Source organism: Bacillus sp. CGMCC 1.16541 (assembly GCF_003184905.1).
Classification (GTDB): Bacteria; Bacillota; Bacilli; order Bacillales; family Bacillaceae_H; genus Priestia.
The window spans coordinates 1-57,671 of the sequence record NZ_QFRU01000019.1; the positions used below are offsets into that span (position 1 = coordinate 1).

General features: G+C 37.1%; 55 protein-coding genes and 2 other annotated features. Of the genes, 6 read left to right on the forward strand and 49 right to left on the reverse strand.

What is annotated here, in order from left to right; all coding sequences use genetic code 11:
* Window positions 1-55: 55 nt before the first annotated feature.
* The 24 genes from rplT to DIS06_RS15220 all read right to left on the reverse strand — a co-directional run bounded on the left by rplT (window position 56) and on the right by DIS06_RS15220 (window position 25,529).
* Window positions 56-415, reverse strand: coding sequence for a 50S ribosomal protein L20 (gene rplT, locus DIS06_RS15105; RefSeq protein WP_110114070.1), 360 nt, complete (start codon window positions 413-415; stop codon window positions 56-58).
* Window positions 416-452: 37 nt separating this feature from the next.
* Window positions 453-653 carry a 50S ribosomal protein L35 gene (gene rpmI / locus DIS06_RS15110; protein WP_110114071.1) on the reverse strand — a complete coding sequence of 67 codons (201 nt, stop codon included), beginning with the start codon at window positions 651-653 and terminating at the stop codon, window positions 453-455.
* Window positions 654-674: 21 nt separating this feature from the next.
* Window positions 675-1,178: a translation initiation factor IF-3 gene (gene infC / locus DIS06_RS15115; RefSeq protein ID WP_110114072.1), complete on the reverse strand. Its 504-nt coding sequence runs from the start codon at window positions 1,176-1,178 to the stop codon at window positions 675-677.
* Window positions 1,179-1,264: 86 nt separating this feature from the next.
* Window positions 1,265-1,389: a sequence feature (ribosomal protein L20 leader region), on the reverse strand.
* Window positions 1,390-1,619: 230 nt separating this feature from the next.
* Window positions 1,620-3,551, reverse strand: a complete 1,932-nt coding sequence (gene thrS, locus DIS06_RS15120) for a threonine--tRNA ligase (RefSeq protein ID WP_110114073.1) — start codon at window positions 3,549-3,551, stop codon at window positions 1,620-1,622.
* A 51-nt stretch (window positions 3,552-3,602) separates the two neighbouring features.
* Window positions 3,603-3,879, reverse strand: a binding site (T-box leader).
* Between the two features lie 49 nt (window positions 3,880-3,928).
* Window positions 3,929-4,807: a putative sporulation protein YtxC gene (gene ytxC, locus DIS06_RS15125; RefSeq protein ID WP_110114074.1), complete on the reverse strand. Its 879-nt coding sequence runs from the start codon at window positions 4,805-4,807 to the stop codon at window positions 3,929-3,931.
* Window positions 4,808-4,900: 93 nt separating this feature from the next.
* Window positions 4,901-5,833, reverse strand: coding sequence for a primosomal protein DnaI (dnaI, locus tag DIS06_RS15130; RefSeq protein ID WP_110114075.1), 933 nt, complete (start codon window positions 5,831-5,833; stop codon window positions 4,901-4,903).
* A 51-nt stretch (window positions 5,834-5,884) separates the two neighbouring features.
* The gene (locus DIS06_RS15135; RefSeq protein WP_110114076.1) at window positions 5,885-7,306 is read right to left on the reverse strand and encodes a replication initiation and membrane attachment family protein; all 1,422 of its coding nucleotides are present in this window, start codon (window positions 7,304-7,306) and stop codon (window positions 5,885-5,887) included.
* Between the two features lie 110 nt (window positions 7,307-7,416).
* Window positions 7,417-7,878: a transcriptional regulator NrdR gene (nrdR, locus tag DIS06_RS15140; protein WP_110114152.1), complete on the reverse strand. Its 462-nt coding sequence runs from the start codon at window positions 7,876-7,878 to the stop codon at window positions 7,417-7,419.
* 119 nt (window positions 7,879-7,997) lie between these two features.
* Window positions 7,998-8,411, reverse strand: a complete 414-nt coding sequence (locus DIS06_RS15145) for a cytosolic protein (protein ID WP_110114077.1) — start codon at window positions 8,409-8,411, stop codon at window positions 7,998-8,000.
* Between the two features lie 80 nt (window positions 8,412-8,491).
* Window positions 8,492-8,872, reverse strand: coding sequence for an adenosylmethionine decarboxylase (gene speD / locus DIS06_RS15150; protein ID WP_110114078.1), 381 nt, complete (start codon window positions 8,870-8,872; stop codon window positions 8,492-8,494).
* Window positions 8,873-9,363: 491 nt separating this feature from the next.
* Window positions 9,364-10,395 carry a glyceraldehyde-3-phosphate dehydrogenase gene (locus DIS06_RS15155; RefSeq protein ID WP_110114079.1) on the reverse strand — a complete coding sequence of 344 codons (1,032 nt, stop codon included), beginning with the start codon at window positions 10,393-10,395 and terminating at the stop codon, window positions 9,364-9,366.
* Between the two features lie 200 nt (window positions 10,396-10,595).
* The gene (gene coaE / locus DIS06_RS15160) at window positions 10,596-11,192 is read right to left on the reverse strand and encodes a dephospho-CoA kinase (protein ID WP_110114080.1); all 597 of its coding nucleotides are present in this window, start codon (window positions 11,190-11,192) and stop codon (window positions 10,596-10,598) included.
* Window positions 11,193-11,219: 27 nt separating this feature from the next.
* Window positions 11,220-11,855 carry a sporulation membrane protein YtaF gene (gene ytaF, locus DIS06_RS15165; RefSeq protein WP_110114081.1) on the reverse strand — a complete coding sequence of 212 codons (636 nt, stop codon included), beginning with the start codon at window positions 11,853-11,855 and terminating at the stop codon, window positions 11,220-11,222.
* A gap of 151 nt (window positions 11,856-12,006) precedes the next feature.
* Window positions 12,007-12,840: a DNA-formamidopyrimidine glycosylase gene (gene mutM / locus DIS06_RS15170; RefSeq protein WP_110114082.1), complete on the reverse strand. Its 834-nt coding sequence runs from the start codon at window positions 12,838-12,840 to the stop codon at window positions 12,007-12,009.
* An 18-nt stretch (window positions 12,841-12,858) separates the two neighbouring features.
* The gene (gene polA, locus DIS06_RS15175; protein ID WP_481746872.1) at window positions 12,859-15,531 is read right to left on the reverse strand and encodes a DNA polymerase I; all 2,673 of its coding nucleotides are present in this window, start codon (window positions 15,529-15,531) and stop codon (window positions 12,859-12,861) included.
* A gap of 66 nt (window positions 15,532-15,597) precedes the next feature.
* Window positions 15,598-16,533 carry a protease modulator HflC gene (hflC, locus tag DIS06_RS15180; protein WP_110114084.1) on the reverse strand — a complete coding sequence of 312 codons (936 nt, stop codon included), beginning with the start codon at window positions 16,531-16,533 and terminating at the stop codon, window positions 15,598-15,600.
* Complete coding sequence (gene hflK / locus DIS06_RS15185; RefSeq protein ID WP_110114085.1) at window positions 16,526-17,491, reverse strand: FtsH protease activity modulator HflK; 966 nt, start codon at window positions 17,489-17,491, stop codon at window positions 16,526-16,528. The genes hflC and hflK overlap by 8 nt, the downstream gene beginning before the upstream one ends.
* A 324-nt stretch (window positions 17,492-17,815) precedes the next feature.
* Window positions 17,816-19,585: a two-component system histidine kinase PnpS gene (pnpS, locus tag DIS06_RS15190; protein ID WP_110114086.1), complete on the reverse strand. Its 1,770-nt coding sequence runs from the start codon at window positions 19,583-19,585 to the stop codon at window positions 17,816-17,818.
* Complete coding sequence (locus DIS06_RS15195) at window positions 19,578-20,297, reverse strand: response regulator transcription factor (protein WP_110114087.1); 720 nt, start codon at window positions 20,295-20,297, stop codon at window positions 19,578-19,580. Before DIS06_RS15195 ends, pnpS begins: the two co-directional genes overlap by 8 nt.
* A 230-nt stretch (window positions 20,298-20,527) precedes the next feature.
* The gene (locus DIS06_RS15200; protein ID WP_239422084.1) at window positions 20,528-21,001 is read right to left on the reverse strand and encodes a MaoC/PaaZ C-terminal domain-containing protein; all 474 of its coding nucleotides are present in this window, start codon (window positions 20,999-21,001) and stop codon (window positions 20,528-20,530) included.
* Between the two features lie 80 nt (window positions 21,002-21,081).
* On the reverse strand, window positions 21,082-22,020 hold the full coding sequence (gene mdh / locus DIS06_RS15205) for a malate dehydrogenase (RefSeq protein WP_110114088.1): 939 nt from the start codon (window positions 22,018-22,020) through the stop codon (window positions 21,082-21,084).
* A gap of 138 nt (window positions 22,021-22,158) precedes the next feature.
* Window positions 22,159-23,445, reverse strand: coding sequence for an NADP-dependent isocitrate dehydrogenase (gene icd, locus DIS06_RS15210; protein ID WP_110114089.1), 1,287 nt, complete (start codon window positions 23,443-23,445; stop codon window positions 22,159-22,161).
* A gap of 146 nt (window positions 23,446-23,591) precedes the next feature.
* Complete coding sequence (citZ, locus tag DIS06_RS15215; RefSeq protein ID WP_110114090.1) at window positions 23,592-24,710, reverse strand: citrate synthase; 1,119 nt, start codon at window positions 24,708-24,710, stop codon at window positions 23,592-23,594.
* A gap of 357 nt (window positions 24,711-25,067) precedes the next feature.
* Window positions 25,068-25,529 carry a DUF441 domain-containing protein gene (locus DIS06_RS15220; RefSeq protein WP_110114091.1) on the reverse strand — a complete coding sequence of 154 codons (462 nt, stop codon included), beginning with the start codon at window positions 25,527-25,529 and terminating at the stop codon, window positions 25,068-25,070.
* Window positions 25,530-25,704: 175 nt separating this feature from the next.
* Here DIS06_RS15220 and ytvI point away from each other — a divergent pair, with 175 nt between their 5' ends.
* Window positions 25,705-26,826, forward strand: coding sequence for a sporulation integral membrane protein YtvI (gene ytvI / locus DIS06_RS15225; protein WP_110114092.1), 1,122 nt, complete (start codon window positions 25,705-25,707; stop codon window positions 26,824-26,826).
* 93 nt (window positions 26,827-26,919) lie between these two features.
* On the opposite strand, the gene DIS06_RS15230 is transcribed toward ytvI, so the two are convergent.
* The 8 genes from DIS06_RS15230 to dnaE form a co-directional block, all read right to left on the reverse strand.
* Complete coding sequence (locus tag DIS06_RS15230) at window positions 26,920-27,312, reverse strand: FxsA family protein (protein ID WP_110114093.1); 393 nt, start codon at window positions 27,310-27,312, stop codon at window positions 26,920-26,922.
* Window positions 27,313-27,509: 197 nt separating this feature from the next.
* On the reverse strand, window positions 27,510-29,270 hold the full coding sequence (gene pyk / locus DIS06_RS15235) for a pyruvate kinase (protein ID WP_110114094.1): 1,761 nt from the start codon (window positions 29,268-29,270) through the stop codon (window positions 27,510-27,512).
* 49 nt (window positions 29,271-29,319) lie between these two features.
* A complete protein-coding gene (gene pfkA, locus DIS06_RS15240) occupies window positions 29,320-30,279 on the reverse strand; it encodes a 6-phosphofructokinase (RefSeq protein WP_110114095.1) in 960 nt (319 codons plus the stop codon).
* A gap of 130 nt (window positions 30,280-30,409) precedes the next feature.
* Entirely contained in the window at window positions 30,410-31,387 is a 978-nt protein-coding gene (gene accA, locus DIS06_RS15245) for an acetyl-CoA carboxylase carboxyl transferase subunit alpha (RefSeq protein WP_110114096.1), read from the reverse strand.
* Entirely contained in the window at window positions 31,381-32,244 is an 864-nt protein-coding gene (gene accD / locus DIS06_RS15250; RefSeq protein ID WP_110114097.1) for an acetyl-CoA carboxylase, carboxyltransferase subunit beta, read from the reverse strand. Before accD ends, accA begins: the two co-directional genes overlap by 7 nt.
* Window positions 32,245-32,362: 118 nt before the next feature.
* Window positions 32,363-32,992: a FadR/GntR family transcriptional regulator gene (locus tag DIS06_RS15255; RefSeq protein WP_204166806.1), complete on the reverse strand. Its 630-nt coding sequence runs from the start codon at window positions 32,990-32,992 to the stop codon at window positions 32,363-32,365.
* 21 nt (window positions 32,993-33,013) lie between these two features.
* Window positions 33,014-34,243, reverse strand: a complete 1,230-nt coding sequence (gene ystJ / locus DIS06_RS15260; RefSeq protein ID WP_110114099.1) for an NADP-dependent malic enzyme — start codon at window positions 34,241-34,243, stop codon at window positions 33,014-33,016.
* Window positions 34,244-34,370: 127 nt separating this feature from the next.
* Window positions 34,371-37,730 (reverse strand): DNA polymerase III subunit alpha, encoded by a 3,360-nt coding sequence (gene dnaE / locus DIS06_RS15265; RefSeq protein ID WP_110114100.1) that lies wholly within the window; start codon window positions 37,728-37,730, stop codon window positions 34,371-34,373.
* A gap of 119 nt (window positions 37,731-37,849) precedes the next feature.
* Here dnaE and ytrH point away from each other — a divergent pair, with 119 nt between their 5' ends.
* Together ytrH and ytrI are read left to right on the forward strand one after the other, a co-directional pair.
* Window positions 37,850-38,185 carry a sporulation membrane protein YtrH gene (ytrH, locus tag DIS06_RS15270; RefSeq protein ID WP_110114101.1) on the forward strand — a complete coding sequence of 112 codons (336 nt, stop codon included), beginning with the start codon at window positions 37,850-37,852 and terminating at the stop codon, window positions 38,183-38,185.
* The gene (ytrI, locus tag DIS06_RS15275; protein ID WP_110114102.1) at window positions 38,182-38,706 is read left to right on the forward strand and encodes a sporulation membrane protein YtrI; all 525 of its coding nucleotides are present in this window, start codon (window positions 38,182-38,184) and stop codon (window positions 38,704-38,706) included. Before ytrH ends, ytrI begins: the two co-directional genes overlap by 4 nt.
* Before the next feature lie 63 nt (window positions 38,707-38,769).
* On the opposite strand, the gene DIS06_RS15280 is transcribed toward ytrI, so the two are convergent.
* Window positions 38,770-39,702 (reverse strand): DHH family phosphoesterase, encoded by a 933-nt coding sequence (locus DIS06_RS15280; protein ID WP_110114103.1) that lies wholly within the window; start codon window positions 39,700-39,702, stop codon window positions 38,770-38,772.
* A gap of 201 nt (window positions 39,703-39,903) precedes the next feature.
* Between DIS06_RS15280 and DIS06_RS15285 the strand changes: the two genes are divergently transcribed.
* Entirely contained in the window at window positions 39,904-40,203 is a 300-nt protein-coding gene (locus DIS06_RS15285; RefSeq protein WP_110114104.1) for a YtpI family protein, read from the forward strand.
* Between the two features lie 126 nt (window positions 40,204-40,329).
* Here DIS06_RS15285 and DIS06_RS15290 read toward each other — a convergent pair whose 3' ends face one another.
* The 7 genes from DIS06_RS15290 to DIS06_RS15315 all read right to left on the reverse strand — a co-directional run bounded on the left by DIS06_RS15290 (window position 40,330) and on the right by DIS06_RS15315 (window position 47,213).
* Window positions 40,330-41,646, reverse strand: a complete 1,317-nt coding sequence (locus tag DIS06_RS15290; RefSeq protein ID WP_110114105.1) for a CBS domain-containing protein — start codon at window positions 41,644-41,646, stop codon at window positions 40,330-40,332.
* A gap of 127 nt (window positions 41,647-41,773) precedes the next feature.
* Window positions 41,774-42,010, reverse strand: a complete 237-nt coding sequence (locus DIS06_RS15295; RefSeq protein WP_239422086.1) for a hypothetical protein — start codon at window positions 42,008-42,010, stop codon at window positions 41,774-41,776.
* 155 nt (window positions 42,011-42,165) lie between these two features.
* Complete coding sequence (locus tag DIS06_RS15300) at window positions 42,166-42,849, reverse strand: metal-dependent hydrolase (protein ID WP_110114106.1); 684 nt, start codon at window positions 42,847-42,849, stop codon at window positions 42,166-42,168.
* 187 nt (window positions 42,850-43,036) lie between these two features.
* Window positions 43,037-44,158: an alanine dehydrogenase gene (ald, locus tag DIS06_RS15305; RefSeq protein ID WP_110114107.1), complete on the reverse strand. Its 1,122-nt coding sequence runs from the start codon at window positions 44,156-44,158 to the stop codon at window positions 43,037-43,039.
* 169 nt (window positions 44,159-44,327) lie between these two features.
* On the reverse strand, window positions 44,328-44,498 hold the full coding sequence (locus DIS06_RS20420) for a hypothetical protein (protein WP_204166807.1): 171 nt from the start codon (window positions 44,496-44,498) through the stop codon (window positions 44,328-44,330).
* A 124-nt stretch (window positions 44,499-44,622) separates the two neighbouring features.
* A complete protein-coding gene (gene argH, locus DIS06_RS15310) occupies window positions 44,623-46,008 on the reverse strand; it encodes an argininosuccinate lyase (RefSeq protein WP_110114108.1) in 1,386 nt (461 codons plus the stop codon).
* Entirely contained in the window at window positions 46,005-47,213 is a 1,209-nt protein-coding gene (locus DIS06_RS15315; RefSeq protein ID WP_110114109.1) for an argininosuccinate synthase, read from the reverse strand. Before DIS06_RS15315 ends, argH begins: the two co-directional genes overlap by 4 nt.
* A 203-nt stretch (window positions 47,214-47,416) precedes the next feature.
* On the opposite strand from DIS06_RS15315, the gene DIS06_RS15320 reads away from it, so the two are divergent.
* Window positions 47,417-47,731 carry a hypothetical protein gene (locus tag DIS06_RS15320; RefSeq protein ID WP_110114110.1) on the forward strand — a complete coding sequence of 105 codons (315 nt, stop codon included), beginning with the start codon at window positions 47,417-47,419 and terminating at the stop codon, window positions 47,729-47,731.
* 54 nt (window positions 47,732-47,785) lie between these two features.
* Here the strand turns inward: DIS06_RS15320 and DIS06_RS15325 are convergent, their stop codons facing one another.
* The 8 genes from DIS06_RS15325 to sppA form a co-directional block, all read right to left on the reverse strand.
* Entirely contained in the window at window positions 47,786-48,631 is an 846-nt protein-coding gene (locus DIS06_RS15325; protein ID WP_110114111.1) for an EcsC family protein, read from the reverse strand.
* 138 nt (window positions 48,632-48,769) lie between these two features.
* Complete coding sequence (locus DIS06_RS15330) at window positions 48,770-49,960, reverse strand: acetate kinase (protein ID WP_110114112.1); 1,191 nt, start codon at window positions 49,958-49,960, stop codon at window positions 48,770-48,772.
* A 208-nt stretch (window positions 49,961-50,168) separates the two neighbouring features.
* Complete coding sequence (locus DIS06_RS15335) at window positions 50,169-51,155, reverse strand: class I SAM-dependent methyltransferase (RefSeq protein WP_110114113.1); 987 nt, start codon at window positions 51,153-51,155, stop codon at window positions 50,169-50,171.
* A 171-nt stretch (window positions 51,156-51,326) separates the two neighbouring features.
* Window positions 51,327-51,827 carry a thiol peroxidase gene (gene tpx, locus DIS06_RS15340; protein WP_110114114.1) on the reverse strand — a complete coding sequence of 167 codons (501 nt, stop codon included), beginning with the start codon at window positions 51,825-51,827 and terminating at the stop codon, window positions 51,327-51,329.
* Window positions 51,828-52,027: 200 nt separating this feature from the next.
* Window positions 52,028-52,519 carry a GerW family sporulation protein gene (ytfJ, locus tag DIS06_RS15345; RefSeq protein ID WP_110114115.1) on the reverse strand — a complete coding sequence of 164 codons (492 nt, stop codon included), beginning with the start codon at window positions 52,517-52,519 and terminating at the stop codon, window positions 52,028-52,030.
* A gap of 13 nt (window positions 52,520-52,532) precedes the next feature.
* A complete protein-coding gene (locus DIS06_RS15350) occupies window positions 52,533-53,240 on the reverse strand; it encodes a DUF2953 domain-containing protein (RefSeq protein WP_110114116.1) in 708 nt (235 codons plus the stop codon).
* A gap of 186 nt (window positions 53,241-53,426) precedes the next feature.
* Window positions 53,427-53,942, reverse strand: coding sequence for an RDD family protein (locus tag DIS06_RS15355; RefSeq protein ID WP_110114117.1), 516 nt, complete (start codon window positions 53,940-53,942; stop codon window positions 53,427-53,429).
* Between the two features lie 12 nt (window positions 53,943-53,954).
* Window positions 53,955-54,968, reverse strand: a complete 1,014-nt coding sequence (gene sppA, locus DIS06_RS15360; RefSeq protein ID WP_110114118.1) for a signal peptide peptidase SppA — start codon at window positions 54,966-54,968, stop codon at window positions 53,955-53,957.
* Between the two features lie 129 nt (window positions 54,969-55,097).
* Here sppA and DIS06_RS15365 point away from each other — a divergent pair, with 129 nt between their 5' ends.
* Entirely contained in the window at window positions 55,098-55,898 is an 801-nt protein-coding gene (locus DIS06_RS15365; RefSeq protein ID WP_110114119.1) for an NAD kinase, read from the forward strand.
* Between the two features lie 58 nt (window positions 55,899-55,956).
* Here the strand turns inward: DIS06_RS15365 and DIS06_RS15370 are convergent, their stop codons facing one another.
* On the reverse strand, window positions 55,957-57,552 hold the full coding sequence (locus tag DIS06_RS15370; protein ID WP_110114120.1) for an amidohydrolase: 1,596 nt from the start codon (window positions 57,550-57,552) through the stop codon (window positions 55,957-55,959).
* Window positions 57,553-57,671: the final 119 nt, after the last annotated feature.

Genomic DNA, 57,671 nt, shown 5'->3' on the forward strand with positions numbered 1-57,671 from the left:
AGCCGCTTAAATCATTTTTATTATTTCCACTGTCTACTTGACAGGGGGCAGTTCATTATTTGCTTAAGTTGCTTTTTGCAACAGATGCTAATTCAGCGAATGCTTTTTCATCAGCAACAGCTAATTCAGCAAGCATTTTACGGTTAACTTCAATACCTGCTAATTTTAAACCGTGCATTAAACGGCTATAAGAAAGACCGTTCATACGTGCTGCCGCATTGATACGTGCGATCCATAATTTACGGAAATCACGTTTCTTTTGACGACGATCACGGTATGCATACATTAATGATTTCATTACTTGTTGGTTAGCAACTTTGTATAATGTATGTTTAGAACCGAAATAACCTTTAGCTAATTTTAAAACTCTTTTACGACGTTTGCGTGTTACAGTACCGCCTTTTACGCGTGGCATAATCGTTTCCCTCCTGTAATGTTTCTATTTGAACGAATTACTTAATGTTGTCTAATAAGTGACGGATACGTTTGAAGTCACCTTTGCTTACTAACGTACCTTTGCGTAGTTTACGCTTTTGCTTTGTAGATTTGTTAGCGAATAAGTGGCTTGTGTAAGCACGAGCACGTTTTAACTTACCGCTTCCAGTTTTCTTGAAACGCTTTGCAGCGCCACGGTGTGTTTTCATCTTTGGCATAGGGTGTTCCTCCTCGTTCTATTACTTTTCGTTTTTAGGTGCTAAAACTAAGAACATGCTACGACCTTCCATTTTCGGTGCAGTTTCAACCGAAGCTATATCAGCACAAGCCTCTGAAAAACGATCGAGTACTCGTTGACCAATTTCTTTGTGCGTAATGGCACGTCCTTTAAAACGGATCGAAGCTTTTACTTTATCACCTTTTTCAAGGAACTTACGTGCATTACGAAGTTTCGTGTTAAAGTCATGTTCTTCAATTGTCGGACTTAAACGAACTTCTTTTAAGTTAACAACCTTTTGATTTTTACGAGCTTCTCTATCTTTACGTTGTTGCTCATAACGGAATTTACCGTAGTCCATGATACGACATACAGGTGGTTTCGCATTTGCAGCAACCATTACTAAATCTAGGTTTACTCGTGTGGCGATTTCTAACGCCTCTTGTTTTGATTTAATCCCTAATTGTTCACCATTTTGGTCAATTAAGCGAACTTCGCGAGCTCGAATGCCCTCGTTTACCATCATGTCCTTGCTAATAAGTAGCCACCTCCAAGGTTTAATGAGCGAATAACTCGTTTGACAAACGCTTTTTTCATCAGCTTACATATAGGCCCACAAAAAAAGTGTGAGCACACATATTGCACCCACACTTCTATCGTTAATGTTAAATACGATTTAAACCTGCCAACTGCTGTAGCGTCAATCAGGTGAGAAGCGGGTGCTTCTTCTTCTGCACAAACAAGTATTCAATTACTTAAGCTATTATATTATTAACAAAGACAAATGTCAATGACTTGATTTCTTTTGTTTCACAACAAAAAATATTGTATCAAAAGAAAAACCATTGTGCAATAGTTTTTTTAAAAAATACAACCCTCACATACGTCATTGCAATTGAACAAGTAGTGGAAAAGCGTGATAAACAAACAGTCACGCACCTTCCCCCACCACTAACAACGTCTAACCTTAACGCTTCACTTCGTCTTTTAAGCTACTAAGGAATGTTGCAAAATCAATTGTTTCTGATTTTTGCTCACCGTATTTACGCACGTTAACAGCTTGCTCTTCGACTTCTTTATCTCCAACCACAAGCATGTACGGTGTTTTTTGCATTTGTGCTTCACGAATTTTATAACCCATTTTTTCATTGCGGTCATCTAATTCAACGCGGAAGCCTTCTAGCTGTAACTGTTCTTGTACTTTCTTCGCATACTCTAAATGTACGTCAGAAGAAACTGGAATCACTTGAACTTGCGTTGGTGCTAACCATGTTGGGAATGCACCTTTATATTCTTCAATTAAGAATGCAACGAATCGTTCCATTGTTGATACCACTCCACGGTGAATAACAACCGGGCGATGTTGCTTACCATCTTCCCCTACGTACGTTAAGTCAAAGCGTTCAGGAAGTAAGAAATCTAATTGAACAGTGGATAGTGTTTCATCTTTTCCTAATGCTGTTTTTACTTGAACATCAAGTTTTGGACCATAAAACGCAGCTTCACCTTCTGCTTCGTAATAGTCTAAGCCCATGTCATCCATTGCTTCTTTTAGCATCGCTTGTGCCTTTTCCCACATTTGATCATCGTCATAGTACTTCTCTGTGTCTTCAGGATCACGGTACGAAAGACGGAATGAATAATCATCTAGGCCGAAATCTTTGTACACATCTAGTACTAAGCGAACAACACGAATAAATTCGTCTTTAATTTGATCTGGACGCACAAAGATATGCGCATCATTTAATGTCATACCACGAACACGTTGTAAACCTGATAATGCTCCTGACATTTCATAGCGATGCATCGTTCCAAGCTCCGCAATACGGATTGGCAATTCACGATAGCTGTGAATGTCATTTTTATACACCATCATATGATGCGGACAGTTCATTGGACGAAGAACTAGTTGCTCATTATCCATTTCCATTGCTGGGAACATCCCATCTTGATAATGATCCCAGTGTCCTGATGTTTTATATAAATCTACACTACCAAGAACAGGTGTATACACATGTTGGTAACCTAAACGCTCTTCTTTATCCACAATGTAGCGCTCGATTACACGACGAATTGTTGCACCTTTTGGTAACCATAAAGGTAAACCTTGTCCAACTTTTTGAGAGTTTGTAAATAGGTTAAGTTCTTTCCCTAATTTACGATGATCACGCTCTTTTGCTTCTTCTAAAAGACGTAAATGTTCATCTAGTTCCGCCTTCTTAAAGAATGCTGTTCCATAAATACGTTGAAGCATTTTGTTTTTGCTGTCTCCACGCCAGTAAGCACCAGCAATGCTCAATAACTTAAATTCTTTAATTTTTCCTGTAGACGGCACATGAACGCCGCGACATAAGTCAAAAAATTCACCTTGTTCATAGATTGATACCGCTTCGCCAGCAGGAATCGCTTCAATTAACTCTAGCTTTAAGTTATCGCCAACTTCTTCATACAATTTAATCGCGTCTTCGCGAGGAACTTCTTTACGCACAATCTCAATATTTTCGTTTACAATCTTCTTCATTTCTTTTTCGATTTTTGGTAAATCTTCAGGTGTTAACGACTCTTCCATATCAATATCATAGTAAAAGCCATTTTCAATGACTGGACCTACACCTAAGTTCACATCTTTGTATAAACGTTTAATGGCTTGAGCCATTAAGTGAGCTGTACTGTGGCGCATCACTTCAAGTGCATCTGCAGAGTCTTGCGTCACAATTTCAATTGTGCCGTCTGCTTCAATTGGCGTACGTAAATCAACTAGTTCACCGTTTACTTTACCTGCAATTGATTTCTTTTTTAAACCAGGACTAATTGAACCCGCAATTTCTTCTGTTGTTGTTCCTTTAGGAAACTCTTTTACTGCTCCATCTGGAAATGTCATTTTTACTACATCAGACATCTTATTCAACTCCTTATTATTATGAATAAAAACAAAAAACCCGCCCCCTCAATAAGGGACGAGTTGTGTATACACGTGGTACCACCCTTTTTTTAGTTCAACACATGTAACAATCATTCTTGTCTACAAGTATGTATTAAACATACACATGCTAAACATCTCTGGGCTTGATAACGGAAAGACCGTCAGTAACTACTAAAATCGTTCATTGGTTCATCACTGAAGTTTAGAGGTGGTAAATATATTAATCGTGTTAGGAAATTTGCAGCCGTGATTTCCCTCTCTGTAAACCGTAAAAATACACTCATATCCTCATCATAACTTTTACATTTTATGACGTTTTATGACAATCTGAGTTTATTATATTCATTTTGTGATTAGAAATCAACCTCTTGTTGCATAATGAGTTTTTCCGCTGCAAAAAAGGTAGTTGGATGAGCAATTTCTACTCGTTCCTCAAATATATTTTGTAATGTTTGAATCACAGTGTTAGCAGGCGAACTTGTATAGATATAAATTTTTAACGGTGACATGTTAATAAGTGGCGCGACTACTTGTTTATCTATGTATATCCTACGGTGTTGTTGTAAGAACGCTTCACAAAAATGTTGTCTTTCTTCATCTTGTATCTTTTGAAATGCTTCATTATAAAAAACAAATTCATCGTCTTTATCATGAAATACATGTACATGAGGTACAACAGACTTCGTATCTTGAATTACTTCTCTTAACTGATTGACAAACACTTGGTACTCTTGTTCAAGTTTATATTCGTCAATGCCAATTCCTGTGTAATACATCAGTCGCTCTAGATATTCCTTTAATCGAAATTGCAAAAATGATTCAAATGTAAAAGCTACACCATCTGTTAAAAAGTGTGTAAGTGCGGAAATAATCAATCGCTCTTTAGATGTATCAAACGTCTTTTGAGGAATATCTGTTCGTTCCCCATCCATAATGGATTGAACCATCTGCAAAATATGAGCTTGTTCATCTAATTCAGAATAGAAAAACGTATTTTGTAGAATAGACATAATTAACTCATGTTCCTTATGAAGCAAAACAAATTGTGTAAATGCCGGAATGACAATACGGTGAAGCATATCATCGTAATCCCTTAATACATATTTAATTGAAAGCTGATGACCCACAACCTCAAAAGATTGAGGACTATATGATAAAGCGCCTGTTTGCGCACATAACAACTCATATACTTTTAATGCGTCATGTGAATGCTGAAACGAAATGTTGATCAATCATATCCCCCCTTTGGACACGCTTAATCTATGTATATGGGAGATAGTTAAAAAAAATGAGCAAGTCATTACTCGAAAAGTAAAATGACTTACTCAAACATTACGTTTATTTTCACCAATCACTTCTACAGGACGTGCTAATGCCTTAATGCGCTCCATAATACGCGCTGCTTTAATCTCTTCCTGCTCGCCACGCTGTGTATACGTAAAATGATGCTGAAGTTGTTTAAAGTTTAAATTTGACGAGAAAAACGTTGGTAAATTTTCTAACATCCGAAATTGCAAGATGGTCCCTAGTACATCATCTCGCATCCAACTTGTTACACCTTCTGCACCGATATCATCTAACATTAACACAGGTGCATTTTTCATAAATTCAATTTTTTGATTAAAACTTTGATCTTGGAATGAGCCTTTTAACTCTCGTAAAAATTCCGGCACATAAATAATCGTAGATTGAATTTTCTTTTCCGCTAGTGCATTGGCAATAGCACCTAATATATACGTCTTTCCTACACCAAAAGGTCCATGTAAATAAAGAGCTTTCATCTTTTTATTCTGCTCGTATTCGCGCACAAAGTCCCGAGCAAGCTTAATCGCTTCAAATCGCCCTTCCTCAATTTCAACGCCTACCATGGAAGCTTCTAAAATATCTTTTGGGACATAGAGGCATTGAATAAACGATTCATGCTCTTTTCGCTCATCTTCACGTACTTTTTGAGGACAACGCTCGTACTGCACATCAATCCCCTTGCCTTGCAAAACCAACTGAGGGTGATAACCTTTAATCATATTGACACATTCCCGTAGAGATGGACACTTCTCACAATGCTTACTTTGACCTTTATATTCATGTAACTTCACAAGGCCTCGATCTAGCATTTGTTCATCTAATTCTGATCTGTGCTCTTGAATAAATGCTCGAACACCCTTATCACTTAGTACTTCTTTTTTTAGTTCTTCATAACGCTCTTTAAATCCCTTATTTTGTACTAATTGGTTTAACGAATCATTGATTGGCTTCACTATCCCCACCTCCTTTTGGTTTTTATTGTCTGTTTTACTTATCGTGCTATTTTATTTTTTCTTTAATTCTTGATCTAATTGTTCAAGCTCTTGTTTTAATTTTCTCTTTTCTTCCTCAAAGTCTTGAGATGAAGAAGATTTGTTAACTTTAGGCTTTTGCTCCTGCTCTTCTTCTTTCAACCAATCAGGAACCATTTCTTTTCGGACAATTTTCTTAGATGCTGGCTTTTGTTTCTTATTTTCAGCCCAATTTTGATAATCTTTATGTTCACTTTTTGCAAGTCTCATCGCTTCTTGAACCGTTTTAATATTTTTCCTTGCCCAATGTCCTGCAATCTTCTCAACGTATCCCTTTGACAATTTCATATCCGTTCGCAACATCACATAGTGAATCAGAACATTTACAACGCCTGGAGAAAGTTTTTGATGAAACATGACATCTTCGATCATTTGTAGATCTGATTTTGTTGGCTCAGCTCCTCCTGAAATTTCAACAAGAAGCTGACGAGGAGAAATTACTTCAAGATGCTTAACTAATTGTTCTTCTTGAGAAGTAGGTTGTTTATGCTCCATTGTTCTCAATAAAGGAGGTTGTACTTTTTCACTTAAACTAGGCAGTGTATCTCCATGTTCGAATTGATAAAAGTCACGTGCTGCTTTTCGAAGCTGTTCAATATCAATTTGATCAAACTCATCTACCGCGCTAATGACAATGTTCTTCATTTGTAAAGGATCAATCTCATACAAAAACGAAAGCTTTTCAATCGCTGCTTTTACTTTGGGTGTAATAGATTTCCTTGGAATCATTGCTTCACTAAGTCCTGCATAAAATAAATCAAAATTAAATGTAGGCGCAGAAACCGTCAAGCTCCCTTCATAAGAGGAGTTCACGTATTCATACCCTTGTGTCTCCATTAAATCACGTTTCGCTTCTTCTTGAAAGTTAATGGCTAACTCATTTACATGAACAGATTGATATACCTCATTAAAGGGTCGCGTAATCTCTTTAAAATCCTCTTTTTGTATCATTTCCTCAGAGAAAGATTGCTTTATTTTTTGAAACACGTTTTTACCAAGTCGATTATATAAATAAACATTTAACACACCATCATTGAAGAATTGATGAGGCGTTAAAGGAGGAATGAGTTCATAAATAAAAACACGTTTTTCATCTCGCTGTTTAACATACGTTTTTAACAACCCCATACCTTCTAATTTTAATCGTTCACGATAGATTTGAGGTAAATTCATTTGCATCATCGCCATTAAATGATGGTGCGTAACTTCTTTTCCCCACAATTGATCTTCATTTAGACTACTCCATAACGTCATGTATAAACTAAAGGACAGGGACCCTATTAATGGTTGATAAAGTATTGTCAAAATTTTTCTATCGTAATCTTGAAGTACACTGCTAGCTCGTACAATATAACGGTCGACTGGTATTATTTCTTTCCAATGTTGCTCTGTCATGTTATTTTAACCCTACCTATTATTCATTTTCAGCTCATTATGTATGAATGATCTTTGAAAAGTCCAGAAGTGCAAAAAAAGAGCCTAAAGAAACCTTTATGTGCTCTTTTTTATAGTCGCTCTTTTTTTATTAATTCTCTTAACTCATCAATAAAAACATTAACATCTTTAAATTGTCGATATACAGATGCAAATCGAACGTATGATACCTCATCAATTAAAGCTAAACGCTCCATTAACATTTCGCCAATGACCTCTGATTGAATCTCAGATGTTCCTTGGCTACGAAGTTCTTTTTCAACATCCATCACAGCATCTTCTAGCTGTTTTAAGCTAACCGGCCTCTTTTCGCACGCTTTAATTAGCCCTCTTAATATCTTCTCTTTACTAAATTCTTCCCTGGCTCCGTCCTTTTTAACAACAATAAGAGGAAGTTCTTCCACTTTTTCAAATGTTGTAAAGCGATAATGACATTCTTCACATTCTCGTCTTCTTCTAATTGAGCGGCCTTCTTCAACGGGCCTTGAATCTAATACTCTCGTTCCATTATATTGACACGATGGACACTTCATCTTCTCAGCTCCATTAATACGCATTTGATAAAAAAACTTCCTTTCACGGAAGTTTTTCTTTATTCTCATCTTATAGAAAAAGGTGCTTAAATACAAGAGAATGAACAGTATTTTCTGATTTAATTGGACCCTTTCACAGTCGTAGAGCCCTGTCTTACTAACACAAGCTTTTTATCTAATTGTTCATACATCGCTTTGACAAGTTGCTTGCTGTACCCAAAGTCAAAAGGTAAAACTTTTGTTTCCGTTGTAACCGAAAGATCGATAGCTGTTTCAAACGGACGTAGTGAAATAACTGTAATGACCATAAATGCTTTGCGACCTTTTTTAATATTCACACTAATTTCACCGCGATCTTCGTAAGTTGCTAGAATGTGAAAGCCCTCAATTTTTTCGACTAATTCTTTTACAGCCTTAAAACCATTTGGAGCCGTTGTTTTGTAGTAATGACTCCTTAAGGTCGGATCATGATGGTGATCACTTGTTTCTGTATGGTTTGAGAACGCTTGTTTAAGTGATTGTAATGCCCCCATTTGCACCTCTCCTTTTACCTATAATAAAAAGAGGTGCATGATATACACCTCTGATCTTTGTTCCGATTTCAAATTCGTTATTAAAGTGCTTTTACTTGTGCAGGTTTTACTTGTACAGGACCCATTCCACGAGGAACTTCAATCGTTTCACGTGTTTGTGCATTTAGCGCCTCTGCGATGTAATCAGCCGCAATTGTTGGATCTAAATCACCACAAGTATAAACATCAATGCTTGCATAACCATGCTCTGGGAAGCTGTGAATCGTTAAATGTGATTCAGAGATAATGACAACTCCACTTACTCCTTGAGGAGCAAACTTATGAAATGCCACTTCACGAACTTCCGCACCTGTTTTTAGTGCAGCATCAACGAATGTTTTTTCAATGTATTCCATATCATTTAACTTATCGAAATCGCAACCCCATAATTCTGAGATAACGTGACGACCCATAGTTTCCATACTCGTATTTCCCCCTTTAACAATTTTTAATCGTTAAACATGAATTTCTTTCGCCATATGGAATGTGAACTACCACGGGGGAAAGTTAGTCCAGAGAGGTCCTAACCCTTTAAGTAGCTACATAACCGAAAGGTATATAAGAAGTTCACGAAAAATAGTATACTTTGTTTAAACTTATTTTGCAATATATGTTTTTTGATTTTTTTTGCTAAAGTTTTTTTCAAAGTAACCATCTATTTACTCTGTCCACAATGTGAAGTACTTATCCTATACACTTTGCAGCTCATCTCCACATATTTATTTTCTTACCCTAATCGTAGACGCTAAAACAATTTGTTAATTTTTTCATGTGAATTAGAGTACTTCTTTAACACCATATTACTTTAAAATACGTACCTAATACACAAAACATCCCTTGGCTACCATTTTTATAGCCAAGGGATGTTTTAGAATACCTAAACTAGAACTCTTTTACGAACACTTTCTTTATCTTATCCAACCTTCATTTCACTTTTTTGAAACATTGCTGCAGCAATGTATTGAACTAAGTCTACTACACGTCTTGAATAACCCCACTCATTGTCGTACCACGCTAACACCTTAATTTTACGATCATCCATAACCATTGTCGATAAGCCGTCTATAATTGCTGAATGTGAATTTGTATTAAAATCGATAGACACTAAAGGATCCATTGTAAAATCAAGAATTCCTTTTAACGAACCTTGTGAAGCTTTTACAAACACTTCATTTACGTCATCGATTGTCACGTCTTTTTTTACATCGACTACTAAATCAACTAGGGATACATTTGGTGTTGGCACACGCAATGCCATTCCATGTAATTTCCCTTTTAAGTGAGGTAGTACTAAAGATAATGCTTTTGCTGCACCTGTCGTGGTTGGGATAATCGATTGTCCACAAGCACGTGCACGTCGTAAATCCTTATGTGGGTTGTCAATATTCTTTTGATCATTTGTATAAGCATGAACGGTTGTCATTAAACCATTCTCAATTCCAAATGCTTCGTCTAGTACTTTTACAACTGGAGCTAAACAGTTTGTCGTACACGATGCATTCGAAATAATTTCATGCTCACACACATTAAAGTTTTGTTCGTTTACACCCATGACAATTGTAATGTCTTCTTGTTTTCCAGGAGCGGTTAGCACAACTTTTTTCGCCCCAGCGTCTAAATGTAATTTTGCCTTGTCACGCGAATTGAATTTACCAGTTGCTTCTACAACAATATCAATCTGTAATTCCTTCCAAGGTAACAAGAGTGGATCTCTTGAATCGAGTAATTGAATTGTTTTTCCGTTCACAATTAGTTTATCATCCCCTGTGATGACTTCCCCTTCAAACTTTCCGTGAATTGAATCATATTTAATAAGGTGTGCGAGCGTTTCTGCAGGATAGCTTGCATTAATCGCTACAACCTCTAAATTATCTTCTTGAATTGCATTACGAAACACCATTCTTCCAATTCTCCCAAAACCATTAATCGCAATCTTTGCTCTCATGGTCAATCCCCTTTCTTTATATGTGTTATACTTATTGTTGTTTTATATTAATAAGTATAACATATATAACTAAAAACGGAATAATGAAAACGCTTATTTTTCTAATTTTATCTAAATTTTTGTAAACAAGTATGACAAATATATGAAGTGGTTAAAAAAATATGACATGACAGTAGCACTGTCATGTCATATTTCCTACTTTATTTATTTAAATATGCGAGTGCACTAAGTAATTGCACTTTGGTTTCTTCAATTGACCCATTATTGTTGATGACACTATCTGCTAACGCTATTTTTTGAACAAGTGGCATTTGAGATTGAATACGAGACTTTGCTTCTTCTTCTGTAAGGCCGTTCCTTTTCATTAAGCGCGCTAACTGTACATCTTCATCGACATAAACCACAATGACTCGATCTACTAAATGTGTTAAATCACTTTCAAATAATAATGGAATATCAAGTACGACGATTTCGTTTCCGTCTTGTAAAAACTGCTCTTTTTGACGTAACATAGACTGCCTCACTGCTGGATGAACAATGGCGTTTAACTTCTCTCGCTCTTCCTTGTTTTGAAAAATAATGGCACCTAATTTTACTCGATCAATCGAACGATCTTTTTGCAGAATTTCCTCACCAAATGTTTGCACGATTTGATGATAAGTATCCGTACCAACTTCTACAACTTCTTTTGCAATTTTATCTGCGTCCACAACAGGAATTTCTAGTTCCTCCATCATGTGAGCAACTGTACTTTTCCCGCTGGCAATTCCTCCTGTTAGACCAATTACAACCGCCATGTCGGTTCTCCTTCCATTTCATTCACATTACCATTTCCAAATTCCTAATACGATTAATAAGATACCAGGTAAAAAAGAAAAAACTTTTACCCATTTTATCTTTGAAAATACTTTTCCAGATTGAATACCTGCATACAAAAAGAACGAACTCATTAATGCAACAGCGATTGCTAAATAAAAAGGAGAGTACCCTAATAACGCTGCTCCAATTCCAGCTCCAAATGCATCAAGTGATAAAGCAACTCCTAATACAAAAGCCTCAATTCCCGTAATAGATCCCGATTTATCAAAGTCTGCTACGGTAGGCTTTTTCAAAATATTAATAACCACACCAAACGACTTAATTTCTAATTTAAATAATACTTTTTCTTCTTGGTTATTCGTTGCTAAATCAGACGAGCGAAAAAATTGATACAAAATCCACATGCCTAATAAAACAAGAATAGAGCCTCCTATTCTCTCCATAATCTCCGCAGAGAAAAAAGAAGCAATCAATTTGCCAAGCATCATAGAAGCCATTAAAGAGATTGCCGAGCAACCCGCAATAATGACAATTGATTTTAAAGGGATAACCATTTTTCGAAGCCCGTATGTTAAGCCTACACTAAAGCTATCGAGACTAACTGCAAAGGCTAATATAAGTAAAGAAAGCGTAACAGTCATTTCACGGCTCCTTCCATCTATTTCTAGAATAGTATATGGAAAGAGCCTATCCAGTGTGTTATCCGCCTATATATCTATCTACGCGCCTATCTCTGTTAGAGCAGTGAGGTGATTAGGAGCGATGTATCCTTTAGACAGCCTTCTACTACATTTATAAAGGAGATGGTTGACAAACAGGACATGTGTGAGTGCCTCGTCCACCTACCACACTTTTTTTAATGGGAGTGCCACAACGCTTACAAGGTTCACCCTTTTTGCCGTAAACGTATAAACGTAACTGAAACATCCCAATTTGACCTTGTGTGTTCACGTAAGAACGAACGGTACTTCCACCTTGCTCCACTGCTTCGCTTAGAGTTGCAATGACTTCTTCACGCACACGCTCAATTTCTACCTTCGTTAACGTGGCAGCAATTCGCTCAGGGTGTATACCTGCTCGAAATAACGCTTCGTCGACATAAATGTTTCCAAGTCCAACAACTACCGTTTGATCCAATAACGCTGGTTTAATTTTACGATTTGTTTTTTTAAGTTTACTTTCTAGAAACTCTGAGGTAAACGTATCTGAAAAAGGCTCAGGTCCTAACGTGACAAGCGGAGCATGCAACTCCTCTTGTCCTTTTTTAAATAAATGCATCGTTCCAAACTTGCGTACATCTTTATAACGTAATTCGGTTCCATCTGTAAACTCGAAGAATACATGCGTATGCTTATCAGATGGCTCTGCTTTCTCATAAAGACCATATTTACCTTCCATGCGCAAATGCGAAACAAGCACATAATCATCTAACATAAACTTTAGAAACTTGCCTCTGCGTGACACATCTTGGATGACTTGTCCTTTTAATGCATCTTTAAATTGATGAACATCATCAGGCTGTTTAATCATTTTAGGCCAAAGCACTTCTACACCTTTAATCACTTTGCCTTTTACAAGCTCAATTAACGTACGTCTGACTGTTTCCACTTCTGGTAATTCTGGCACTATTTCTCACGTCCTTTATTACTTTGCATCAAACCATGTATCGCCATATGAGTAATCTACTTTAAGTGGAACTTTTAACTCAAGCGCTTCTTCCATCACTTCTGGTACTAACTTCGTTAATACTTCAACCTCATCTCTAGGCGCTTCAAAAATCAATTCATCGTGAACTTGAAGCAACAATTTAGATTGTAACCCTTCTTCTTTGAGTCGATCAGCCATACGAATCATCGCTTTTTTTATAATGTCAGCAGCGGTACCTTGGATTGGTGTATTCATCGCTGTACGCTCTGCAAAACTTCTTAGATTGAAGTTACGGCTCGTAATCTCTGGTAAGTATCTTCTTCGTTGCAGCAACGTTGTCACGTACCCTTTTTCTTTTGCATCGCGAATAATGTCATCCATGTATTCTTTTACACCTGGGAAGCTTTCGAGGTAACGCTCAATAAATTGACCTGCCTCTTTCCGTGTAATTCCTAGACTTTGTGAAAGACCATAGTCACTAATGCCATAGACAATCCCAAAGTTAACAGCTTTTGCTTGACGACGCATATTCGACGTTACTGCGTCTTTTTCCACATGAAACACATCCATAGCTGTTTTCGTATGAATATCTAAATCATTTTGAAACGCATCAATTAATTTTTCATCGTTTGCAATATGAGCAAGTACACGCAATTCGATTTGTGAATAGTCCGCCGCAAAGATTACCCAATCTTTTTGTGATGGAACGAAAGCTTGACGAATTTTCTTACCTTCTTCTAAACGAATAGGAATGTTTTGAAGGTTTGGGTCAGTTGAACTTAAACGCCCTGTTTGCGTCAATGTTTGCGTAAATCGAGTGTGTACTTTATCCGTTTCTTCATATACGACCTTTTTTAGCCCTTCAATATAAGTAGACTGCAATTTCCCCAGTTGACGATAATGTAAAATTTCAGGGATAATTTCATGCTTGTCCGCTAATTGTTCTAGCACATCTGCGGATGTAGAATATCCTGTTTTTGTTTTCTTAATGACAGGCAAATCGAGCGTTTCAAACAACACAACTCCTAGTTGTTTTGGAGAGTTAATATTAAACGACTCACCTGCTAACTTATAAATTTTCTGCTCAATTTCTTCTAACCGCTTTCCAATCTCCGTTCCCATGTTATTTAAACGATCCATATCAATCTTTACACCTTGATACTCCATCTCACCTAATACAAGAGAAAGTGGCATTTCAAGATCTTCAAACAGCTTGTACTGTTCATTTTCCTTCAACTCATCTGTTAACTGATTTTCTAGATGATAAGCCGCAAGCGCTTTTCGAACAACATGTTCTGCTAAAACTTCTTGTTCAGGTACTTTTCGCTTTGCTCCTTTGCCGTATACCGTTTCATCTGATTGAACTTGTAAATAGCCTTTTTGCTTCGCGATTGTAGCTAAATCATCATTTGCATCAGAAGGATTGATGATGTATGAAGCAATCATCACATCATGATAAACACCTTGTAAATCAATTCCTTTCCACTTTAAAGCAACCGATGACTTCTTTGCGTTAAACACTACTTTTTTCATTTGTGCATCGTTCAGCCACGAAACAAACACGTCTGATTGTAAGCCTACTTCAGCCGAAAGAAAGTATTTGCCCGCTTCATTTACAACACCAAATCCAATGATATCAGCATGATGGTAGTTCTCATCAAAAAGTTCAACAATAAGCGCAGAGTTTGTTGTTAACATCTTTTCAGTGACATCTGTTACAATTTCATAACCCATCTCCTCAAACTCTTCTTTTGTTTCTTCCGCTTCGTATCCTAACTTATCTAAAAGAGAGTTAAACCCTAACTCTTTAAAAAGCTTTGCTATCTTCTCTCCATCGTGCCCCTCATAATGTACATCATTAACTGTTACTTCAATTGGTGCTTCTCTAAAGATGGTGGCTAACTTTTTACTCATAACGGCGAGCTCTTTGTTGTCTTCAAGCTTTTCTTTTAACTTCTTCCCGCTCACTTGGTCAATTGATTCTAGTAACTGCTCAACCGTATGATGCTCTTTTAATAGCTTTAATGCTGTTTTTTCTCCCACACCCGGTACGCCTGGAATATTATCAGAACTATCTCCCATTAACCCTTTCATGTCGACAATTTGCGCTGGGGTGATGCCGTACTTCTCATCGATGAACGCAGGTGTGTAAGAATCTACTTCTGTAATTCCTTTTCTTGTGATATCTACGGTTACTCGCTCTGAAACAAGCTGAAGCAAGTCTTTATCTCCTGAAATGACTTTTACATCAAATCCTTCTCGTTCTGCTTGTGCAGAAAGTGTTCCGATAATATCATCTGCTTCGTAATTCTCTAATTCATATCGCTTAATATTATAAGCGTCTAAAAGCTCCCTAATAAATGGAAATTGTTCCGAAAGCTCAGGCGGTGTTTTCTGTCTTCCACCTTTGTATTCTTTAAATGTCTCATGACGAAATGTTGTTTTGCCTGCATCAAAAGCGACAAGCAGATGAGATGGCTTTTCCTCTTCTAATATCCGCATCAACATCATCGTAAAACCATAAACCGCATTTGTATGTATTCCTTTATCATTGTTTAATAATGGCAACGCAAAAAAAGCACGATATGCAATGCTGTTTCCATCAATTAACACCAATTTTTTTGTCATGTGTGATCCTCCTCTTCTTTTCTCGCTTACTCTTTCTTTCATCTTTCCTTTATTCTAGCAAAAGTTGGAGCAGAAGAAAAAGCTAAGCCTCATGGCTTAGCTTCTTTTCTAATTAGTATAACCCATTAAGATACGTGCATACGGTGAATCTGCTGGTAAAACAATGACACTTTTATCATCAATCGTTTTAATATAAGATCGTAATGTGCGGTGAAGCTCGTAGAACTGAGGGTCTTGCGAGTAAGCTGCATTATAAATCTTTCCTGCTTCTGTCTCACCTTGTCCTCGGATTCCTTCAGCTTCCGCTTGTGCCTTCGATAGCATCTCTTTTACTTCACGGTCTGTTTGTGCGATAATACGGTTTTTATCTGCATCACCCATTGATAAATATTCTTGCGCTTTTGTTTCACGTTCTGAAATCATACGAGTATATACAGACTGTTCGTTCTCTGCTGGTAAATCGGTCCGCTTCATTCTGACATCTGTGACAACAATTCCGTAGTTACTGTCTTTTAATAGGGTATTGACTTGCTCTGTCACTTTATCATTTAAGCTTCCGCGGCCTGAATTTTCATCGTTAATAATTTCATCATAATTTAAACGCCCAAGCTCTGAACGAACAACTGAGAACACAAACTCTCCCATTTTCGTTTCAGCATTTACGACAGAGCGAGCATTTGCAATGAGCTTTTTAGGGTCTTCGATTCTCCAAACTGTGTAATTATCAATAATCATTCGCTTTTTATCTTTCGTATTAATCTCCGCTTCTTGCACATCATACGTCATCTGATATTTTGGTAATGATGTGACCGATTGAATGAAAGGGATTTTCATATTTAAGCCTGGTTCAGATACGATACGAACGACTTCACCAAACTGTCTGACTACTTTATATTCATTTTCTTTTACAACAAACACATTACTAAGCAAGAAAAGAAGAAGTGCTAGAATTAGAACAAATGTGATACCACCCTTTACATACTTACCCACAGTTAACTTATTTTTCTTTTGTTCATTTAAATCAATAATATTTTGATCACTCACTCTTCTCACTTCCTTTCTCTTCAGCAAGAGGTGCTTGGCGTTCCATTGGCTTTAGCGGCAAATACTTTAGTGTATTACCTTCATCTTTCATAATATAAATCTCTGCATTTGGTAGTACTTGGTCGATGGTCTCTAAAATAAGACGTGTTTTTGTAATCTCAGGTGCATTTTTGTATTCGTTGTAAATCGCATTAAAAACAGCTACATCTCCACGAGCAGTTTCAATACGAGACGCTTTATCTCCTTCTGCATTTGAAATTAAAGCATCTCGCTCTCCCTCTGCTTCTTTCGTTCGCTTATTTCGATATTTATTTGCTTCATTAATTTTTGTATTCATCGTTTCACGTGCATCTGTTACATCTGTAAACGCTTTTCGCACTTCTGTATTTGGAAGCTCGACATCTTGCAACTTAACGTTGACAATTGAAATTCCCACATCATATTTTTCCATCAAAGTCGCTAACAGTTCACGCACATCTGCTTCAATCTCTGCTTTTCCTGACGTTAAGGCATCATCGATTTTTGAACTTCCAATCACACTACGAAGGGACGCACTCGTTGCATTGTACAAAACCTCTTCTGGATTTTCTGCATTGTAAAGGTATTTTTCTGGATTTGTAATTTTCCATTGCACAACCATATCGGCTAATACAATGTTCTCATCACCCGTAATCATCTTTGTATCTTTTGGAACTTCTTTAATTTCTCCATCCTTTTCTGTATAACCAAACTGCAAACTAAACGTTTCCTTAGAAAGCTTTTCTACCGTTTGAACTGGCCATGGAAGTTTAAAATGAAGACCCGGCTCTGAAATCCCTTCGTCTACAGCCCCAAACGTCGCGATTACGGCTTGTTCAGACTCATCTACCGTATACCAACTTGTAAATGCAACAATCCCTAACACAATTAAACCGAATCCCATTCCTACAAACTTACTAACCTGCCTTATGCTAACCATCTGTATCACCCTCTCTTTTTCAGTCCGTACCTCTTTACTATGAGCGTTTGTTATCTCATGCAATTACTAAATCTTAAAGCCCCCCGGCTAGTTACAATTCTTTACGCCTATATATACGAACTAAAGTACGAGAAGTTTCAATATTATTCAATTTTAGTTAAATTTTTGAACACTTATAAAAAAAGAAGAGGCGGAAGCAAGAGTGCTTCCGCCTTTCTACATTGGCTCCTTGGATGAAGGGGTTTCCAAAGATTATTCTAGCAACGTTTTATTAACCTCACATAAACACAATGTAAAGCAAACGTAAATTTAAACCATTTTCTTTTATAAATGTAGTTCTTTTCTTAATCGCACAGAAAATACAGTGCCTTCTCCAACTGTACTTGTGACCTCAATTTGACCTTTATGAGCTTCAATTAAGTGTTTAACAATAGCGAGACCTAATCCAGTTCCTCCTGAATTACGACTCCGTGCTTTATCAACTCGGTAGAAGCGTTCAAAGATACGTGGAATTTCTTCTGTACTAATCCCAATTCCTGTATCAGAGACTTTCACAATAATCTCTTCATCCAGTTCAATTAACTCAGCTTGAACGTGTCCACCTTTAGGTGTATACGTCACTGCATTACTTATTAAATTAATAAACACTTGCTTTAAGCGCTGAGTATCCCCTTGAATCCACACTTCATCTTCAGGAAGCTTCGTTTCTAACTCAATGTCTTTTTCTTCAGTTTTATTAGACAACACCATTACAATCTCTTCTAGCATGACCTTTACATTAACAGCTTGTACATTTAGCTTAAACCCTTGCTGCTCTACTTTTGATAAATCTAATAAATCTTGAATCAGACCTTGCATGCGTTCACTTTCTTTAAGAATGATATGTAGAAATTGCTCTCGTAATTGTGTATCCTCCATTGCACCTTCAAGTAAGGTTTCACTAAATCCTTTAATAGAAGTAATGGGGGTTTTTAGCTCATGTGATACGTTTGCTACAAAATCTTTGCGCATTTGCTCAAGTTTTTTCAGCTCTGTAATATCATGAAAAACAAGCACAATTCCTTTCCACTCATCATTTAATCCGATAATAGGAGCCCCATATACATCAAAGTGTCTTCGTTCAATTTTAATTGGGAGTACCACTTGCTTTCTGACTTTAATTTCAGTCATAAAGATTTCCTCAACAATACCGATAACCTCTTTATGCTGAAAAGCTTGATAGTACAAACGGTACATATAATCGGACGGTTCGATTTGAAACTGCTCTTTATAAGCTCGATTCACCAAGTTAATATAGCCACGACTATCAATTAAGATCATTCCACTGCCCATATTTTCAATTAACGTTCGAAGTCGGTCTTGTTGCATCTCTTGGGCACTAATTAACTCTTGTAAATTTCGTGCTAATATATTGATGGCTTGACTTAGCATTCCTGTTTCATCGACATTGTCTTCATACGTACGTGCTTTATAATTTCCTTTTGCAAGTTCCATTGCGACTTTCGTGGCAGATTCAATAGGACGAGTATATTGATTCATAATTCGCACACCTAATAGTAGGATGACAATTAAAGCCATACCTAAACTCCCAATCAAAAGCCCCCATATCTGCTGATTAATTCGATTGAGCGAATCAACAGATGTACTTAATACAACAAATCCTGTTTGTTCATTGTTCACTTTTAAAGGAACTCCATAATAGTACAAGTCATACCGATCTTCCACTTTATGAAATCCTCTTTCACCATTTAAATGATCACGAATAATTTCTTCAATAACCGAACTCTCTTCTACACTCTGTTTATCTCCACGTTGATTAGCATCAAAAAGAACCGTTCCATCTTTTTGAATGATCGTTGTACGAACGTTCAATATTGCACTAACTTCGTCAATCTTATCTTGCAGATAAGGATTGGTTATTCCTTCTTCTCTCACAAAGAGCTCCACTAGCTTTGCTTCTTTTTCCATACGTTCATGAAATGTTTGCAAGTAAAAGCTTTTAAATAATTGTCCTAGTACTAGTCCTAATCCGACTAACACCACAATAATTAAAGTGAGAAGAGCAAATAAAAGACGGGAGCGAAATTTATTCATTCAACTTTGGCTCCTCTAACTTATAGCCAAGTCCTCGAATTGTTTTAATATAAAGCGGCTTTCTCGTATTCTTTTCAATTTTTTCACGAAGGTGACTAATATGAACATCAACAATTCGTGTATCACCAGCAAAGTCATAATTCCATACCGCACTGAGTAACTGATCACGTGTTAATACGCGTCCTTTATGCTTACTTAGGTATAAGAGCAACTCAAATTCTTTAGGTGTCAGTTCTAACCGTTCATCATTGAAGTAAGCTTCGTAATGCTCTGGAAGAATCTTCAGTCCAGCAATTGTGATACGTTCCCCTTCTTCATCATCTTCTAGTGAGTCTTGATTCGTTACTTGTACACGACGCAAAATGGCCTTTACTCTTGCTACCACTTCTCTCGGACTAAAGGGTTTCGTCATATAATCATCTGCACCGAGCTCTAAACCTAACACCTTATCAAATTCATCATCTTTTGCAGTTAACATCAAAATAGGTGTCATGACTTTTTGTTGACGTAACTTTTTACAAACTTCGATTCCGTCCATTTTAGGCAGCATTAAATCTAATACAATTAAATCAGGAGCTTCTTCAAGTGCTTTGTTGTATCCTTCTTCTCCATCTGCTGCAGTGACAACTGTATACCCTGCTTGCTGCAAATTATATTGTAATAAAGTTGAAATAGATTGCTCATCGTCAACGACTAATAGTTTCTTACTCATATTAATAACGTCTGCCTCCATATATAAAAAATTTGAAAACCGCATTTCCATCCAATTATTTATTTAGTATGTCATAATCATCATACAACGATTTATACAAGTTCTCAAAGAAAATTCACGTTGCATATAAAAAAGAAGACCGATTGTGAAGAAAGAATAAACTCTTCTTCGCAATTGATCTTCTTTTTTGATTAACATAAACGCTATGATTGTTTTTCACCATCGTTTTATTAAAAATTCTCAAATTCATGTTCTTCAATTGAAGGTGCTTTATATGGGGGACAAACCAAAAATTGTGCTTGTACAACCGTCTCTCCCTCGTCATCTTTCGCATGCACATCAATTGTAATCAGATGTTCTTCACGATTAACATGAGTCACTTCAAACAGAAATTCAACCGTACCATAATGATAAACTCTTTTAGGGAATTCAATGGTTTGTTTTAAAATATGACAACCTGGTCCAGGTAAATATTTAGAAATAGCAGCCGTCATCATTCCCGTAATCATAATAGCCGGTACAATTGGCTTTTTCAAAGGTGTCTGAGAAGCATAATCGTGTTGGATATAAAGCGGATTAGCATCATTTGTCAAACCTAAATAGAGAAGTAAATCCTTATCTTCGATTCGTTCTGTTAGTGTTAGTTTCTCACCAACTGTAATCTCGTCAATACTTCTACCTAATTTGCGTTTCTTAAACAGCACTTTGAACACCCCTTATTGTAAGCGTTTCCTTTTATATGTAAGAAAAATTCGGGGCGTCCCCCGAATTTTCCTTCTTCTTATTATGCTAGAACACTCATCACACTTTTAACAGACTCAACTGATCTGTCTAATCCTGCTTTTTCATCTTCCATTAGTTCTAACTCAATGATTTGTTCAATACCACCTGCACCTAAAATTGTTGGCACACCTAAATAGATACCGTTGTATCCATATTCTCCTTCTAAATAAGCAATAGAAGGTAAAACACGGCGCTGATCTTTTAAGATTGCTTCTGCCATTTCTACTAAAGAAGCAGCTGGTGCATAATAAGCACTGCCGTTTCCTAATAAGTTAACAATCTCTCCGCCACCTTTACGTGTACGTTCAACGATTGCATCTAATCGATCCTTTGACAATAGAGTCTCAAGAGGAATACCACCAGCATAAGAATAGCGAACTAGAGGCACCATGTCATCCCCATGTCCACCTAATACAAAGCCAGTGACATCTTTCACTGATAAACGAAGCTCTTGAGCCACAAAAGTACGGAAACGAGCAGTGTCTAACACACCCGATTGACCAATGACACGGTTTTTAGGAAATCCAGATTCCTTAAAGACTGTATATGTCATTGCATCTACTGGGTTTGTCAATACGATAATATAACACTCTGGAGAATACTTTACAATCTCTCGTGTAACAGATTTCATAATTTTTTGGTTTGTTGTGACAAGATCGTCACGACTCATACCTGGTTTACGAGCGATTCCAGCTGTAATAATGACAATATCAGAATCGGCTGTGTCTTCATAGTTAGATGTCCCTGTAATGTTTGCATCAAACCCTTGAACAGGACTTGCTTCTAACATATCAAGCGCTTTACCTTTTGTTGGATTTTCAAGCTGAGGAATATCGACTAACACAACATCTGCCAATTCTTTTTGAGCTAATAAAAATGCGGTTGTTGCACCAGTAAAACCAGCACCAATAACTGAAACCTTTTTACGCTTTAAAGTCATTATAAATCCTCCCTATCCCCTTATCTATAAATAGACGTTGATATATAGATTGACTCTTACAAATGAGCGTATGCAGCTCTTTATAAGTAGCTGCATACGCGATGCCATCCATATGAACTTCAATCTAGGGTTGAGTGATTAAACAGTTACTTGCTTTTCCATATTTTGAATTAATGCATCTGCAAACTCTGAACATTTCACTTCAGTTGCCCCATCCATTAAGCGTGCGAAATCATACGTTACCACTTTTGATGCAATCGTCTTTTCCATAGAATCCATAATTAATTTTGCTGCTTCTACCCAACCAAGGTGTTCTAACATTAATACACCTGATAATAAAACAGACGATGGATTTACTTTATCAAGTCCAGCATATTTAGGTGCTGTACCATGTGTTGCTTCAAAAATCGCATGACCTGTTTCATAGTTAATGTTTGCACCTGGTGCAATTCCAATACCACCAACCTGTGCTGCTAGTGCGTCTGAAATGTAGTCACCATTTAAGTTCATTGTTGCCACAACGTCAAACTCACGCGGACGTGTAAGAATTTGTTGTAAGAAGATATCTGCAATTGAATCTTTTACAATAATTTTCCCTGCAGCTTCTGCATCAGCTTGTGCTTTGTTTGCCGCTTCAGTTCCTTCTTTTTCTACGATACGATCGTATTCTGCCCAAGTGAATACTTTGTCACCAAACTCTTGTTCAGCAAGTTCGTAACCCCAGTTTTTGAAAGCACCTTCTGTGAACTTCATAATGTTTCCTTTATGAACAAGTGTCACAGATTTGCGTCCATGTTCAATTGCATAATTAATTGCACCTCTTACTAAGCGCTTTGTTCCTTCTTCAGATACTGGCTTAATTCCAATTCCCGATGTTTCAGGGAAACGAATTTTACCTACACCCATTTCTGTTTGTAAGAAGTTGATTAACTTTTCTACCTCTGCTGAACCTTTTGCATACTCGATACCAGCATAGATGTCTTCTGTATTTTCACGGAAGATAACCATATCCGTATCTTCAGGACGTTTAACTGGTGAAGGTACACCTTGGAAGTAACGTACCGGACGTAAGCAAGTGAATAAATCTAATTCTTGACGCAATGCAACGTTTAAAGAACGAATTCCTCCACCAACTGGTGTTGTTAATGGCCCTTTAATTGCAATTATGTATTCACGAATTGCTTCTAATGTTTCTTCAGGTAACCATTCACCCGTTTGGTTGAATGCTTTTTCACCTGCTAATACTTCTTTCCATACAATTTCTTTTTGACCGTCATAAGCTTTGTCAACTGCTGCTTCTAATACACGAGATGCAGCTGCCCAAATGTCTGGACCTGTTCCGTCACCTTCAATAAAAGGGATAATTGGGTTATTTGGTACATTCAATACTCCATCAGTTACAGTAATCTTTTGTCCTTGTGTCACAATAAATTCCTCCTTAGAAGCTTGTCAATTTCGAGTATGTGGGTGATTCCTACTTTCCTAGATTAGGAGACACCCATCTAATTATGATAAAAAGCGCTCAACATAGTAAAAAATAGGTTGAGCACCTTTTAATACTGTGTCATATCTTACATACGTTGCTCAATTGGAATATACGCTTGTTTTCCTGGCCCTGTATAATCCGCTCGTGGACGAATTAGACGGTTGTTTGAATATTGCTCTAGCACGTGAGCAATCCATCCTGATACGCGACTAACGGCAAAGATTGGTGTGAATAAATCATGATCAATCCCTAGACTGTGATAAACAGATGCTGAATAGAAATCAACGTTTGGTGGAAGTTGCTTTTCAGTCGTCACAACTTCTTCTACCTTTAATGACATTTCATACCATTTCGTTTCACCTGTCAACTTTGTCAACTTCTCAGACATCTTCTTTAAGTGTTTAGCGCGTGGATCACCTTGACGATAAACACGATGTCCAAAGCCCATGATTTTTTCTTTGTTGTTTAACTTGTTACGCACGTATATTTCAGCATTTTCAACGTCTTCAATTTCTGTCAGCATCTTCATAACCGCTTCGTTGGCTCCACCATGTAGAGGGCCTTTTAACGCGCCAATAGCAGCTGTAATACCAGAATACACATCCGACAATGTTGCTACACAAACACGTGCTGTAAAGGTTGATGCGTTTAGCTCATGATCAGCATGTAAGACAAGTGCCTTATCAAACGCTTCAACTGCTACTTCACTAGGCTCTTCGCCTGTTAACATGTATAAAAAGTTTGCTGCTACACCATAGTCTTTACGAGGTGCAATTGGCTCTAAGCCTTTACGAATGCGAGAAAACGCTGTGACAATTGTCGGCAGTTGCGCTTGTAAACGCACAGCCTTTAAGTAATTAGCATCTTCATCCATTTCATCTGCTACTGGATCATATAGACCTAATAGTGATACCGCTGTTCTTAAAGCAGCCATTGGATGAACGTCTTTAATTGGATATGTTTTAAAATGTTCTACAACCTCAGTTGGTAAACTAGCATTCTCTGATAATAATTGTGTAAAAGCTGTTAATTCTTGTTTGTTTGGTAATTTACCATGCCATAGCAAATAAATAACCTCTTCAAACGTAGCATAATCTGCTAAGTCGTCAATATTGTAACCACGATATGTTAATGTGTCATCAATGATAGAACTTACAGCAGATGTTGTTGCTACTACCCCTTCTAAACCTCGAGTCGTTGTCATAAACTTCTCTCCTTTTCAGAAAAATTCCCCATAACCTTGTTTACTAAACTGCTACTAAATACAATTGAGCGTTTGCTCAGCGAAAAAACAAAAAGTTGAAATTGGACATCCTCAAAGAGTAAATCTACTAAAATAAGAGCTTCCTAGAAAAAAGAAAATGCTTACATTTTCTTTTTCTACTAATGTCACATGTATACTCTTCATACATGTGACATTAAAATACTTCTGTTGGCACTCGTACAACATGTATTTATATGTATAGGGATGTCTCTTCAAACTATATTATAAACAATTATCAGACTTTTGTGAATGAAAACAATAAATAAATTTCAAAAAAATTATTATTATACAAAAATTTTAAGAGAATAGCTGTGTCAATTTCATGAATAAATAAGCAATCCCTGCACCTATAAGAGGACCAACTGCTACTCCTTGAAACAAAGCGACTGCTAAAATAGTTCCAAACACTAATGCTGCTGTAATATGTGGATCATCAGCTAAAAGGTTTAATCCATATTTCGCAATCAACGCTACAGCAATTCCTGAACCTAGTGCAACCCATGCATAAGAAGATTTGAGCGCATCTCCTAACTGTTTAAAACCTATTTCACCTGTTGCAATTGGAACCAAAACAGCTATCGTAATAACAGTAACACCTAGATTAATTCCTTTTGATTGTAGATAAGGAAAGACTTTTCCGTCCAATCCAACGACTTTTATTAGTAACAAAAAAGCAACAGCAATGATTAGAGATTGATTTTTAGCCACGAACCCAATAGCTAATAGAATAATTAAAAATAACACAGGTTGTGAAAACAACGACCTCATCCTTTCATTTCACTTTCATATTGCTACACATTTATTTCATAAGCCTCTCTCAAAAATTTCTAAACCATCTCTCTTTATTTATATATTTATCTTTCCCCTAAACGCTTTCCATTGTACAATAATGGTAAATTTAATATAGGTTATGTATAAGGGGGCGAATAACCGTTTGAATATGCACTATTTGTATAGTACAATCCGCTTTATACTTGTACTAGTAGCCATTGTTGTTGGATCGTTTATTGTGTATTATGCGTCAACGTTAACCTATCCTTTTATCATTGCACTTTGCCTTGCCTTTTTCATTAACCCCATCGTTAATTTATTCGAGAAGAAACTATCTGTTCCACGTTCATTAGCTGTCTTTATTTCACTCATCCTTGTTTTCGGCTTCCTCATCGGTCTAGTCATCTTGTTAATTACAGAGATTGTTTCTGGTACAGAACATTTAGCAACGGTTGTCCCAACCAACCTAGAAGCAGTTATTGTTTACATCGAAAATTTCATTGCAGCTCAAATTATCCCTCTGTATAATCAAATTGCATCTTTATTCAACAGTTTAAATTCAGGTCAACAAGAAACTATTTTAACAAATATCCAGAGTGCTGGAGCACAAATTACAGAAACCGTCGGAGAGTTTTTAAAGAACTTTTTACAAGCCATTCCTAATGTGATTGCATGGCTACCTAATATTGCAACGGTCATTATTTTTTCACTACTAGCCACTTTTTTCATTAGCAAAGATTGGGATCGTCTCGCTCGTTTAGGGAGAAAATTATTGCCGTCAAAAGCTAGACAAAGCGGGAAAACCGTTTTTGTAGATTTAAAGAAAGCATTATTTGGTTTTGTAAAAGCTCAATTGACACTAATCTCTATTACCACCGTTATTGTCTTAATTGGATTACTCATTTTACAAGTAGAGTATGCAATCACCATTGCTTTATTAATTGGGTTAGTTGACATTCTTCCTTACTTAGGAACAGGATTGATTTTTGTTCCTTGGATTATTTACGCATTTGCTAGTGGAAACATTTCATTTGCCATTGGGCTTTCTGTTTTATATGCCATTGTGATTGTGCAACGTCAAATGATGGAACCGAAGATTTTATCATCAAGCATCGGCTTAGACCCTTTAGCTACGTTAATATCCTTGTTTATCGGCTTTAAACTGATAGGGTTTTTAGGGTTAATTGTAGGACCTGTTGCACTCGTTATCCTTCGCACGCTTTATACAGCCGGTGTTTTTCAAGATATATGGCATTTTATTATTGCTAAAAAGCCAACATCCTAAGTACCTGATAAGAAGATTAATTCATACATTAAAAAAGGTTCCATCATTGAATCCCTCTCTTACAGGATTGAAATGAAGGAACCTTTTCATTTGTTATCGTCGAATAATGGTTACATGATTTTTGTTGCGAAAGAACCGTTGTAACCATTTTGCTAAAATAGGCTTTACCCGCTTTCTTGTAGGAGGAAACAATAAGAAAAAACCTAAAGCATCTGTAACAAAACCTGGTGTAAGTAACACAGCACCACCAAGTAAAATACAAATCCCATCCAAAATCGCTTCACCTGGTAATTCTCCATAAGCAAGTTGTTCACGTGCTTTCGTTAACGTAGCTAACCCTTGCTTTTTAGCTAAATACGCTCCTAATAATCCTGTACCAATAACCAGTAAAAAGGTAGGAATAGGGCCAAGTGTTTTTCCTGCATAAAGCAGTAAAAAGATTTCTAGTGCAGGTACAATGACTAAAATCGGAAACAAAATCCTCAACTAGTACGCCTCCTATAATATCGGCATTTTTAACTTTCTATTTATTAACTATATACTCGTTTTGGGTAAAAATAGCAATATTCTTGCCTTCAAACAACAAACTCTATATTTAAGTAAAAACCCCCGCCTTACCTCAATGAACGAAAGGAAATAGACAGGGGAAAATCTTATATTTTTTCAGTTGTTACATCTTGATTTTACAGTACAGAAGCGTGTCCGTTGTATACAACTCCACGTGTTGCATCTACTGTAATATCTTGTCCGTTTTGGAATGTGTTTGTAGCACCTTCCACACCTACGATAACCGGAATCCCTAAGCTTAATCCAACTACAGCAGCGTGACTTGTTAAGCCACCTTCTTCTGTAATAAGAGCACTAGCTTTTTCTAACGCTGGAATCATGTCACGGTCTGTACTAGTCGTTACAAGGATTGCACCTTCTGTCATGTTTGAAGTTGCTTCAGCTGCACTTTTAGCTACTACGACTTTCCCTACTGCTGATTTGCGGCCAATTCCTTGACCTTTCGCTAATACATCACCAACAACTTGAACTTTCATTAAGTTTGTTGCACCAGACTCACCTACAGGAACACCAGCAGTAATAATTACTAAGTCTCCATGTGAAATGATGCCTGTTTTTAATCCAGCTTGTACAGAGTGATCTAACATATCATCAATTGTGCTTACTTGTTCACCCACAATTGGTGTTACTCCCCATACTAACGCTAGACGACGAGCTACAGAATCATTTGCTGCTACAGCAATGATTGGTGATTGTGGACGATATTTTGAAACAATTTTCGCAGTATATCCACTTTCAGTTGGAGCAAGAATTGCACCTGCACCTAAGTTTAGAGCTGTGTGAGCAACCGATTGTCCAATCGCATCTGTAATTGTTGTACCAACTTGCTTGCTACGTTGTTGTAAAATATCACGATAATCAAGCGCTTGCTCTGCACGAGATGCAATTGAATTCATTGTTTGTACTGCTTCTACTGGATAAGAACCTGCTGCTGTTTCACCAGAAAGCATGATTGCGTCTGTACCATCAAAGATTGCATTTGCTACGTCACTTGCTTCTGCACGCGTTGGACGAGGATTGCGTTGCATCGAATCTAACATTTGCGTAGCTGTGATAACTGGCTTACCTAATGCATTACATTTTTTAATTAATTCTTTTTGTACTAATGGTACTTCTTCAGCTGGAATTTCCACACCAAGATCTCCACGCGCTACCATTAATCCATCAGATACCTCTAGAATTTCATGGATGTTATCTACACCTTCTTGGTTCTCAATTTTAGAGATAATTTGAATGTGTCCAGCATCGTGTTTTTCTAAAAGTTCACGGATTTCTAATACGTCAGAAGCACGACGTACGAAAGACGCAGCGATGAAGTCGATACCTTGCTCGATACCGAATACAATGTCACTTGCATCTTTTTCTGTAATACCAGGTAATTTCACACTTACATTTGGAACGTTTACACCTTTTTTATTCTTTAATGTACCAGGGTTTAATACTTTTGTTGTAATCTCACCCGCAGCTTTATTAATTTCTAATACTTCTAAACCAATTAAACCATCGTCTAAAAGAATTTTTGAACCAGGCTGAACGTCATCTACTAAACCTGGGTACGTGATTGAGAATTTATCTACTGTACCAATTACCTCTTCCATTGATACGATAATGTTCTGTCCTTCTTGTAACTCAATTGCACCATTTTCCATCGTATGTGTGCGAATTTCAGGTCCTTTTGTGTCAAGTAAAATAGCAATTGTTTTACCCGTTTGCTTTGCTGCTTCGCGAATGTTTACAATTCGTGCACCATGCTCATCAAAATCACCATGAGAGAAGTTTAAACGACAAACATTTAACCCCGAGTTAATTAATTCGACTAACTTTTCAACGCTTTCACTAGCAGGTCCGATAGTACATACAATCTTTGTTTTACGCATTCAAATTTCCTCCTACATTGTTATCCAACATTTTATAATAATTTAACGATTAGATCGATAATTCATTAGAGAGCTTATACATATTATGGTCAATATCATGCTTCTCATCTAAGATTTCAAGAATATCATGATGAACTAATTCATTGTTTTGAATTCCAACAGCTCGTCCACCGATGCCTTCTAATAAAAGCTCAACAGCCTTTGCTCCTAAACGACTTGCTAATACACGGTCAAAAGCCGTTGGTGATCCACCACGTTGAATATGACCTAACACACTTACTCGTGTTTCAAAACCTGTTGCTTGCTCAATCTCTTTCCCAAATTGAACACCGCTACCTACGCCTTCAGCAACCATAATAATACTATGTTTCTTACCACGTTCGCTACCACGCTTCAAACGCGTAATGACGTCTTCTAAGTCATACTCTGCCTCAGGAATTAAAATCGTCTCTGCACCTCCAGCTAACCCAGACCACAGAGCAATGTCACCGGCATGTCTTCCCATTACTTCGATTACATATGTACGATCATGAGACGTAGCTGTATCGCGAATTTTATCAATTGCATCAATTACCGTGTTTAATGCTGTATCAAAACCGATGGTAAAGTCAGTACCAGGAATATCATTATCAATTGTTCCAGGCACACCTACACAAGGAAAGCCGTGCTCAGTTAGCTTTTTAGCTCCCATGTATGAGCCATCTCCACCGACAACAACCAATCCCTCAATACCTAGTTTTTTTAGTTGTTCGATTCCTTTTTTCTGCCCCTCAAGTGTTTTAAACTCTTCACAGCGAGCAGAATAAAGCATAGTACCTCCGCGATGAATAATATCTCCTACATCGCCCACTTCTAGTTTCTTAATATTCCCATCAATTAATCCTGCATACCCATTATAAACACCATATACTTCCAAATTATGATGAATGGCTTTACGAACAACCGCTCGCACAGCAGCATTCATACCAGGTGCATCTCCACCACTTGTAAGAACACCAATTCTTTTCATCTTTCAATCCTCACCTCATAGGTTTTTGCTGTCTATAAAATAACACGAAGAATGGGCAAAAACAATAGAGAAGGAGCATTGTCAAGACAGGAAAACGTGCATCCTACATTTTAGTAGGATGCACGTTTCTTTATTTTACACCAATGGTATCGTTTTCAATCGAGAATTGTCCGATTTTTTTGTATTTTAAATAACGTTCGTGGACCAGTTGTTTTGGTGTTAGTTTTGTTAATTTTTTCAAGGATTTTTTTAACACTTCATCAATGTACTGAGCTTGCTCATCGATATGGCGATGAGCCCCTCCTCTTACTTCTGGTATTACCTCGTCCACGATTCCCAATTCTTTCAAGTCAGGAGCCGTAATTTTCATCGTTTCTGCAGCTCTTTTTGCTAACGTCGCATCTTTCCAAAGAAGAGCTGCAGCCCCTTCTGGCGAAATAACAGAGTACGTAGAGTTTTCAAGCATATGCAAGTCATTCCCGATCCCTAACGCTAATGCTCCTCCGCTTCCACCTTCTCCAATGACAATACAAACAACTGGAACTGTTAACCCTGCCATTTCAAACAAGTTGCGAGCAATTGCTTCGCTCTGCCCTCTTTCTTCAGCTGCCTTGCCTGGATAAGCACCTTTTGTATCAATAAAACAAATAATTGGACGGTTGAACTTCTCAGCTTGTTTCATAAGGCGAAGAGCTTTACGATAACCTTCAGGGTGTGGCATCCCAAAATTTCGACGAATGTTTTCCTTGGTGTCTTTACCTCGTTGATGACCAATAACGGTTACAGGCATCCCGTGGAACTTTGCAATTCCCCCTACAATGGCTTCATCATCACCAAATGTACGATCACCATGACTTTCAAAGAAATTTGTAAATAAACGTGAAATGTAATCAAGCGTTGTCGGACGCTCAGGATGACGCGCAATCTGAACACGATTCCAAGGGCTTAAATGCTCATAGATTTCTCTTTCAACTTTCTCTAAGCGGTTTTCAAGCTTTTCAACCTCATTTGACAAATCCACGTCTGTATTTGTTGAAAAATCTCTCAGCTCCTGAATTTTATTACGTAATTCAATAATTGGACGTTCGAATTCTAATTCTCCTACCACTTGATTTCACCCCCTGTTACATGAATATCTAAAATATTAACTAATTGTTCTTTTAAATCATGACGAGCAATGACCGCATCAAGTTGCCCATGCTTCAATAAAAATTCAGCCGTCTGGAAATCTTCTGGTAAATCTTCACGAATTGTTTGCTCAATAATTCGTCGACCGGCAAAACCAATTAAAGCGCCTGGCTCTGCAATGTTATAGTCTCCTAATGAAGCAAAGCTTGCAGAAACTCCTCCAGTCGTTGGATGGGTCATAATCGAAATGGTAAGACCCCCTTGATCACTGAACATTTTTAAAGCCGAGCTTGTCTTTGCCATTTGCATAAGACTTAATACACCTTCTTGCATGCGTGCACCACCAGATGCTGTAAAAATGATAAAAGGTACTTGAAGATCCATAGCCTTTTCAATGGCTCTTGTGATTTTCTCACCTACAACTGAACCCATACTTCCCATTCGAAAATGTGCATCCATAACAGCGATGACCGTTTTGATTCCATCTATCTGTCCTTCACCTGTGACAATTGCTTCGTTTAGAGTCGTTGATAAACGATCTTTTTCTAGCTTTTCTACATAATCAGGAAATGATAATGGGTTTTCTGATAACATGTGCTTATCATATTCAACAAACGTTCCTGTATCAATCAAACTACCAATACGTTCTTTTGCCGTCATTTGATGATGATGTCCACAATTCAAGCAAACTTTTAAATTTTTGTTTAACTCTTTTGTATACATAATCTTTTTACACTTCTTGCATTTTGTCATAATGCCTTCGGGTACATCTTGCTTAATATGCTCAGACGGAACTTGCGCATATTTTTTCTTTTTTGCAAATAAATCTCTTAACAAGGTATGACCTCCTCTTGATTCTTTTATAAACGAACAAAAGAATCGATATTCATACTCCATAGCTTTTTATCTACTTTACAAGAAAGCAAAAAGGGTTTGTGTAGAAAGGTGACATGTCCTATTCGACATTTTCTGCTTGCAATCGCCTAATATAAAGCTGCTTATGAAGGTGGAGGGCTTCATCCTTCTTTCCGCTTATCATTGCTTCAATAAACATTTCAATTAAATTCTTATCGTCATCGCTATGTGTTTCTTTCATTGTTCGTGAATAACCAGCAACTACTCGCCAAATACGATAAAGCAAATAGTTATTGTTTTCTTCGAATAACGCTTCAAAAAAATAGTCATAGTCAGACTGCTTATTGTTCATACGTTTCTTCAAATCTTCCATTGACTCAACGCTTACTCTTTCAAAAGAAAGCTCTAAACATGTCTGTTCTAACCAGTATTTTGTTTCAATTAGATCATGCTTCACTTTATTGTCCTGTAACAGGAATGTAGCCAATATATCAATGAGTTGATGCTCACCGACTTCTTTAATAAATGTGCCTTCTCCACGTCTTGTTTCAATAATCCCTAATAATTCTATGGCACGTAGAGCTTCACGAACAGAAGATCGGCCTGCATTTAATCTCTCTGCTAGTTCACGTTCGGATGGGATTTTGTCACCTGTTTTCAATCCATCTGACTCCATCATCTCTCGAATTTGCTCTAAAATTTCAACGTATACTTTCGACCTTTCACTCATCAACGTAACGTCTCACTCACTTTATTCAATAATAGCTAGACGACGAGTTTTCTCCGCCACTGCTTCTGGATCTACTTTAATACGCGCTACACCTGTTTCCATTGCTGTTTTTGCTACAGCAGCAGCTACTGCAGGTGCAATACGTGCATCAAATGGAGCTGGAATGACATAATCAGCATGTAGTTCGTCTTCTGAAATGAGACTAGCAATCGCTTCAACAGCTGCCATTTTCATCTTTTCGTTAATGTGAGTTGCCCGAACATCTAAAGCTCCTCTAAAAATCCCAGGAAACGCCAAAACGTTATTTACTTGATTTGGAAAGTCAGAACGACCTGTCCCAATGACTTTTGCACCTGCTGCTTTTGCATCCTCTGGCATAATTTCCGGAACCGGGTTCGCCATGGCAAAAATAATTGGATCTGGATTCATCTTTTTAATCATCTCTTGTGTTAAAGCACCTTCAACCGACACACCAATGAATACATCTGCTCCTTCAATTACATCTGTTAATTGACCATCTACTTTGTCACGATTTGTATATGTTGCAACCTCATCTTTTACAGGATTCATTCCATATGGACGCCCTTCATAAATAGATCCTTTTGAATCGCACATTGTAATATCGCGAACGCCATAACGGTAAAGTAATTTAATAATGGCAATTCCAGCAGCTCCAGCACCGTTGGCTACTACTTTGATCTCAGACATTGATTTGTTTACAAGCTTTAGTGCATTCACAAGCCCCGCAACTGTTACAATCGCTGTTCCGTGTTGATCATCATGAAAAATTGGGATATTTGTTTCTTTCTTTAATCGTTCCTCTACTTCAAAGCAGTTTGGGGCAGCAATATCTTCTAAATTAATGCCTCCAAACGTTGGCTCTAATAATTTTACGGTTTCTACAATCTTATCCACATCTGTTGTATTTAAACAAATTGGAAATGCATCTACACCCGCAAAACTCTTAAATAGAACTGCTTTCCCTTCCATTACAGGCAGGGCTGCTTCAGGTCCAATATTTCCTAAGCCTAAAACCGCTGTTCCATCTGACACAACAGCAACCATGTTCCCCTTCATCGTATATTCATATACTTTATTTACATCGTCATAAATAGCTTTACACGGCTCTGCAACACCAGGAGAGTATGCTAGGCTAAGGTCTTGTGCATTGCGCACAGGGATTTTAGATTTTGATTCAAGCTTTCCTTGGTTAATTCGATGGATGTGTAGTGCTTCTTCACGTAAAGACAATTAAATTCACTCCTTGTAAGTAATGGGATCAACATATAAAAAGAAACATATAATTAACAGATTTATACAGGGTGGTCAGACCACTCTAACTATTTTACAATATAACAACCATTTGAATCTGTAAAGATTATTTCAACACAACATTTAAATCTCCTAGCATTCTTTTTAATTCATTAATCAATGTATCATTCGCATTAATTGCATATTCATTCGGTAAACGTAACATTCGCTTTTCATCTTCATAATAAAGAATGACCGGGACACTTCCATTATATGCCGATAATAATTGTCGAATTTGTCGAAGCGTGGTTGGGGTTTTATGTTTTTGTTCAATTTTCACATACAGTTCTGCTTTTTGAGACATTTCTTTGATTTGATCTGCTGCTTGAACATGTTGAATTACAAACTGCTTGCGATAATCTCGATCTTCTAGTTTTCCTCTAATCAATAAGACTTCTCCACTTTTGAGTAACATTGAAAAGCGGTTGTATACGTTTGGAAATGAAACTGCATCTAATTCACCTGTTTCATCACTGATTGTAAAAAAAGCCATCTCTTCACCTTTTTTTGTTCGAATGACTCTTTCTCTTCCTAAAAAAACAATGGTCTCTATGTTTGATGCCGCCACTGATTCACTTAGCTGATAAATCGTTTTCCATTGATTAAATATACGTATATCCTTATACGCCGAAACAGGATGACTCGATAGATAAAAGCCAAGAACTTCTTTTTCATGCTTTAATCGTTCTTCTAACGACAACTCTTCTTTTACTACATACTTAGGCTTCAACATGAACTCTTCATCAAAAAATCCATCGCTATCTTCTGTCGGTTGTACAAGATTCGCATGCTCCATCGCTACATCAATGCTGGCTAGAAGAGTGGCTCTATTTTCTTTGAATTCGTCAAAACATCCCGCTAATATTAATGATTCAAGTACTTTGCGATTAATAATCCGCATTGACACACGAATACAAAAATCAAATAAATCGTCAAAAGGTTTCTTTTTTCTTTCCTTCACAATCTCTTTTAGAGCAGCTATCCCAACATGTTTGATTGCCGCTAAGCTATACCGAATTTGTCCGTTCTCCACTTTAAATGGGTAAAAGCTTTTATTAATAGAAGGTGGCAACAGTGTCAGATGACGTTGCTTTATTTCTTGAATGTATTGCCCTAATTTTGCTTCATTTCCAATTACACTCGTTAAAAGAGCTGAAAAGAATTGAACAGGGTAATTCGCTTTTAAATACGCAAGCTGATACGCTACCATACTATAAGCAACGGCGTGACTTCTATTAAAACCATAGTTTGCAAAGCGGACGATTAAGTCATAAATTGATTGAGCGACTTGCTCGTCATACCCTTCTTTCAAGCATCCCTGAACAAAATGATTTCTTTGTTCGTCTAGCACCTGTTTATTTTTCTTACTAACCGCTCGACGTAGTAAGTCCGCTTCTCCTAATGTGAAACCTGCCATGCGGGATGCAATCTGCATAATTTGTTCCTGATACACTATGACTCCATATGTTCGATTTAAAATTGACTCTAAAACTGGATGTGGATAGTGCACAGACTCCTGCTTATGTTTTCTTCGGATATAAACAGGGATATGTTCCATTGGACCTGGACGATACAACGCATTGACTGCTACGATGTCTTCTAGCTCTGTCGGCTTCAACTGTTTTAACACTTTCCGCATCCCTTCAGACTCTAATTGGAAGATCCCTGTTGTATCTCCCTTTGCCAATAGCAAAAAGGTCTTATGATCGTCAGCTGGAATACTGTCTAAATTAATTTGTTCTCCTGTCTCCCGTTTAATTTGCTTGACCACTTCATCTAAGATGGTTAGATTCCTTAAACCGAGGAAATCCATTTTTAGTAGCCCGATATCTTCAAGAGCTCCCATTGGAAATTGTGTTAAATAAACGTCATTACTTCCTTCTTGTAATGCGATAACGTCTGTTAGAGGTTTTTCACTAATGACGACTCCCGCCGCATGAGTCGACGTATGTCTAGGCAACCCTTCAATCTTCGTAGCGGTTTCAAACACTTGTCTCGCTTTTGGTGACTGACTTAACACCTCTCTTAAAGGCTGTGAAAGATCATAAGCTTGTCTTAACGTAATCCCTACTTTATTTGGTATAAGCTTAGACAACATGCTTATATCTTCAGACGTTGCTCCAATCACTTTACCTACATCACGAATGGCTGCTTTTGCTGCTAACGTACCAAATGTAATAATTTGAGCCACGTGTAACTGACCATACTTTTGTGCTACATATTGAATGACTTCATCTCTTCGGGTATCGGGAAAATCGATATCAATATCAGGCATGGATATACGCTCAGGGTTTAAGAATCGTTCAAATAAAAGGTCATGTTTAATAGGATCAACATTTGTAATTCGTAATACATACGCAACTAGTGATCCTGCTGCTGAACCTCGTCCTGGCCCTGTAATAATGCCATTTCGGTGTGCATAGTCCATAAAGTCCCATACAATCAGAAAATAATCACTAAAGTTCATAGATTGAATAATATGCAACTCAAATTGTAAGCGCTCTATATAATTATTAGAAACGTTTGGTACTCGCTCCTTTAATCCTTTTTCGCATAGGTGTTTTAGATACTCATTGGCTGTTTGATGAGTTGGCACTGGATATTTAGGTAAAACATTAGCACCTAATGGCAATTCAACTTGACAGCGCTCAGCAATGCTAATTGTATTCGCTAACCCTTCTGGTACATCAAGGAAGAGTTCGGTTATCTCCTCTTTCGACTTTAAATAATACTCTGATCCCTCTAATTTTTCTCTCTGTTCATCGTCTAACTCTGTTCCTTGCTTAATGGCTACCAAACAATCTTGAGCAAAATGTTGTTCTTTCTCTAAATAGCGAACATCGTTTGTTACAACAACTGGGACTTGGCTCTTTCTTGCCAACTCTATGACTTTCGCCTGTAATGGTTGATTATGATGACCATGCTGTTGCACGGACAGATAGAAGTGATTTTCACCGAATAGATGTTGAAAAAATTGTACAGACTTCTCTGCTTCCTCTATATGTCCTTGCTCAATTAACGTCTCAATTTCTCCTCTGCTTCCAGGTGTAATGGCAATAACTCCTTCACGATAATGAGGAAGCCACTTTCGGTTTAATCCTTTCTGTTCTTTCGTTTGAACAATGCTGCTCATTTTTAATAAGTTTCGATAACCAACTTCACTTTCAGCTAGTAAAACCATTGGATACGCTCGGCTTTCCTCATCATTTTGACTATGAAGAATGGAGAGAGTTAATCCTATAATTGGTTTAATCCCCTTTGCTTTACACGCTTTATAAAAAGGTACGATGCCGTACATCACGTTCTCATCTGTTAGTGCTACTGAATCGTACTGTAATTGCTTTGCTTTATGAACAAGCTCGTCAATTTTAATTGAGCTTTGTAATAAACTGTATGAACTTTGTACCTGTAAATGAACAAAAGGCACATGTCTTCCCACCCTTATAAATTATAGTTACTTTCATTATAAAATTTGTTGTCTATACACACAAATTACATAACTTACGTAGTTTGTCCATATATATGAAGAGAGAGGAGGTTCGTTTTATGAAAGAGCCATTTATGACATTGTTTATTTGGAGTTATTTCACGTCATTAGGAATTATTTTAGGTGGGTCGTTAATTGGAGCTTTCGGTGGATTTCTAGTGGGAAAGCCCCCTCTATATACAATGTATATTTTAAGTAATAGTTTAAAAATATGGGCCATCGTCGGTGCCATCGGTGGGACATTTGATACGTTTTACAGCTTTGAAAGAGGATTGTTTGAAGGAGCAACAAAAGATGTATTTAAGCAAATTCTTCTTATTTTAGTAGCCATGGGCGGTGCTCAGACCGGGTCCATTATTATTAGATGGCTTACTCAGGAGCACCTTGGAACATGAGAGTTCCAGATAGTCGCCTCTACAGACGATCAGACTGGCAACGTTTCTTTGCTGGTTTAGCCATTGGAGCGATTTTAAGTTGGGCAGTGTTTTTAGCTTTATATGGTATCTCACAAGATGCAAGAATTAAACACTTTAACGACCGCAAAGAAGAATTTGAGGACTTAAAGCGCAGCAAAGACATTTGGATGAGTGAAAAAGAAGAATTAAACAAAGAAAACAAGCGAAATTTATTGATTCAAGATATTAAAGTAAAAGTGGCGAACGAACAAAAAGACAAGTACAAATTAGATAGCTATTCTGCTTATTTAATTCAAGAAAGCGCAAAAGAAGAAATTGAGTACTTAATTTCAAAAAATATTGAAGACGTTTATAACTCTCATGATTTATTAAAGAAAGCGATCGAAAATAAAGAATATAAAATCGAAAAAACGTTATATTCTGTTGAAGTGCATGAAATCTTATTTTATACAACACTATCTGTAGAACTAAAAATTAAATCAATTAAAAAAATCATTTAAAAAAGGCTCTGCCACAGGACACAAAAAAAGTGTCTCAATTGGCAAAGCCTTTTAAAATTTTATCTAAGAGCATACATGCTCTAAATCAGCTAATACACTCTCTACTTCACTCCACGAGTAAATAGATGCACCAGCTGCCATTGGATGACCCCCACCCTTATACTTTTGGGCGATTGTATTAATAACAGGACCTTTTGAACGTAAGCGCACACGAATAAGATCATCTTCTTCTACAAAAAATGCCCATGCCTTAATTCCTTCGATATTCCCTAATATCCCTACTAGTTGAGACGCGTCTGATGGTGTAACATCATATTTTTGAAGTGTTTCTTTTGAAATCACCATTGATGCAACACCCGATTTGTTCATGACAAAATGTTGTAAAACATACCCTTGTAAATGAGCAACATTGACTTTCGTGTTATAAAGTTGATCATATAAATCTTTAAATTCAAAATTATATTGCATGAGTTCACTTGCGTATTGCAACGTTTTAGGCTGTGTACTTGGAAATAGAAATCGTCCTGTATCCCCTACCATACCAGCATACATTAACTGTGCACCTTTATCTGTTAAAACAAGCCCTTTTTCTTTTCCATGTAAATACCATTCAAAGATCATTTCACTTGTCGAGCTGGCATTTGTATCAACCCAGAGGAAATCTCCGTATGCATCTTCGTTTGGGTGATGATCAATTTTAATGATTCGCTTCCCTTTTTTATAACGTTGGTCACATATTCTTTCTTCATTCGCTGTGTCACAAATGATGACGAGTGCTTCGTGATATATACTATCGTTAACCTCATCCATTTCATATAAAAATTGCAGAGATGGCTCCCCTTTACCTACTGTATAAACTTGCTTATGTGGGAAAGAGGCTTTTAGTATTTCAGCTAACCCACACTGAGAACCGTAAGCATCAGGATCTGGCCTCACATGACGGTGAATAATAATCGTGTCGAATTGCTTAACCTCTTTTAATAATTGATCTTTCATTTATTTCTCTTCCTTTCAACTAGTTTTTCAATACAGGATAGCTTTTGTCTACCATCCATTCTACAAACAGCCATCTGTTAGAAGAAGAATATTATAAAATTTGAATGTTTTGAAACAACTCATCTACAACACTAGAATTTCGTCTCCTCAATCGGTACAATAAAAGGGAAGGAATTAAAGCGTTTTAATGGAGGAACAACGATGCCTATTCTTGTTATTTTAATCTTATCTTCACTTGGTTTCTATGTATACCTAAAATTAAAATATGTTCGTTCAAAACGCCCCGTGGAAAAGCAATGGATTTCTGCAAAATCTAGCATCGCTTTGGGTGTATTTGTTTTCTTTTTCGGTATCAATCAATGGTTTATTTATCAAACAACGCTATCCATTATCGTTGGCCTTCTGTTTGTTCTAATTGGAGCTGGAAGCATATGGGCTGGCATTCGCGCCTATAAACATTACTTACCTTTTGTGATGAAAGAAGCTCAAGAACAAAAATAGAACCAATGCATGATATGGTTATGAAAAATGGAACGTCTACTTAAATCCTAGACATATGTGGATTTACAAGACGTTCCATTTTTTAATTAATGAAGTTAAAAAGAAACACTTTTGTCTCACCGACTATTATGTGCGATCAAGAATTTGAGCCATCATTAATGCTTTTCCCACCACAATTCCTTCGTTATATACTTCTACATCTACTTTTGCAAATTTTCGTCCAAGCTCTAATACTTTCGGGCGAATTTCAATCATACTTTCGATTTGAACAGGCTTAATAAAATAAATCGTGACATTCTCAATAACTAAATCACCTTTTTTATAAGCACGTAGTACACGGTTCGCTGCTTCTGTTACAATCGTTGTAAACACACCATATGAAATGGTTCCCATAAAGTTAGTCATCTGTGGTGTGACTTCACAACGATAAAATTGTTCCCCTTTTGTTTCCTCTACGTCAATAAACTGATTCGTTACAATATCGTCGATTGTCTCTCCTACTTGTGGCTGTCGTTGGATCATTTGTAGTGCTTTTAATACATCTTGCCTACTGATAATTCCTTCTAGACGATGATACTCATCAACGACTGGTAAGACTTCGATTCCTTCCCATACCATCATGTGTGCTGCTGATGCCACAGAAGTTTTTCCGTGAACTGTCATTGGATTTCTTGTCATCGCTTTTTCAATTGACGTTGTACGTTCAAATCCCATGACATCTTTTGACGTGACCATGCCATGTACTTTCAACTGTTGATCAACAATCGGAAAACGACTATGCTTTGTTCTTTCATTACATTCATGCCATCTTTCAATCGTGTCAGCTAAACGTAAAACAACTGTTTCCGTAACAGGTGTTAAGATGTCTTCAACGAGTACAATTTCTTTTTTTATAAGCTGATCATAAATCGCTCTATTAATCATCGTAGCAACTGTAAACGTATCATAAGTGGTTGAAATAATAGGAAGCTTTAAATCATCTGCTAATCGTTTGACACGGTCTTCTGTATCAAATCCACCTGTAATCAGCACGGCAGCTCCTGCTTCGAGTGCTAACTCATGAGCATTGGTACGGTTACCAACAATAAGAAGGTTTCCAGCCCCTGTATAACGCATCATCGCTTCAAGTTTCATCGCACCAATAACGAATTTATTTAACGTTTTATGCAGACCTTCTCTTCCACCTAACACTTGGCCGTCTACAATATTGACCACTTCTGCATAGGTTAATTTTTCAATGTTCTCTTTTTTCTTTCGCTCAATTCGAATCGTCCCTACACGTTCAATCGTTGACACATACCCTTTATTCTCTGCATCTTTAATTGCACGGTAAGCAGTTCCTTCACTAACACTTAACTCTTTTGCTATTTGCCTTACTGATATCTTCTCGCCAATTGGTAGCGAGTCAATGTATTGTAAAATTTGCTCATGTTTCGTCGCCAAATTTGTTCACCCTTTTAAAGCATTTTCACGCTTTACGCTTTTCTATTAAATTTTATCAACATATTCACCGTAAAGAGTTTTCTTTACTTTTTATTATAAGGGTGCATGTTGTTGGATTCAACGTATGTTAGCTTCGTTGATAAATTCTTCTTTGTACGCGTTTCTTTTGAATGACAGATTGACGTTCTTTTTTAGATCGATAAAGAAAAGAAGATAAGTTACCTCCTATGACGAGTATCGCTAATAATAACCAAGATAATGAAAAGAAGCCTTGCAGCGTTTCCGTATTTAACGACAGCTTTGGTACTGCATAATAAAGCATAAGCCCACATAACAACAAATAAAGTAATGTTTTATTCTTCACGTTTTTCCTCTCCTTACATCACAATTAGTTTATTGTATGCACTTGTCCCGAAAAAAAGAAGAAAAACCCCTTGTCCACGAAGTTCATCACTAAGTGACTGAACAACTCGACAAAGGGGTCTATAAACAAACTCTACATTCAGACAGATAGCATGTTTAAAGCTCCACGTATTCTCCTGCTTGTAGTACTTTACCTGTTGCTTTTGTTAATTTCTCTACAAACGCATGTGGATCTTGTTCAATGACTGGAAACGTATTGTAGTGAATTGGAACAACCATTTTTGTACCTATCCATTCAGCCGCTAAAAGGGCATCATCAGGGCCCATTGTAAAATTATCACCAATCGGTAAAAATGCAACGTCAATGTCATGATATTGTCCTAATAACTTCATATCTGAATAAAGAGCTGTATCTCCCGCATGGTAAATCGTCTTGCCATTGATTGTGACTAACAAACCAGCAGGCATACCCGTATAAATAATTTGCTTCGTCTCTTCATCTGTGTAACTTGAACCATGAAATGCTTGAGTTAGTTTGACAGTACCAAAGTCAAAATTGTGAGAACCACCAATATGCATTGGATGAGTGTTTACGCCTTTCCAACTTAAAAAAGTGGCTAATTCAAACGGTGCAACAACAAGTGCATCATTGTTCTTTGCAATTTCCACCGTATCCCCTACGTGATCGTTGTGTCCATGAGTAAGCAATATAACATCTGCTTTTAAATCGCTTACACTCAAGTCGGTAAGAGCATTTCCGTTAATAAAAGGGTCAATTAAAATGGTTTTGTTATCAGTTTCAATTTTCACAACAGAATGTCCATGATATGAAATACGCATCATCATCTCTCCTTGCTAATGTGATTTTCATTATATGTAGTTCAAGGAAAAGTAAAAAACTCCTTGTGCTTTTTACTTTTACCCTTATTTTGTTCTACCTTAACATAGAATCGTTATTTTGTTCATGAAGTGAGCTTTCTTCAAAAAAAGTGCTGATCCATTAGAGGAATCAGCATTGAATGGACCATTATACTTGGCCGAGTAACGTTCCCACATCAGCATACATTAGTTGGTGTGCATCTGCTACCGCGTCATACGTAACAAATCCGTTTAATGTATTAATTCCTTTTAATAATGCTTCATTTTGTAAGCAAGCATCCTTATAACCTTTATTTGCAATTTGTAAGGCATAAGGCATCGTCACATTCGTTAGAGCAAACGTAGAAGTACGTGGAACGGCTCCCGGCATATTGGCAACAGCATAATGTACAACGCCATGCTTTTCATAAGTTGGGTGATCATGGGTCGTAATACGATCAGTCGTTTCAAAAATACCACCTTGATCAATCGCAATATCTACAATAACAGACCCTGGAGACATAGTTTGAATCATTTCTTCAGTTACTAATTTTGGAGCCTTTGCTCCTGGAATTAAGACTGCACCTATGACTAAGTCAGACTGTTTAACCGCTTCTGCAATGTTATAAGGGTTAGACATAAGAGTAGTAATTTCTTTTCCAAAAATATCATCCAACTGCCTTAATCGATCTACATTTAAATCAATCATCGTAACGTGAGCTCCTAGTCCAACTGCTACTTTCGCCGCATTCGTTCCCGCTACTCCACCACCAATAATGGTGACCTCTCCACGTTGAACTCCTGGAACTCCACCTAATAAAATTCCTTTTCCACCTTTTGTGCTCTCTAGAAATTGTGCGCCTACTTGTGAAGCCATACGTCCTGCCACTTCACTCATCGGTGTTAATAACGGGAGAGAGCCATTTGGTAATTGAACCGTTTCATATGCAATTCCGATTACTTTTTGGTCAATTAAAGCTTTTGTTAAAGCTGGCTCAGCTGCTAAGTGTAAATATGTAAACAAAATGAGCCCTTCACGAAAATATTGATATTCTTCTGCTAGCGGCTCTTTCACCTTCATGACCATGTCCATTGACCATGCTTCTTGTGCGCTTTCGACAATGGTCGCCCCTACTTGAATATAGTGATCATCGTCAAATCCAGAGCCAACACCTGCACTTTTTTCAATATACACGTCATGTCCGTTATTAATTAAATACATCGCACTTGCTGGTGTCATCGCAACGCGATTTTCGTTATTCTTAATCTCTTTTGGCACACCAATTCTCACACTAATTCCTCCCTGTATAGTAATGGCTACACCTAGAAAGTCTGCTATTAAACCTCATTAATCCCACACTTTCTAGGTGTATAACACAAATAAAAAGCAACGCCTGTGTCTACTTTGTTCCCTTCACTAAGGAGACACAGGTTTCATATTTCACATTATATGCTCAGTGTTACTCGTATAGTTCACTATCACTCTTTGCTTCTACATCTTCAATCGGTTGTGCCATGTATCCTTCGCCTACTACTCCACTTGCATAAGAGTCCATTAACTGTTGAAACGTTTCTTGTTCACCTTCTTGATTGTACTCATACGTGTGTTGTGGGTGCTTTTTGTCTTTCATTTCATTTCACTCCTTTTTCGTTATGATTTTACAAATATTACTTTTCCTTCTTTTTTTACATGTTATACTCACAACAACACGAAAAGGCTTTGTCATTCCTTTTTATCAGAATGACAAAGCCTTTTTATCTACCAATTTCACTTAAACGTTCTTTTTCTTTTTTGATCACGTGTTTCACTTGTTCAAACCCTGTGCCACCTGCGCTATTTCTTCGGTTCACCACCGTTTTAGGGTGAAGAACTTCATAAATATCTTCTTCAAACAAATGAGAAGCTTCTTTGTATTGATCAAATGACAAGTCCATTAAATAGATGCCTTTTTGAATACAAGTTAACACTAGCTTTCCTACCACTTCATGGGCTTCTCGAAACGGCATACCTTTAGTCGCTAAATAGTCCGCTAGTTCCGTTGCATTTGAGAAATCTTGTTGCGTTGCTTTCTCCATGACATCTGTTTTAACTTTCAAGGTTTCAATCATACCAGCAAAAATCGTTAAACATCCCTCAATCGTTGTTACGGTATCAAACATACCTTCTTTGTCTTCTTGTAAGTCTTTGTTGTATGTTAAAGGTGTTCCTTTTAACACCGTTAATAGGCTAAACAAGTGACCATATACACGCCCTGTTTTACCACGAATTAACTCCGCCATATCAGGGTTCTTTTTTTGTGGCATGATGCTACTTCCTGTGGCATACGTATCGTCCATTTCAATAAATTGAAATTCTTGGCTTGACCAAAGAATTAACTCTTCACAAAAACGGGAAAGGTGCATCATTAACATGGAACTATTACTTAAAAACTCAATAATAAAATCGCGATCACTTACTGCATCCATGCTATTATCATAGATTCCACTAAACCCTAATAAGCTAGCACTATACTCGCGATCGATAGGAAAGGTTGTACCCGCTAACGCTCCTGCGCCTAATGGAGACAAGTCAATTCGCTTTAATGACTCTTCATACCTTTGTGCATCACGTTTAAACATGGATACATAGGCAAGTAAATGATGGGCGAAAGAAACAGGTTGCGCACGCTGCAAGTGTGTATATCCTGGAAAAATCGTTTCAACATGCTGTTCTGCCTTTGTTACTAATACATGTGTTAATTCGTGTAAAAGAGAGATAATCACATTTACATGCTTCTTCAAATATAAATGCATGTCTGTTGCGACTTGATCGTTACGGCTTCTTCCTGTATGAAGTTTTCCTCCAACTGGTCCAATTTCATCAATTAACAACTTTTCAATGTTTAAATGAATATCTTCATATTGAGCAGAAAACGATAATTCTTTCTTTTTTGCTTTTTCAAGCAACACATGTAAACCGTTACTAATTTTCAATACATCTTCTTCAGATAGAATTTGACACTTTTGCAGCATTTTTACATGCGCAAGACTACCTTCTATATCTTCTTCTACTAATTGCTGATCGAATTCAATGGATGCTCCGAACTCATCGATCCATTGTTCAGGGCGCTTTGTAAAACGCCCTCCCCACAATTTATTCATACGTTCGTCACCTTCTTATTGTTTACCATGCTACTTACTTTTGTCGGTAATCCCCATAGTGAAATAAATCCAACAGCTGCTTGATGATCAAACTCATCTTCTTTTGTATACGTCGCTAGTTTTTCGTCGTATAGAGAGTTAGGAGATTTACGTCCTTCTACAATGGCATGACCTTTAAATAATTTCACTCTTACCACACCGTTTACATATTGTTGTGTTTCTTCTAAAAATGCTAACAATGCTTTTGTTAATGGTGAGAACCATAACCCTTCATAAATGACTTCTGTTAATTTTTTTGAAATAACGGGTTTAAAATGAGCAATTTCTTTTACTAGAGTTAAATCTTCTAATTCTTTATGTGCTTTTAGTAATGTCATAGCTCCTGGACATTCATATACTTCACGAGATTTAATTCCAACAAGACGATTTTCAACATGGTCAATACGTCCAACTCCGTGCTTTCCTGCGATGTCGTTTAACGCTAGGATTAGTTCTGATAAAGAATAAGCTTGACCGTTTAATGCTACCGGCACACCTTTTTCAAATTGAATCTCTACTAAGTCAGGCATGTCTGGTGTTTTGTCTAATGGTACCGTCAAATCATATGCTTCTTCAGGTGGAGCTGCCCATGGGTCTTCTAATACACCGCACTCATTACTTCTTCCCCATAAGTTTTGGTCAATCGAAAATGGGCTATCTAAATTAACTGGGATTGGAATATTGTGTTGTTTTGCATATTCAATCTCTTCTTCACGAGACCACTTCCAATCACGAACTGGTGCAATTACTTCTAAATCAGGATTTAATGCTTTAATCGATACTTCAAAACGAACTTGATCATTTCCTTTGCCCGTACATCCATGAGCAACAGCTACTGCTTGCTCTTGTTCAGCTACTTCTACTAATTTTTGTGCAATTAACGGACGAGAAAGCGCAGATACTAACGGATACTTCTCTTCATATAGCGCATGCGCCTGTAAAGCCGTCAATGCATAAATATTCGAAAATTCTTCTTTCGCATCAATAACATACGACTTAGTTGCTCCTACCGTTAGAGCTTTTTCTTTAATAAAATGAAGATCTTTCCCTTCACCTACATCTAGACAGCAAGCAATTACATTATACCCTTTTTCTTGTAACCACTTAATTGCAACCGATGTATCTAATCCCCCTGAATACGCTAAAACCACTTTCTTCTGAATCATTTGTATGTCCTCCTCTATATAAACAACAATTAATTTTTATTCATTTATGTTAATAATAATGTAACAATTAAATCACTTTTTTTCAATACTTATTCATCAAAAAGTATAAAAATTTAACTTTGCATGATAAATCATTTATAAGACATGATGAGTTTCCGACACATATTATGTACAATAGAAGATAAGACGAGGTGATGTTTTAGATGAGCGTAATCTTTAAAAAAGACGTACGGTTAGGCATTTCATTACCTGTTCTTCAAAAAGAATGGGAATGCTACCATCCACATGAACAACAAGAGATTCTCTTACAATGGGAAAAAATTAGAGGCACAATTCCTGATCGTATCTCAGAATTAGAAAGCATCATAAACAAAAAACAAGAGCGACTGGGTGAAGAAACTAATTTTGAAGCATCATGTCAGTTAAACCTAGACATCTCAGAATTAGCATCCATTATTAATGATTTGTGGATTTGGTACCGCTCAAATCAAGAGTTATCTCAAAAAGTTCACATGTAAAAAAAAGCTACCTCTAACGAGAACATAAATGATTCCCTTGAGGTAGCCTTCTTTTTATCTGTTATTCATATTACTTTTATCCATTAGAGAGCGATACTGATAAAACCGCTTTGAGAAATCTGTTACTTCTCGTGTAAAACGATAGTTTAAACCTCCACCAATTGCCATACTAATGATGGGCAGTCGGTCATATGCTTTTCTCTTCGTGGCTAAAATGAGCGTTGCTTTTAATAGTTGCGTGCATACCTTTTCAAGCCATGTTTTATCGACTACACGTTCGTTCCCTTCATAAAAAAACAAGTCATATTCCTGCTGAACTTCTTCTTTTACATACTCCCACCCTTGATGCTGCCAACGCTTTGGCAACGTTGCAGCATGAAATACTTTTAAAGCAAGCAGCATTTCAAATGGCGTATTTACTTCATAGCCATAGCTCATCGCTGTTACTTGAACCGCGTGTAGGTTAAGAACAAGCAACGCTGGTATATCTGCTCCTAGAAATAAAACATTGCCTGTTCCGGAAAGTGCTCCTTGTGTAAGCGAGTAAAGTCGTTGCTTAGCTAACTGTTGTTCGCATATGTAAGAGAGTTGATCAATATGGAGTTCTTTTATTTCATGTAAGTGTTTAATATCTTCATCAAATACACGAGCTGTTTCTAAAATTTGCTTTTTTGAATTTGTGTGAACTTGGGTTCCTTGAATAATTCCATTTAAGTGAAACACCCAATCGTCTACCTTACGTAAATAGGTATCAAGTATGTCCTCTGGAATGAAGGAAATTGAACGGTCTAACCACTGCTCATACGTTACTTGCAATTCTGTAGCTTCATATTGCTGCAATGATTGTTCCCATTGCTCAATCTCATTAAACAATTGCTGCTCTCGACTTGTTAACTCCATACTCATCACCCTTTTTAATGGTATTTTCTTCATTATAACAAATGTTCGCCTTCACAGAAAATGAGCAATCAGAACGTCGATAAATATCCATAAAAAATAGCGCCACTCCGATAAGAGTCAGCGCCATTTTATTATTGTTTAATTTTCAGCTAGTCTGACAACGTCACGCGCAATCATTACTTCTTCATTCGTAGGAATAATGATAACTTTGACTGGAGAATGTGGATAGCTTACAAATGCTTCCTCTCCACGTACATTGTTTAAAGCTGGATCCCAATATACACCCATAAACTCTAACCCACGAAGAACACGAGCACGTACGATATCACTATTTTCACCGATACCCGCTGTAAAGATAATAGCGTCTACACCAGACATACGTGCTGCGTAAGAACCAATGTATTTGTGGATACGACCAGCAAATACTTCAAGAGCTGTTTCAGCACGTTCACTGCCTTCGTCACTCGCCTTAATTAAATCACGCAGGTCACTAGAAATACCTGAAATACCTAGTAAACCACTTTCTTTATTTAAAACATTTAATACTTCATCTGCCGTTTTCCCTGTTTTCTCCATAATGTATGGAATTAAGGCAGGGTCAATGTTTCCAGAACGTGTTCCCATTGCCACACCAGCTAATGGCGTAAAGCCCATTGATGTATCAATTGATTTTCCGCCTTCAATCGCTGCAATACTTGCACCATTTCCTAAGTGACAAGAAATTAAACGTAATTGTTCAATTGGACGACCTAATAATTCTGCTGCACGTTCAGATACATATTTATGAGATGTCCCGTGGAAACCATACTTACGAATGCCATAATTTTCATAGTACTCATAAGGTAAGCTATAAAGGTAAGATTGTTCTGGCATTGATTGATGGAACGCTGTATCAAATACCGCTACCGCTGGAACGTTCGGTAAAATGTCTCGAAAAGCTTTAATTCCAACAACGTTCGCTGGGTTATGAAGTGGTGCTAAATCTGATAATGATTCAATCTCAGCTAATGTTTCGTCTGTAATTAAAACAGAGTCAGCAAAGCTCTCACCACCATGAACAACACGGTGACCAACACCTGTAATTTCATCATATGATTTAATAATCCCAGTAGATAATAACTTTTCTACTAAAATTTTAACAGCCACAGCATGATCTGGAATGTCCGTAATGTCTGTTTGCTTTTCATCGTTTACTGAAATAGTAAACACAGCATTATCTAAACCAATTCGCTCTACTAAACCTTTTGTTAATACTTTTTCACTTGGCATTTCAAACAATTGAAATTTAAGTGAAGAGCTACCGGCATTAATAGCCATAATTTTTGACATAAGTTAAAACAGCTCCTTTTTTGTTGTACGCACATCATCAACATGACGAACAGAACGAACTTAAAAAGTAGGCTCTCTACAATATTCTATGCATTTCGACACGTTTTCTATCCTTATCCATTTAATCATTCACTACAACATATTTCAAGAGCTATACCAACTTGAAAGCGGTACCGCCAAAAATTCGTTATTTTCTAAAAATAACTTTTTAACGATTACGGAACCATTCATTCATTTGAGTCATAATATCATTCATTGCTTCTCGATTTGAGAACTTCGGTAAATGAACAAGAAGTGCTTGTCTTGGAGGGACAACTCCTTCTCCTTTTTTCTGAACAATAAAGATGCTCTTAGCTAGACTTTCTTGTTTAAACATCGAAAGTGGCAGTTGAATGAATCCTTGTATAACCGCTGCTTCTTTTAAGAATGCATGAAGCGTCTTTGCTTGTTCCGTTTCAAATAATTGATTTGGGACAAGAAAAATTCCATATCCTCCGTCTTTCATATGCTTAATGCTTTGTTCAATAAACAAATGGTGAGCATAAGAATGACCTTCCGTCGCCCTAACTTCAAACGCTTTTGCTCCTTCATCATTTGGATAATAGCCAACTGGTAAGTCACATACTACAAGGTCAACTGGATCAATAAATAAAGGTTGTAAGCTATCTTGGTTAAATAATTGAATGCCATGCTTTTGCAAATTGGCATTTACATATGTCAACTTCACAAGTAAATCGTCTACGTCAATTCCATAAGCTTCTTCAATTAATTGGTGATGATTATTTAGCACTGTCGTTAACAAATTCCCCGCTCCGACAGCTGGATCTAATACTTTGTATTGAGATTTGCCTTCCATGAACTTTCCAACGAGGTAACTAATAAAGATCCCAACTGTGTCTGGGGTCATTTGATGATTAGGTTGAACCGCTTCTTTCATTCCTTTTAAAATGGCAAGCTGATACGCTTTACGAACGGTTTCGCCATCTATTTTTTCTAAGTTCACGGAATCGTACTCTTTTTTCAATCGTTTTTTCGTTACTTCATCTAATTCATCTTGCAAGACGTCTCCATGAAATAAATTTTCACCTGTTTCTGCTACTGCCTCAAGGTATAAACAATTTAACTCTTTACGTAGAATAATGGCGGTTTGATCAATAACGGAAAATAATTGTTCCATCTCGGTTAACTGACTCATCTTTTTTCCTCCTTTTATCTTTTTCATCTATGTCATTGTTTTATGTAACCATCAATGGTTAAACATTGTGTCATTGTGTGACCATAAGAACATCCCATTTTATCATACATCTTGATTTAAACAAAAAAAAGAGTCCTCTCATTTGAGAAGACCCTTTTTAATTCTAATTTGTTACTGTGCTGCTTTAGCTGCCTCAATAGCTGCTTCATAATTCGGATGATCCGTTACTTCATTTACATATTCTACGTAAGTTACTTTATCATTTGCATCTACCACGAAGATAGAACGAGCTAATAAACGTAACTCTTTAATTGCTACTGCGTATGCTTCACCAAATGATAAGTCACGGTGATCTGATAAGGTTTGGACATTTTCAATGCCATTTGCTCCACACCAGCGTTTTTGCGCAAATGGTAAATCTACACTTACTGTTAACACTTTCACGTTATCAAGTTGAGCTGCTTCTTCGTTAAATCGGCGAGTTTGCGCATCACAAACACCTGTATCAATTGAAGGTACAACACTAATTAAGCGTACAGAACCTTTTGTGTCGTTAAGTGTGACTTCTGATAAATCATTTGCAAGAACTGTAAAGTTAGGCGCAGTATCTCCTACCTTTACTGGATTGCCCGCTAATGTTACTTCATTACCTTTAAATGTAACTGTTGCCATTGTTAATTCCTCCCTTATTAAAGATATGTACAGTGTAAATATAGCTTTTTCACTACTAGAATGCAATTAATTCAGTAGCGAACCTTTAAAAATAAAAAAGGTAGCTGTAAAAAAGACGATTGCATCTTTTGCACAGTTACCTTACAAAAAATTGACCTCAACTCAAATGTTTTGAGTTGAGGTCAATACTTAGCATCCATTTACAAATTAATTTTACCTGTATGATCTTCGCCGGTTGAATGCGTTGACTGATGTGATTGACTAGAGTGTGACTTGTTGGTATCGTCGTTTTTCTTAAAAAGTTGTTGAAGGCGTTCAACTGCTTGTGGAGCCGTCTCTAATATCTTTTCGTATAAATGCGTACTTTCATTTAAATGAAGCATTTTAATGCCTGTTGAATTGACAATTAAAAAGGCAATTGGTGTAATGGATACACCTCCACCACTACCTCCACCAAACGGTAATTTAGGACCACTTTGATGCTGCTCGTCCGGACTGTGAGAAGATTTTTGTCCATCTACGTGAAACTCGCTTCCACCTGCAGCAAACCCAAAACCTACTTTCGAAACCGTTAAGATTACACTACCATCGGGTGTTTCAACAGGGTCTCCAATGATTGTATTGACATCAATCATTTCTTTTAGATTTTCCATCGCTGTTGACATTAAGCCTTTAATTGGATGTTCTGCCATACTAATAGCCTCCTTACGTCTTTAAAGAGCGTTCTTTTTGTTTCGTTCTTGGCTTTATCTGAGTAAAAAACTCTTTTTTTCCTTCATACGCACTTCGCCAATATTTAAATGTCCGAAATCCTGCTAGAATAGCATGTCCGATGCGAAAGGAAATTATGCATTCAATAATAACTTCTGACCACATATGTTGAAAAACAGGAGTAATAGACATATTAGGTCGATCTTTTAACTTCATATATTGGCTAATAATCCCGATGACTCCATTTTTAATTGTCCAGCCCAATCCAACAGCCATTCCAGTATAAGCAGCATCGCCAAGCCCAAAACGTGTATGCCACTTAATCTCTTTTACTGATACTGTTTTTAAAAATCGTCTAACAATCTTATGAAATCCAACAACATGCTTTAAAAATTGCTCTGTATCTTGTAGAAAGTCTAAAGCGTCATTAACCGAATAATCTTTCCATGCTTTATTCTTCTCACTACCTTGATCACCGGCTCCCTTTTCTTCTTCTACTACTACAGTTGGAGAGTCCTTTTGAATCTCAACAACAGGAATCTCATACGTATATCGAATCAATCCAAACCAAGCAGATAACGTTACTTTTGCATAGTCATTATTTTTTATATGATTTACATTAATTAGGATCGTGATCTTTGTAAAAATAATAAGTAATAGAAAAAAGACTAGCAGCCCGACTATACTAATAACCCAAACCACCACGTTCACCCCTTCTTAGCTTTTCAGTATGTCCTTCTGAGTCAGAAATAAACATCAATCCATGCCTGATTAGGGATTGAAAACCTAATAAATAGGCAAAAAAAACTCTTGCCTTTTCTCCTGTGAAAGTTACAGGATATTGAAGGCAAGAGATGGTTTGCACGTTATGGTGTTATTTTATAGCTTTTATGTTCGATTTTCATGAATAACCGTTGTTTCTGCAAAGTGGTCATGCAACCCTTGGTTTTTAGGAAGAAAGGCCACAAGGAGATAACCAATAAATAAAAGTGTTTTCGAGATATAACGACCGATTAATTCTCGGAATACGATCACAGACCAACTCAATGGTTCTCCATTTAATTGGACCACTTTTAAACCAAACACCATCTTCCCGAGTGTCTGGCCACAAATCTTCGTCATTAAAATGAAATAAAGGTAAAATACAATAGCTGTTGCAATTGCATAAGGTGACAATATCCCACCTTCTCTTGATACATCCAATGCTTGAAAAATTGGTTTTATCACTAATCGGTTCACACTACCAATTACGATAATATCAAGAAGGTATGCCCAAAAACGCATCCAAAAGCCTGCATAATAAACGGAGTATTCTACCCTTGGCTTTTCGACTACAAAATTCCTTGGCTCATCTTGCTTATTTGCTTCCACTTCTAGCATCTCGTCATTTTTTTGTACATCCATACCTTGTCACCTCTATTCCATATATAAATACATAAGGCGTGGTGAATTTGGTTTTCCTAACAGATTTAATACACCTGAAAGCTCCGACCGACCACTAAAAGCTTGTGTCATACTCATAGAAAGCCAAGCTGGGAAGCTAAATGCTTGGTCATATTGAACCACTTGCGCTCCTTTTAATTTGCGATCGCGTTTTAACGCATTCACTGTATCTTCAAAAAAGCCTAATTCATCAACAAGCTTCAACTCTTTCGCTTGGCGACCATCATAAATACGTCCATCCGCAATTCGTCTTACTTCTTGTTCTGATAACGAACGTCCTTCTTTAATTACATCAACAAATCCATCATATGCATTGTTAACGAGACTTTCCATAATCTCCGACTCTTCTTTTGTCATTTCCCTCGCAGGAGACATAATATCTTTATAAGGTCCACTTTTTATCGTGACATCTTCTACACCTAAACGATCTGCTAGTTCACTATAATTAATGCTCTGCATAATTACACCTAAAGAACCTGTTAGTGTATCTGGAATAGCATAAATTTTATCAGCAGCTGTGGAAATATAATACCCTCCTGATGCAGCCATTGTTCCCATTGATATGTACACTGGTTTTTTCGTTTTCTTTTTAAAGTCTTCAATTTCTTTATGAATTTCTGAACTTTCGACAACGCCTCCGCCAGGAGAATTCACTCGGATAACTAACCCTCCGATTGACGTATCTTCTTTTAACTCATCTAACGTTTGCAAAAAAGCACGATGATTATAACCAGCTTGCCCTGAAAATGGACTGGTTTGTCCTTGCGTATCTTGAATGACTCCATTTACTTCTAATACAACAATTTTATTCGTAGGATCTCCATCTTCTATGATTGTTTCCGAATAAATCCTGTCGTCATTTCCAAGAAGAGGCCCAAATCCCTCTCCCGCATTTGAAAACAATACATTTGTTGCAAAATTTGCAACGATCGATACAATGAAAAGTCCTATAGCCAAACTAAGTGCAATCCACCGCTTTTTACTCATTGTTTATACCCTCCTAAAAAGATGACTAAATTGCAAGATAATTCTTTTAATTTTTTCAAAATAATGATATAATTATTGTAGCAAACTTTTTTACCAGTTTACACCATAGTTGAACAAGGGGGAATAAATATGTCTAACCGTCGTAATGTTTACCTATTTTATCGTAAAAGCAAAGAAATGATAGAGCGTATTCAACTATTAAAGACGTTAGCAAGTGATCACGACTTTCACATTGTTGACGATATGAAAGAAGCTAATATCATCATTGGAATCGGTGGAGATGGGGCCTTTTTACAAGCTGTACGCAAAACCGGATTCCGTGACGATTGTTTATATGCAGGTATCGCAACTTCTGATCAACTTAGCTTTTACTGTGACTTCCATATTGATAATACTGAAAAGATAATCGAAGCAATGAAAACAGCGAATCTTGAAGTAAGACGATTCCCTGTTATCGAAGTCCAATTCGATAATGATCCTTCTTTTTATTGCTTAAATGAATGTTCAATTCGATCTTCTGTTATAAAAGCATTCTCAATGGACGTCTTTATCAATGAAAATTACTTTGAAACATTCCGCGGGGATGGAATGGTCATTTCAACACCTACCGGTAGTACTGCTTATAATAAATCGTTAAATGGTGCTGTAGTTGATCCATTGTTACCTTGTATGCAAGTAAGTGAAATCGCTTCACTCAACAATAACAACTACCGTACACTTGGTTCTTCTTTTATTTTAAGTAGTGAAAACACATTAACATTAAAACTACAACCTGATAATAGTCATTGGCCAACAATTGGTATTGACAACGAAGCCCTTAGCGCGAAGCAAATCGAACAAATTAGGATTAACTTAAGCAACCGCCAAGTGAAAACATTAAAACTAAAAGATAACTCGTTCTGGCAACGTGTTCAACGTACATTTTTATAAGTAGTAAAAGTGACTTGATTGGTAGAAATTTCCTTTCTAGTCACTTTTTTGTTGCCTTTCAATTTTCTTTTCGATACATCACCGTTCCATCAACAACCGTTAAAGCGACGGCTACTTTAGAAATCTCCTTTTCATTGATTTCAAATAAATCTTCTTCAAGAACAGTGAAGTCTGCAACATACCCTTCTCGAATGTACCCTTTTTTATCTTCTTGATAAATGGCTTGAGCACTTCCTAGTGTAAACAATTGAACAGCTTCAAACACACTTAATGTCTCCTGTGGGCTATACATGTTTCCATCCGAGAGCGCGCGACGTGTGACGGCTGCCTCAATACCAAGCAGTGGATTAACAGGTTCAATCGGTGCGTCAGAGCCTCCTGCACACAAAATCCCCTCTTCAATTAATGTTTTCCACGCATAACAGTACGGCAAGTTCTCTTCTCCAATTCGTTCCACTACCCATGGGAAATCACTAACAACAAAACGTGGTTGAATGTCTAATACAACCGGCAGTGCTTTTGTTCTCTCAATTAACTCTTTACGTAAAATTTGCGCATGAATAATTCGGTCTCTCTGACCATCCTTTGGCGGATGTTCTTCAATGCTATCTACTACATATTCGTACGCTAAATCTCCAATAGCGTGAACCGCAACAGTTTGTCCATATTCCCTTGCTTTTTTAACAATTCCTTTTAAATCATCTAAAGAGTGAATCGCCACACCATTCGTTGATGGGTCATTGTGATATGGAAAACTTAATAACGCTGATTGACTCCCTAATGATCCATCCGAAAAGATTTTCACAGCCCCTAATTCAATAAAAGGACTTTCATTCTTCGTTTTCTCATCAAGCTTCATCATGTCATCTACTACTTCATGATGAACAAGGAGGTGAGCTCTAAACTTCTTTTGTGTCCCATCAATCACACGTTTGAACGTCTCATAAGTACGTAAAAATCCTCCGTAATAATTTAAATCTTCACTATGACCACCTGTTAGTCCATATTGTAAACAGTCATCTATCGCAACAGTTAATGCCTTTTGTAAATAGGCTTCTGTTGCTAAGGGAATATACGCTGTGACAAGTTCTTGTGCTTGATCAAGCAAAAAGCCATTAGGTGTCCCATCTTCATCTCGGTGAATCACTCCACCAATCGGATCTTTGATTTCTTTTGAAAGGCCACTGATTTCCAATGCTTTGCTATTAGCAATTAGCGCATGACGACAAACCCGTTTAATAATTAAGGGATGATTAGGTGCAACTTCATCTAGCTGCTGTCTATGTAAAATATAAGGGTGATCCCACTGATTTTCATCCCACCCTTCACCAATGATCCATTCACCTTTCTCTACTTCGCTTGCTTTTTGCTTTAATAAAGCTAACACTTCTTCACCTGATTTAGCATTTGTTAAATCCAGGCGCAGTAATTTTTCTCCATGTCCAATTAAATGCAAATGACTATCAACAAATCCTGGATACATCACTTGATTATGTAATTGAATTTCTTCTGTTATTTTATGCTTCCACTCGTCCCTCAGAACTTCTTCTTTCCCAGCGGCTTGAATAACACCGTCTTCCACTAAGACCGCTTCCACTTTTTCCCCTTCTTCTACCATTGTATAGATTGTTCCACCATACCAAAGTGTTCCCACTTCAACCAGCTCCCTCTATTATGTCCACCTCTTAAATAATGTGTGACATATCTTTTGTCATTCATCTATTATAATAGAAAATTCGATAAATTCACAAAAGAATGGTCTACACTTGCTCA

Bases quoted from the DNA above. Each gene is read 5' to 3' on its own strand.
- speD (WP_110114078.1), bottom strand. From the start codon at position 8,872: ATGGAAACTATGGGTCGTCACGTTATCTCAGAATTATGGGGTTGCGAT.
- DIS06_RS15355 (WP_110114117.1), bottom strand. From the start codon at position 53,942: ATGGATGTACAAAAAAATGACGAGATGCTAGAAGTGGAAGCAAATAAG.
- polA (WP_481746872.1), bottom strand. From the start codon at position 15,531: ATGAAAGAAAGAGTAAGCGAGAAAAGAAGAGGAGGATCACACATGACA.
- ytrI (WP_110114102.1), top strand. From the start codon at position 38,182: ATGAGAGTTCCAGATAGTCGCCTCTACAGACGATCAGACTGGCAACGT.
- rplT (WP_110114070.1), bottom strand. From the start codon at position 415: ATGCCACGCGTAAAAGGCGGTACTGTAACACGCAAACGTCGTAAAAGA.
- DIS06_RS15155 (WP_110114079.1), bottom strand. From the start codon at position 10,395: ATGAGAGCAAAGATTGCGATTAATGGTTTTGGGAGAATTGGAAGAATG.
- tpx (WP_110114114.1), bottom strand. From the start codon at position 51,827: ATGGCAACAGTTACATTTAAAGGTAATGAAGTAACATTAGCGGGCAAT.
- DIS06_RS15300 (WP_110114106.1), bottom strand. From the start codon at position 42,849: ATGCGTATTTCATATCATGGACATTCTGTTGTGAAAATTGAAACTGAT.
- DIS06_RS15285 (WP_110114104.1), top strand. From the start codon at position 39,904: ATGCCTATTCTTGTTATTTTAATCTTATCTTCACTTGGTTTCTATGTA.
- DIS06_RS15135 (WP_110114076.1), bottom strand. From the start codon at position 7,306: ATGACAGAGCAACATTGGAAAGAAATAATACCAGTCGACCGTTATATT.
- ytfJ (WP_110114115.1), bottom strand. From the start codon at position 52,519: ATGGCAGAACATCCAATTAAAGGCTTAATGTCAACAGCGATGGAAAAT.
- DIS06_RS15365 (WP_110114119.1), top strand. From the start codon at position 55,098: ATGTCTAACCGTCGTAATGTTTACCTATTTTATCGTAAAAGCAAAGAA.
- DIS06_RS15280 (WP_110114103.1), bottom strand. From the start codon at position 39,702: ATGAAAGATCAATTATTAAAAGAGGTTAAGCAATTCGACACGATTATT.
- DIS06_RS15325 (WP_110114111.1), bottom strand. From the start codon at position 48,631: ATGGAGTTAACAAGTCGAGAGCAGCAATTGTTTAATGAGATTGAGCAA.
- pyk (WP_110114094.1), bottom strand. From the start codon at position 29,270: ATGCGTAAAACAAAGATTGTATGTACTATCGGACCTGCTAGTGAAAGC.
- pnpS (WP_110114086.1), bottom strand. From the start codon at position 19,585: ATGAATAAATTTCGCTCCCGTCTTTTATTTGCTCTTCTCACTTTAATT.
- DIS06_RS15315 (WP_110114109.1), bottom strand. From the start codon at position 47,213: ATGATTCAGAAGAAAGTGGTTTTAGCGTATTCAGGGGGATTAGATACA.
- DIS06_RS15195 (WP_110114087.1), bottom strand. From the start codon at position 20,297: ATGAGTAAGAAACTATTAGTCGTTGACGATGAGCAATCTATTTCAACT.
- mdh (WP_110114088.1), bottom strand. From the start codon at position 22,020: ATGACTTTAAAGCGTAAAAAGGTTTCAGTTATTGGTGCTGGTTTTACT.
- hflK (WP_110114085.1), bottom strand. From the start codon at position 17,491: ATGGTTAGCATAAGGCAGGTTAGTAAGTTTGTAGGAATGGGATTCGGT.
- pfkA (WP_110114095.1), bottom strand. From the start codon at position 30,279: ATGAAAAGAATTGGTGTTCTTACAAGTGGTGGAGATGCACCTGGTATG.
- citZ (WP_110114090.1), bottom strand. From the start codon at position 24,710: ATGACAACGACTCGAGGTTTAGAAGGGGTAGTAGCAACAACATCTGCT.
- DIS06_RS15145 (WP_110114077.1), bottom strand. From the start codon at position 8,411: ATGGGGGCATTACAATCACTTAAACAAGCGTTCTCAAACCATACAGAA.
- argH (WP_110114108.1), bottom strand. From the start codon at position 46,008: ATGAATAAATTGTGGGGAGGGCGTTTTACAAAGCGCCCTGAACAATGG.
- DIS06_RS15320 (WP_110114110.1), top strand. From the start codon at position 47,417: ATGAGCGTAATCTTTAAAAAAGACGTACGGTTAGGCATTTCATTACCT.
- sppA (WP_110114118.1), bottom strand. From the start codon at position 54,968: ATGAGTAAAAAGCGGTGGATTGCACTTAGTTTGGCTATAGGACTTTTC.
- DIS06_RS15330 (WP_110114112.1), bottom strand. From the start codon at position 49,960: ATGTCAAAAATTATGGCTATTAATGCCGGTAGCTCTTCACTTAAATTT.
- nrdR (WP_110114152.1), bottom strand. From the start codon at position 7,878: ATGAAGTGTCCATCGTGTCAATATAATGGAACGAGAGTATTAGATTCA.
- DIS06_RS20420 (WP_204166807.1), bottom strand. From the start codon at position 44,498: ATGAAAGACAAAAAGCACCCACAACACACGTATGAGTACAATCAAGAA.
- DIS06_RS15335 (WP_110114113.1), bottom strand. From the start codon at position 51,155: ATGAGTCAGTTAACCGAGATGGAACAATTATTTTCCGTTATTGATCAA.
- infC (WP_110114072.1), bottom strand. From the start codon at position 1,178: ATGATGGTAAACGAGGGCATTCGAGCTCGCGAAGTTCGCTTAATTGAC.
- thrS (WP_110114073.1), bottom strand. From the start codon at position 3,551: ATGTCTGATGTAGTAAAAATGACATTTCCAGATGGAGCAGTAAAAGAG.
- ytrH (WP_110114101.1), top strand. From the start codon at position 37,850: ATGAAAGAGCCATTTATGACATTGTTTATTTGGAGTTATTTCACGTCA.
- rpmI (WP_110114071.1), bottom strand. From the start codon at position 653: ATGCCAAAGATGAAAACACACCGTGGCGCTGCAAAGCGTTTCAAGAAA.
- ytaF (WP_110114081.1), bottom strand. From the start codon at position 11,855: ATGACTGTTACGCTTTCTTTACTTATATTAGCCTTTGCAGTTAGTCTC.
- DIS06_RS15255 (WP_204166806.1), bottom strand. From the start codon at position 32,992: ATGAGTGAAAGGTCGAAAGTATACGTTGAAATTTTAGAGCAAATTCGA.
- coaE (WP_110114080.1), bottom strand. From the start codon at position 11,192: ATGGCGGTTGTAATTGGTCTAACAGGAGGAATTGCCAGCGGGAAAAGT.